This is a genomic window from Methylobacterium ajmalii (assembly GCF_036448855.1).
Classification (GTDB): Bacteria; Pseudomonadota; Alphaproteobacteria; order Rhizobiales; family Beijerinckiaceae; genus Methylobacterium; species Methylobacterium ajmalii.
The window spans coordinates 1-56,556 of record NZ_JAZFXT010000018.1; the positions used below are offsets into that span (position 1 = coordinate 1).

A 56,556-nucleotide genomic window follows, 5' to 3' on the forward strand; every position below is an offset into this window, starting at 1 on the left:
GTTCAACCGCGCCCGCCGCTTGCCCGTCCGCTACGAACGGCGCGCCGACATCTACGAGGCCTTCACATTCCTGCAGGCCAGCCTCATCACCCTCAACCAGATCAAAAGGTTCTGTTAGGCGCTCTTAACCAACCCTCAACCATACCCCGCGACACTTGCCCATGACGATCGCCGCTCCCGGCAGGGGCGGGCGGGGCGTGGGTAGAGTGGGGTCGGGACCTTGGGCAGGCGGTACGTGCGCAAGCGGGAGCTGCGCAGACGGCAGATTCGGCGGACGAAGGGCATGCGCTGGTTCGCCGCCGCCGTGGCGCCCTGGGCCGTGGGTCTGGGCGTCCTCGTCTCGTTCACGGCCTCGGCGGGCTACGAGACCTCGCTCGGCTCCAGCGCCGTCGCCCGCCTCGTCCCGCGCGGGATGCCGCCGCTGCCGGAGCGCGGCCTGATCACCCCCGTCGCCCCGTCGCAGATCAGCCTGTCGGGCCCCCTGCGCCTCGCCCTCGACGCCGAGCCGCTGCGCCCCGATCTCAAGGCAGATGCCCGTACCCAGCCCCTGGCGCAGCGCGCCCGCAAGACCGACCCGCTGATGCCCGCCCGCGTCGGCGGCGCCGGCCGGCCCGCCGCGGTCGCGAGCGGCTGGCTGGGCAGCACCGGCCCGAGCGTCGCCTCGACCTTCACCCCCGGCCCCGCGACCTGGAGCCCGGACCTCGAGCCGCAGGAAGGCTTCGTGCCCCTGCCGGACACGCCGAGCGAGGCGGGCGCCAGCTCGCCCGCCGCGGGCGCCACGGCGCCGACCCGCGGGGCCGCTGCCGGCGGCCAGACGGCCGCCAAGACCCGCGCCGCCACGGCCCGCGACGCCGAGACCCGGGCCGACCAGGGCGGCACCCCGGCGGTCCCCCGCGCCGTCGCCCTGTCCTCGACCACTCCGGCCCCGGCCGAGGCGACCCCGGTCGAGATCGCGGCCGGCGGCCAGATCTCGCCGCGCCTCGACCGTGATGCCCGCGCGGGCGTCACCACCGCCGCCCGCATCGCCCCCGAGGCGCTGCCGAGCGACGACGCGAAGCGCCGCTACGCCGACCTCATCACCCCTGAGAACGCCGAGAAGGAGCAGCGCTGCCTCGCCGAGGCCGTCTACTTCGAGGCCCGCGGCGAGCCCGAGCAGGGCCAGGCGGCGGTGGCCCAGGTGGTGCTCAACCGCGCCAAGAGCGGCCTCTACCCGGCCAACATCTGCGGCGTGGTCTACCAGAACCGCCACCGCTACATGGGCTGCCAGTTCTCCTTCGCCTGCGAGGGCAAGTCGCTGCGCATCACCGACGACGCCTCCTGGCAGACAGCGACCCGCGTCGCCCACGCGGTGGTCGAGGGCCGCACCTACCTGGCCGATGTCGGCGGGGCGACCCACTACCACGCCGACTACGTCAAGCCGCGCTGGTCGCGCCGCCTGCGCAAGATGGACGTGATCGGCCGCCATATCTTCTACCAGCTGCGGCCCGGGCAGACCTGATAGAGAGCTGCAGGCTCCGATAGCAGAGGTGGGACGAGGCGGAATTTCGCGATTCGGCCTTCACGGTCCGAGGCTCGGAGGCTTTGGGCCGACCGGCAGCTCCGGAGCGGCGCGCGGGTTCTGATGGCACGCGGACGTCGCCATCGTTGCGATCTCCGCGCCAGGCCGCCGCGCGCAGGTGGTCGAGCCCGGCTTGGACCCGCTCGACCTGTCCCGCGTGGTCGGGGTCGCGCTTCTCGTCGGCGGTGTCGTACTGATCCGGCGGTGACCGGGCGGGGCTGCAACCGCCGGGCTCCCCGGCGGTCTGGATCGCCGTGGTAGCGATCTCCGTCTTCGCGCGGGGCTCGAACGTCCGCCTTGCCAGGAGCCGGGCCGCCGTCCGACAACCCGACGACGATGTCCCTCGGACCCGGATGTTTCCATGCAGGCCTACCGCGCCCTCGAAGCCACCTTCGCCCGCATCGGCGCCCTCGAGGATGCCTCCGGCATCCTCGGCTGGGACGCGCAGACGCTGATGCCGGACGGGGCGGCGGAGGGGCGGGGCGACCAGATCGCGGTCTTGCGTGGCCTCGCCCACGACCTCCTGACCGATCCCGCCACCGCCGACCGGCTCGCGGCGGCCGAGGAGGAGGGCGGGCTGGACGACTGGAGCCAAGCGAACCTCACCGAGATGCGCCGGGCCCACACCCACGCCGCGGCGGTGCCGCGCGACCTCGTCGAGGCCGGCTCCCGCGCCGTGTCGCGGGCCGAGATGACCTGGCGCGAGGCGCGTCGCGCCTCCGATTTCGCCCTGCTGCGGCCCGACCTCGCCGAGGTGCTGGCGCTCCAGCGCGAGATCGGCCGGGCGAAGGGAGAGGCCCTCGGCCTCTCCCCGTACGACGCCCTCCTCGACAGCTACGATCCGGGCCTGCGGCAGGCCGCGATCGACCCGGTCTTCGCGGTGCTGGAGGCCGAGCTGCCCGGCCTGATCGCAGAGGCGCAGGACCGCCAGGCGGCGGCCGGGCCCGCGCCCGTCCCGCAGGGGCCGTTCCCGGTCGAGGCCCAGCGCCAGGTCGGGCTCGCCCTGATGCGGGCGGCGGGGTTCGACTTCCGGCGCGGCCGGCTCGACGTCAGCCTGCACCCGTTCTGCGGCGGCGCCACCGACGACGTGCGCATCACCACCCGGTACGACGAGGCCGACTTCGCCCGCGCCCTGATGGGGGTGCTGCACGAGACCGGCCACGCGCTCTACGAGCAGGGCCGCCCCGCCGCCTGGCGCCGCCAGCCCGTGGGCGCGGCCCGCGGCATGAGCCTGCACGAGAGCCAGTCGCTCACCCTGGAGATGCAAGCCGGGCGCAGCCGCGAGTTCGTCGCCTACCTGGCGCCGCTGGTGCGCGAGGCCTTCGGCGGCACCGGCCCGGCCTGGGAGGCCGACGCGCTCCACCGCAACTACACCCGGGTCGTACCGGGCTTCATCCGGGTCGATGCCGACGAGTGCACCTACCCGGCCCATATCCTGCTGCGCTATCGCCTGGAGCGGGCGCTGATCTGCGGCGAGATGGAGATCGGCGACCTGCCGGGCGCCTTCGACGAGGGCCTGCACCGGCTCCTCGGGCTGACCGTGCCGGACGACGCCCATGGCTGCCTGCAGGACATCCACTGGCCGGGCGGCGCCTGGGGCTACTTCCCGACCTACACGCTGGGCGCGATGATGGCGGCCCAGCTCTTCGACGCCGCCTGCACGGCCGAGCCGGACCTGCGCCCCGGCCTCGCCCGGGGCGACTTCGCCCCCCTCGTCGGCTGGCTGCGCACCCACGTCCACGCCAAGGGCAGCGCGGCCGGCACGCAGGAGATCCTCGCCGCCGCGACCGGGCGGCCGCTCGATGCGGGGGTGTTTCTCGGCCATCTGCGCCGACGCTACCTCGATGCCTGACCCGGTCCGCCCGGGCGGGGATCGACTTGCCTTCGTCCTCCTTGACCAGTCGAGCGAAGTTATGACATGGGGCTCGGGTAGAGCCAGCGAATTGACGATCCAATGTCATCGGATCGTCATAAAATTAGAAGATCTATATTAGACGGATAAATTTAATACTGTGTAAGGCTCTGGCGACGTATGGGCCCGCCATCCGCTTCTGCGTTGGTGCACCCCATGCGTTTCACCCTGGGCAAGAAGCTCGGCCTTCTCGTCGGGCTGCCGATCCTCGTCGCCGCCGGCATCGCCGCCTTCGCGGTCTCGCTGTCCCACAACGAGCAGCGGCGCGCCGGCGCCGTGGAGGCGGCCTGGGAGGCGGCGCTCCACACCCGCAACCACGCGCAGGCCATCGAGCACGTCGTGGTGACGGTGCAGACCCTGGTGGCGGCCGAGGACGTCGCCGAGGCCCGGCAGAAGTTCGGCGCCCTGCGCACCGCCCTGGAGGCGCTCGAGGCCGAGCGCCCGGCCTTCTTCGCTTCCCTCCAGCCCTATCTCGACGAGGACGAGGCACGAAAACTCTCGCTCACCCTCCAGGAGTTCCTGGCCTACCAGCGCGACACGGCGGAGCTCGGCCAGACGCTGTCGCCGAAGGCCGCGCAGATCCAGGCCGCCGACGAGGCGACGATCAAGAGCCGCGAGCGGATGGTGGCGCGGATCCTGAAGCTCGGCGACGCGGTGCTCGAACGCCTCCAGGAGGAGCGCGAGGCGGTGGCCAAGGCGCGCCGGCGCGAGGCGGTCGCCCTCGTCGCGGTGCCGATCCTGGCCCTCCTCCTCACGGTCGCCGGTGCCGTCTGGGTCAGCCTGACCCAGCTGCAGCGTCCGCTCCACGCCCTGCGCCGCACGATGCAGGCCCTGACCGACGGCGACCTCGCGGTGGCGGTGCCGTTCACCCGGCGGCGCGACGAGATCGGCGAGATGGCTTCCTCGATCGCGGTGTTCCAGGCGGCCCTGCGCGAGCAGGGAGCGACGCAGGCGGCCGAGCGGGCCCGCGCCGAGGTCGAGCGGCAGCGGGCCGAGCGGCTGGAGGAGGCCTGCCGGGCCTTCGAGGCCCGGGCGGGGCAGGCGGCCGAGGCCCTCGACGCCTCGACCCGCGAGATGGAGCTGACCGCCGACGTGCTGTCGCGGGCCGCCCACGAGGTCGAGCAGCAATCGGGCGCGGTCACCGGCGCCTCCGGCGTCGCCGCCCGGGCGGTGGCCGAGGTCGACGGCGCCTTCCGGCACTTCTCGGAATCGGCCGTCGGCGTCGGCGACCGGGTCGGCCGGACGAGCGAGATGGCGAGCGCGACGCTGGCCCGCAGCCGGGCCACCGCCGCGACGGTGGAGCGTCTGGTCGCCGCCTCTGCCGAGATCGGCGAGGCCGCCGACCTGATCCGCACCATCGCCGACCAGACCAACCTGCTGGCGCTCAACGCCACCATCGAGGCGGCCCGGGCCGGGGTGGCGGGGCGCGGCTTCGCGGTCGTCGCCTCCGAGGTCAAGGCGCTCGCCGGCCAGACCGCGGCGGCCACCGACCGGATCGGCGCCCAGATCGCCGCGATCCAGGGCGCGACCCGGCACACGGCGGAGGAGATCGGCGCGATCACCGATGCGGTGGCGGAGACGAGCCGGCTCGCCGAGGAGATCCGCGGGGCGATGCAGGACCAGGCTGTGACGAGCGCCGGCATCGGCCGCAACATCGACCGGGCCGGGACCGAGGCCCGCAGTGTCGCCGACAGCATCGAGCAGGTCCGTGCCGCCTCCCTCGCCAGCGCCGCCCAGTCGGACCAAGTGAGGGCGGTGGCTGGTGTGCTCGCGCAGAACTCGGCCCTGCTCGCCGAATCGGTGACGGCGTTCCTCGGCGAGGTGCGGGCGGCGTGAGCCGTCGGTCTCCGGAAAAGCCGGATCGGGGCGAGGATCGCGCCTGCCCCAACCGACCGAGCGGGGACCGACGAACGCCGCCTGCCCGGTCCCCGAGACCTTCGCGGGCGGTGATCCGGAAAAGGCCGCCGACGTGAGCGCCGGCCTTCAGGCCGCCTTCCTGAACCCCGCCGCGTCCGCGCCGAGCATCTGGATCGGCTGGCCCGGGCGGGCGATCAGCGTGCCGCCCTTCGGCACCTCCGACCAGCCGGTGCGCAGCCCGTCGATCGGCTCGGAGACGACCGCGAGGCCGGTCGCGGTCTGCCGCCAGTACAGGCTCGGCGGGCGGCCGTCGCAGGCCCAGCGATAGGCGGTCAGGCTCTCGCCGTCGGTGAGCACGGCGGTGAAGCGCAGAGGCTCGTCCACGCCGGCCTCGTGCATCAGGCCGCGGGCGGCCGACAGGCTCGCCGCCATCGCGCCGACCGGGTCCCGGTCGAGGCCGTGCGCGAGAGCCAGCAGGAAGAGCGCCTCCGAATCGGTCGAGCCCTGGCGCGCCTCGTAGAGCGCGTCCGGGATCAGCGCCTCGAGCCGCCGGCGGATGCGCGCGTAGCCGCCGATCTGGCCGTTATGCATGAACAGATGGCGGCCATGGGCGAAGGGGTGGCAGTTCGCCCGGGTGGTCGCTGTGCCGGTCGAGGCGCGCACATGGGCGAAGAAGGTGCGGGCGCGGATCTGCCGGGAGAGGCTGCGCAGGTTCTCGTCGGACCAGGCCGGCCGCACGTCGCGGTACAGGCCGGGCTCGGGCCGCTCGCCGTACCAGCCGATGCCGAAGCCGTCGCCGTTGGTCTCGGTCTGGGCCTCCGTCGCGTGCAGCGACTGGTGCACCAGGGAGTGGGTCGGCGCGCAGACGAGTTCGTCGAGATAGACCGGGTCGCCGTGGTAGGCGAGGAAGCGGCACATCGGCTCTTCACCTCCCGCGGCGTGTGCCGGTCCCGCCCGGGACCGTGCCTCGTCCGCCGCCTTCATGGAACGGTAACATTCGGCGTCCGACGGTGAACAGTCCGTTAATGCGGCGCAGCATGCCCAAGGTTCCCGCACCTGCTCGCGCGGCAGGCAATGGCGTTACGTCAGGAGCCGGCATGCGCGGGGCGCATCGGCCGTCGATCCGAACTGGACCTGTCGCCTGGATCAATGTCAGGATTGAGTCGTTGACGTTCGCGCAGGCGTGTTCGCGTCGTCGGCTTGCGTCCGCGTTCCCCCGGCTGGCGCCTCCCCGGCGTACCGTGCCGGGCCCGATCCCCGTCCCGTCGGTCGATCTCCGCCCTCGCCCGGGCGGGCTCGCGCGTCGTCGGGCGCCGATCGATCCGTCCATCTCCCGAGCACTCGCGAGGACCCGGGACCCCGACGCCACTCACATAAAACAAACAGGAGGCCTTATGGGCAGAGCAGCACCCACCGCTCCGATCGCCGTCGTGGTGGAGGACGACGAATCCGTCCGGGATTTCGCCGCCGCGATCCTCGAGGAGACCGATCTCGACGTCATCGCGTGCCGCAGCGCCGCCGACGCGCTCGCGGTGATGCGCGAGCACGGCTCCGAGGTCGCGCTGCTGTTCACGGAGGTGCAGCTCGCCGGCGAGATGGACGGGGCCGCGCTCGCCCGCACGGTGGAGCGGGACTGGCCCGATGTGCGCGTGGTGGTGACCTCGCGGCCCGGCGCGGCCCAGGCGGTGCCCGACCATGCCGTCTACATGCAGAAGCCCTGGCGGCCCCTCGACGTGCTGGTCGAGGCGGAGCGGGCCGCCCATGCGTCGGCCTGATCCTGCGTCGGCCTGATTCGGCTTCGGTCTGATCAATGAAGAAGAGCCCGCACGCCTCGCGGCGTCGGGCTCTCGGGATGGCCCCACCCGGAAAGGCGGGGCTTCTTGATGCGGCCTCCCGGACGGAGGCCGGCCGGCCCTTAGGCCGAGGTGGCCGGAGCGGCGGCCGGGGCGGCAGCCGACGGGGCCATGCCCGGACGACGCGGGCCGCCGACGCGGGGCTTCGGCTTCGGAGCGGCGATCAGACCCTCGCGGATGGCGGTCTTGCGGGCCTGCTTGCGGGCGCGGCGCACGGCCTCGGCCTTCTCGCGAGCCTTGCGCACCGACGGCTTCTCGTAGGCCTTGCGCTGCTTCATCTCGCGGAAGATGCCCTCACGCTGCATCTTCTTCTTGAGGACGCGGAGGGCCTGATCGACGTTGTTGTCCCGAACGAGTACCTGCAAGGGTGTGTGTCCTTTTTGTCTAAATCCGAAAACGTGGCCGACCTTGCGCGGAACGCGCCCGGATGGCTGCCTGCCCGACCAACCGAAATGCGCCCCGCGGCCCGGACCTCGCGGACCGGGAGGGGCTTGGGTCGCATCACGGTCGCACCGGAGCCCGGCGCAAGCTGTCGGCGCACGGTATGCGCCTGATCGCGGCCTTACACCACTCCGCTACCACTTCCAACCGCGGAGTGCTCGCCTGACCGAAATTTGAGCGGGTGCGGGGCCACTCGGGCGCCGCCGCGCAGACTCCCGTACCTAAGCCGGACCTGGGCCGGATCAAGCGTTGGCCTGGATGAAGCTGCGCACGAGCGGATAGGTCTGGGCTTCCCACTTGCGGCCCGAGAACACGCCGTAATGGCCGACGCCGGCCTGGAGGTGGTGGCGCTTGCGGAAGGGTTTCAGGCCGGTGCAGAGATCGTGGGCCGCCACGGTCTGGCCGACGGCGCAGATGTCGTCGCGCTCGCCCTCGACCGTCATCAGGGCGGTCTTGCGGATCGCCCTCGTGTCGATCGGTGCGCCCCGGTAGGTGAGCCGGTTCTGCGCCAGCGTCGCGTCCTGGAACACGGTCCTGACCGTCTCGAGGTAGAACTCCGCCGGCAGGTCGAGCACCGCGAAATACTCGTCGTAGAACGTCTCGATCTGCGCCGCCTTGGCGGCCTCCCCGTCGGCGAGGTGCCAGTAGAGGTCGAGATGGCCGTGCATGTGCCGCGCGGCGTTCATCGACATGAACGCCGTGACCTGCATGAAGCCGGGATAGACCCGCCGCCCGGCGCCGGCATGGCGGCGCGGCACGGTGGCGATCAGGTTCTTCTCGAACCAGTCGATCGGGCGGGACGTGGCGAGCTCGTTGACCTTGGTCGGGTTGACCCGGGTGTCGACCGGGCCGGCCATCAGGGTCATGCTCGCCGGATGCGCCGCGTTGCGGCTCTCGGCCATCACGGCGGCGGCCGCCAGCGCCTGCACGCAGGGCTGGCACACCGCCACCACGTGGGCGCCCGGGCCCATCGCCTCGAGGAACTGCACCAGGTGGGCGACGTAGTCGTCGAACCCGAAGCGGCCGGCGCTCACCGGCACGTCGCGGGCGTTGTGCCAGTCGGTGATGTAGACGTCGTGATCGGCCAGCAGGGTGCGCACGGTGCTGCGCAGCAGCGTGGCGAAGTGGCCCGAGAGGGGGGCCACCACCAGCACCCGGGGCTGCTCGCTGGCGATGTCCTTGCGAAAGCGCAGGAGCGTGCCGAACGGGGTCGACAGCACCCGCTCCTCGGTCACCGGCGTCTCGCGGTTGCCGACCCGCACCGACTCGATCCCGTAGGCCGGCCGCGCATGGGTCAGGCCGGCCCGCATCATCATCCGGGCGGCGGCCGACACCCAGCTCGCCGGGGCGCCGTAGCCGGCCCGCATCCAGGGCTCCGTACCCGCCTGCAGCGCATGGCCCCAGGCGCGGGTGGCGCGCGCCATGTCCGACTGGACCTCGAAGGCATCGTAGAGCATCGGCGCTCGCTCTCCCTCACGGACACGCGCGGGGAGCGGCCCTTTCGCCGAGCGTATGGCAAGGCTTCGTCCCCCGCGACCGGACTTTCGGTGAAGGGCGGCCTGCGCCGCTCCGCCCCCGCGCGATGCGATGCGCGTGCCAACGCGGCGCCTGCCCGGTCCCGATTCCGCGTCGGGCCTTCGACCTTCGGCCGGCGCGGCCGCGAGCGGCACGAGTCTTGGATCGCGTCCGGTGCCGAAAGGCGAGGGTGGGCCGCGCGAAACCGGCCCGGGGGAGGACCGGATGGCCGAGGCGACGCTGACGATTTCGAGCCGCAACTACTCGTCCTGGTCGCTGCGGGGCTGGCTGCTGTGCCGCATGGCGGGGCTCGACGTCGCGGTCGAGGTGCTGTCGGGCGATCCGGCGAGCCGGGCCGAGCTCCTGCACCTCTCGCCCTCGTTCCTGGTGCCGCGCCTCACCCACGGGGACGTGCGGGTCTGGGACGTGCTCGCCATCGCCCAGTACCTCGCCGAGGTGCGCCCGCAGGCCGGGCTCCTGCCCGGATCCCTGCCCGCCCGCGCCTGGTCGCACGCGGTCTCGGGCGAGATGCATGGCGGCTTCATCAACCTGCGCTCGGCCCTGCCGATGAACCTGCGTGCCCGCTACACCGACTTCAAGCTCTGGGGCGGGGCCCAGGCCGACATCGCCCGGGTGGTCGAGATCTGGCAGGAGGCGCTGCGCGCCCACGGGGGGCCGTACCTGTTCGGCGCGCGCCCGGTGGTGGCGGACGCGATGTACGCCCCGGTCTGCACCCGCTTCGTCACCTACGGCGTCGCCCTGCCGCCGGACTGCGCCGCCTATCGCGATACCGTTATGGACTGGGACCTGATGCGGGACTGGATCGCCGCGGCGGAGGACGAGCCCGAGGAGATCGAGGAACTGGACATGGAATTCTGAGGAGCCCTTCGGTCTCTCCCCCGCGGGACGCGGGACGGAGCGCCGGACCATCCCGCGCCGTCAGATCGCCCCCGCCAGCCGCAACCCCACCCCCGCCGCCGCGCAGGCGCCCAGCACCGGGATCATCCCGGCCCGGAAGCGGAAGACCGCCATGATCGCCGCCAGTGCCAGAACCAGTGCCCAGGGATCGAGGCTCGCGGGGACCGGCACGTCGAGCCGCAGCGGCCCGAAGGCCAGGGGTCGCACCTCGCGAAACAGGGTGTGGAGCGAGAACCAGACCGCGAGGTTGAGGATCACCCCCACCACCGCCGCGGTGATGGCCGAGAGCGCGCCGGCGAGCGCCGCGTTGCCGCGCAGCCGCTCGACGAAGGGCGCGCCGACGAAGATCCACAGGAAGCAGGGCGCGAAGGTGACCCAGGTGGTGAGGAGCCCGCCCAGCGTGCCGGCCGCGAGCGGCGAGAGCGCCCCGGGCGCCCGGTAGGCGGCGAGGAAGCCGACGAACTGCGTCACCATGATGAGCGGGCCGGGCGTGGTCTCGGCCATGCCGAGCCCGTCGAGCATCTCGCCGGGTTTCATCCAGCCGTACTGCTCCACCGCCGCCTGCGCCACGTAGGCGAGCGCCGCGTAGGCGCCGCCGAAGGTGACCATGGCCATCTTGGAGAAGAACACCGCGATGCGGGAGAAGACGTCGTCGGGCCCCAGAACGAGGAGGAGGGCGGCGACCGGGGCGAGCCAGACCGCCGCCCAGACCGCCAGGGTGAGAAGCGTGCTCCGCCAGGACGCCCGCTCCCGCGGCCCCGCATCGTCGCCGAACAGGTAGGAGCCGTTCCCCGCCGCCGCGGCGTGGCCGCCCCCGGGGCGGAACGCCGGATGCCCGGCCCGGCCGCCGAGGAAGCCGACGATCCCCGCCGCCACCACCACGACGGGGAACGGCACGTCGAGGAAGAACAAGGCCGCGAAGGCGGCGGCCGCGAGCCCGGTCATCGCCGGGCCGCGCAGCGCCCGCCGGCCGATGCGCTGCACCGCCTCGAGCACGATGGCGAGCACCGCGGCCTTGAGGCCGAAGAACAGCCCGGCCACCGGCCCGGCCTCGCCGTACAGCACGTAGATCCAGCTGAGCGCCATGATGGCGAGGAGTCCCGGCAGCACGAACAGCCCGCCGGCGAGAAGGCCGCCCCGGGTCCCGTGCATCAGCCAGCCGACATAGGTGGCGAGCTGCTGCGCCTCCGGCCCGGGGAGCAGGGTGCAGAAATTGAGGGCGTGCAGGAAGCGGTTCTCGGAGATCCAGCGCTTCTCCTCGACCAGCACCCGGTGCATCACGGCGATCTGCCCGGCCGGCCCGCCGAAGGACAGGGCGGCGATCCGGGCCCAGACCGGCACGGACCCGGCGAGGGTCACGGGCGGTGGGGCGGCCCGGTCGCGCGCGGCGGGCTCGGTCGTCGTCACGGGCGTCGGCACTCCGGGTCGGGGGAGCCGGAAAGTAGCGCGATCGGTCGCGTTGTGCGACAGAACCCAGCGAGTACATCCGGCGAACGGGGCCGCCGGCCTCGCGCCGCCGACACGAGCCACGCGCCAGGTTCCGCTTGAGCAAGCAGCCCAAAGCCCTCCTCACCCCCGAGCGCCGCGAGGACGACACCGACGCCTCGATCCGGCCGCTCAGCCTCGCCGACTTCACCGGCCAGAAGGCGGCCCGCGCCAACCTCCAGGTGTTCATCGACGCGGCGAAGAAGACCGGCCAGGCCCTCGACCACGTCCTGTTCGTCGGCCCGCCCGGCCTCGGCAAGACCACGCTCGCCCAGATCGTCGCCCGCGAGCTCGGGGTCAACTTCCGCTCGACCTCCGGCCCGGTGATCGCCAAGGCCGGGGACCTCGCGGCGCAGCTCACCAATTTGGAAGAGCGCGACGTCCTGTTCATCGACGAGATCCACCGCCTCAACCCGGCGGTAGAGGAGATCCTTTATCCGGCGATGGAGGATTACCAGCTCGACCTCATCATCGGCGAGGGCCCGGCCGCCCGATCGGTAAAGATCGAGCTGCCGAAATTCACGCTCGTCGCCGCCACCACCCGGGCAGGGCTCCTGACCACGCCGCTGCGCGACCGCTTCGGCATCCCGGTCCGGCTCGAATTCTACGACATCGACGAGCTCGAACTCATCGTCAGCCGCGGCGCCCGGGTGCTCGGCATCGGCATGGCGCCGGACGGCGCCAACGAGATCGCCAAGCGGGCGCGGGGCACGCCGCGCATCGCCGGGCGGCTGCTGCGCCGGGTGCGCGACTTCGCCATCGTCGAGGACGCCCCCACCATCACCCGCGCCATCGCCGACCGGGCGCTGCGCCTCCTCGACGTCGATCCCGCCGGGCTCGACACGATGGACCGCAAGTACCTCAACATCATCGCCCACTCGTTCAGCGGCGGGCCGGTCGGGGTCGAGACCATCGCGGCGGCGCTCTCCGAGCCGCGCGACGCGATCGAGGAGATCATCGAGCCCTACCTGATCCAGAAGGGCTTCGTGCAGCGCACGCCGCGCGGCCGGGTGCTCACCGCCCACGCCTTCCGCCATCTCGGCCTGCCCGAGCCGAACCGCGACCCCACCGTGCAGTTCGGCCTGTTCACCGGGGACGAGGATGCGTGAGCAGGGGAGGGGTTACCGCCTCTTCACCCGTCGCCGCGTGCTCCAGGGGGCCGGCCTCGTCGCGCTCTCGGGCGCGACGACCGGTGCCTACGCCACCGGGATCGAGCCGTTCCGCCAGGTCGTGACCCGCTACGCGATCCGCCCCAACCCCGCCGCGCCCTGGCCGGCGGGGCTCTCCTTACGCATCGCGGTGCTGACCGACATCCATGCCTGCGACCCCTGGATGAGCCTGGAGCGCATCGCCGGCATCGTCGAGACCACCAACGCGCTGCAGGCCGACCTCGTGGTGCTGGTCGGCGACTTCGTGGCGGGCCAGCGCTACGTCACCCGCTACGTGCCTGCCGCCGAATGGGCGCCGGTGCTGGGCAAGCTCAGGGCACCGCTCGGCGTCTATGCGGTGCTCGGCAACCACGACTGGTGGGAGGACAAGACCGCGCAGAAGCGCGGCGCCGGACCGACCATCGCCGGCACGGAACTGACCCGGAACGGCATCCGGGTCCTGTCGAACGAGGCGGTGCCGCTCGCGACGAAGGCCGGCCCGGTCTGGCTCGCCGGGCTCGAGGACCAGCTCGCCCTGCTGCCGTCCGCCAGGCGCCACGGCCACAAGCGGGTCGGCCTCGACGACCTGCCCGCCACCCTGGCGGCGGTGCCGGACGGCGCGCCGATGATCCTGCTCGCCCACGAGCCCGACATCTTCGCCCACGTTCCGGCCCGAGTGGCGCTGACCCTGTCGGGCCACACCCATGGCGGGCAGGTGCGGCTGTTCGGCTGGTCGCCGGTGGTGCCGTCGCGCTACCCCCGCCGTTTCGTCTACGGCCATGTCCGCGAGGCGAGCGACCTTGTGATCTCCGGGGGGCTGGGCCTCAGCATCGCGCCGATCCGCCTCGGGGTGCCGCCGGAGATCGTGGTGGTGGAGCTGGGGGCGGATGCCGCCGTCTGATCCTGTGTTCGCCATGATAGTCTTCTCGGCGCAACTGTTCCATCCCATCTACGACCTCATCCTGAGGTGCTAGTCGATCGAAGATCGACTGACCTCGAAGGAGGGCTCCAGATAGCCGTGCGAATTCCGGAACTCTCCTTCGAGGCTCCCTGCGTGTGCGATCTTCGATCGCCGGACACCTCAAGATGAGGTCTCGTGTGGGAGCGAAGCAGTCCTGGTGACACCTCACGATGCAACCATACTTTGAGCTAGAAGGATGATCGCCGCGTGACCGAAACCCTGCCCCCGGACGCCCACGCCCTTCCGGTGCGCGTCTACTACGAGGACACGGATTTCTCCGGCTTCGTCTATCATGCGAGCTACCTGCGCTTCATGGAGCGGGGGCGGACCGAACTCTTGCGCGGGCTCGCCGGCGACCAGTCGGAGCTGCACCGGGAGGCGGACGGCCTCGTCTTCGTGGTGCGGCGCATGACCCTCGACTATCTCAAGCCCGCCCTCATGGACGACGCGCTCACGGTGCTCACCGCCACCCGCGATCTGCGCGGCGCCTCGATGCATCTCGACCAGGAGGTGCGCCGCGGCGACGAGGTGCTGGTGCGGGCCGAGGTGGTGGTGGCCTGCGTGCGCGACGGCCGGGCGGTGCGCCTGCCGGAGGCCCTGCGGCGGCGCCTCGGCCGGCGCTGAGACGACACCTGCGGACTCCGCTCACCATTCCTTAACCCTGCCGGGGGCTTAACTCGCGGCGGGCGAGCGCTCCGTCGCAGGGCGCGGCCCATACTTTCGACAGATTCGGGCGCGATCGAGACACGATACGACAAGCCCCGATCCCGGTTGGAGTGCCAGCGGTCCGTTCCTCGGCCCGCGACGCGAGGAAAGCCGCATGAATCCCGCCGACGCCGCCCAGGCGATGCCCGTGGCCGAGATCACGATGTTCGGCCTGTTCTGGCAGGCCCACTTCGTCGTCAAGGTGGTGATGCTCGGCCTCCTCGGCTCCTCGATCTGGTGCTGGTCGATCATCGTCGACAAGACGCTGCTGTTTCGCCGCACCAAGGCGGAGATGGACGCCTTCGAGGAGGAGTTCTGGTCCGGCCGGCCGCTGGAGGAGCTCTACCGCGCCTACAACGACAAGCCGGCGAGCGGGCTCGCCGCCCTGTTCGTCGCCGCGATGCGCGAGTGGCGCCGGTCCTACGAGGGCTCCGGCCGCTCGATCCGCAGCCTCGGCCAGCGCATCGACAAGGTGCTCGACGTGACGATCCAGCGCGAGGTCGAGCGGCTGGAATCGCGCCTGCTGTTCCTCGCCTCGATCGGCTCGGCGGGCCCGTATATCGGCCTGTTCGGCACGGTGTTCGGCATCATGACCGCCTTCACGTCGATCGCGGCCTCGAAGAACACCTCGCTCGCGGTCGTGGCGCCGGGCATCGCCGAGGCCTTGTTCGCCACCGCGATCGGCCTGTTCGCGGCGATCCCCGCGGTGCTCGCCTACAACAAGCTCCAGGCCTCGGTCGCCAAGGCGCAGGGGCGCCTCGAGGGCTTCGCCGACGAGTTCTCGGCGATCCTGTCGCGGCAGATCGACGAGCGCATGGCGCTGGCGGCCTGAGCCGGCGCGCGTCCCCCCTCTCGGACAGGGATCGAACCCAATGAGCATGGCCACCGGAGCGGCCCAGGGCGGCGGGCGCCGTCGGCGCGGCCGGCGGGGCGGCGGCGCGATCAACGAGATCAACATGACGCCGTTCATCGACGTCGTGCTGGTGCTCCTGATCATCTTCATGGTGGCCGCGCCGATGATGACGGTGGGCGTGCCCCTGGACCTGCCGCAGACCAAGGCCGCGCCGCTCAACCAGGATTCGAAGCCCGTCACCCTGTCGATCCGCCAGACCGGCCAGGTCTTCCTGGGCGAGGACGAACTGACCGACGACACCATCGTCGCCAAGCTCTCGGCCACCGCCAAGGACGGGTTCGAGGAGCGGGTCTTCGTGCGCGGCGACAAGCGGGTCGATTACGGCCGCGTCGCCCAGGTGATGGCGATCGTGACGGGCGGCGGCTTCAAGAAGGTCGCCCTCGTGACCGAGCCCGACCAGCGATAGCAGGACGGGGTCCGCCGTGGTGTTTCCCTTCGACAGGTCCGAGCCCGGCGTCTGGGTGTCGGCCGGCGCGCACGTGGTGCTGATCGGGCTGGCGCTGTTCGCCGCCGCCTCGCACGTGCTGCCGCAGGCCGAGGAGGGCGTGCCGGTCGAGGTCATCACCGAGAACCAGTTCTCGGAGCTGACCAAGGGCCAGCGCGACGGCGACGCCCCGGCCAAGAGCCCCCGCGCCGACCGCGCCGCCGACAAGCAGCGCGAGAACGATCCCGGCGAGGCCAAGGCCGACGTGCCGACCCCGCCGACGCGCCCGCCCGAGATGAAGGTCGCCAACGCCGAGGAGATGCCGGCGCCGCCCCTGCGCCCGGCCCTCGAGCAGCCCGAGCCCGCCCCGATGCCGCCGGCCCGCCCCGACACCGCCAAGGCCGATGCCGAGAAGGCTGCCGCCGCGAAGGCAAAGGCCGACGCCGAGGCGCGCGAGGCCAAGGCGGAAGCCGAGCGCGAGGCCAAGGAAGCCGCCAAGGAGGCAGCAAAGGAAGCCGCGAAAGCCGCCGCCAAGGAGGCTGCCAAGGAAGCTGCAAAGGCTGCGGCCGAGAAGGCCGCCGCGACCGCCGCCAAGGCCGCCGCGGAGAAGGCGGCCGCCGAGAAGGCCGAGGCCGAGGCGATCCGGCGCGAGGAACTGGCCGAGGCCAAGGCGGCCGAGAAGGCCGCCGCCGAGAAGGCTGCGGCGGACAAGGCCGCCGCGAAGGCGAAGGCGGAAGCCAAGGCCCGCGCCGAGGCCGACGCGAAGGCCAAGGCCGAAGCCAAGGCGGAAGCGGAGGCGAAAGCCCAGGCCGAAGCCGAGGCGAAGGCCAAGGCGGTCGCCGACGCCAAGGCCAAGGCGGAAGCGAAGGCCCGTGCCGAGGCGAAGGCCGAGGCGGAAGCGAAGGCCCAAGCCGAAGCCGAGGCGAAGGCGGAGGCCAAGGCGGAAGCCGAAGCGAAGGCCCACGCCGCCGCGGAAGCCAAGGCGAAGGCCGAGGCCGCGGCAAAAGCCAAGGCGGTGGCGGATGCCCGTGCCAAGGCCGCCGCGGAGGCCAAGGCCAAGCGCCAAGCCGAGCTCGCCGCCAAGTTCAATTCGGGCTCGATCCGCGACATGCTGGCATCGCACGGGCCGTCGCAATCGACCGGGGCCACCGGCCGCGAGGTCCAGCGGACGGCGGCGCTCGGCGCCGCCACCGGCACCTCGCAGCGGCTCAATCCGAGTCAGCGCGACGCCCTGGTCGGCCTGCTGCAGCAGCAGATCGAGCGCTGCTACTCGGCCCCGCCCGGCGCCGCGCAGGGCATCGTGCTGCCCCAGCTCGATATCCGCCTGAATCCGGACGGCTCGCTCACCACCGATCCGCGCATCCTGCGCGCCGGCGGCAGCGCGGTCGACCGGTCGATCGCCGAGGCCGCGGTGCGGGCGGTGCGGCGCTGCGCGCCCTTCCGCATCCCGGCCCAGTTCGCGCCGTTCTACAACGACTGGCGGGTCATCAACGCGGAGTTCGAGCTGCCGCGGGCTTGAAGATCCCACCGGCCGCCTGCCTCACCACACGACGGACGTCCCCTGCATGCACTCCCCCTCGCGACTGCGTCCCGCGCTCGCCGCGCTCCTGTGGCTGTGCCTCGCCGCCGGCCTGATGCCCGGCTTCGCCACGCCGGCCCAGGCCCAGCTCAACCTGCGCATCGGCCCCGGCGGCGCCTTCCAGCCGATGCCGATCGCCATCGCGGACTTTTCCGGCGATCCGAGCCTCGGCCCGACGCTCTCGGGCATCGTGACCAACAACCTGAAGCGCTCGGGCTACTTCACGCCGGTCGAGAAGGGCCGCTTCCCCGAGAGCCCGAACTTCGACGCCGCGCCGAACTTCTCCGCCTGGAAGGACATCGGCGTGCAGGGCCTCGTGACGGGCCGCGTCACCCGTGACGGCACGGGCAAGCTCAAGGCCGAGTTCCGGCTCTGGGACGTGCTGTCGGGCCAGCAGATGGTCGGCCAGCAATATGCGGGCGACGGCGCCAACGCCCGCCGGATGGGCCACCTGATCTCGGATGCGGTCTACACCAAGATCACCGGCATCGGCGGCTTCTTCGACACCCGCGTCGCCTTCGTCGACGAGTCGGGCTCGAAGGAGCACCGGCGCAAGCGCCTCGCCATCATGGACCAGGACGGCGCCAACGTGCGCTACCTGACGAGCGGCGAGGCCTCGGTGGTGGCGCCGCGCTACTCGCCCTCGACCCAGGACATCACCTACATGGCCCAGGTCACCGGCCAGCAGCCGCGGGTGCAGGTGATCAACCTCTCGACCGGCGCCCGGCAGGTGATCCCGACCAATGCCGAGATGAGCACCAGCCCGCGCTTCTCGCCGGACGGGCGGCGCCTGGTGATGAGCGACCAGGACGGCGGCAATGCCAGCATCTACGTGATGGACCTCGCCTCCAAGGCGCAGACCCGGATCACCAACGCCAACGCCATCGACACCTCGCCGTCCTTCTCGCCGGACGGGCGCGAGATCGTGTTCGAGTCCGACCGCGGCGGCCAGCAGCAGGTCTACGTCATGGGCGCCGACGGCTCGAACCCGCGCCGCCTGACCTTCGGCGACGGCTCGGCCTCGCAGCCGGCCTGGTCGCCGCGGGGCGACTACATCGCCTTCACCCGCCAGCGGAAGGGCTCGTTCGCGATCTGCGTCATGAAGCCGGACGGCACCGGCGAGCGGGTGCTGACCGAGGGCTTCCACAACGAGGGCCCGACCTGGGCGCCGAACGGCCAGTACCTGATCTTCTTCCGCGATCCCGGCGGCCAGGCCGGCGGCAAGCTTTACATGGTCGACATCACCGGCAAGGTCGAGCAGCCGGTCCCGACCCCGTCCTACGCCTCCGACCCGACCTGGTCGCCGCTGATCGACCCGCAGCGCTAAGCAGATTTCGCCGAAGTGGTGACCGGTTCGGCGCCGAACATCTGCTACAAAACAGGAACCTGAGCGGGCGAAGCGTTGGCCTGCCAACGCAAGTCTGCTTAGGATGGACGAAGGCCGGCCCGCGCGACGGGCCGGCCATTTTATTCCACCGTGCCTCGGCGCCGACGCCCGTTTGGGCTTGCCCTGCGCCCTCGAACGGGTCCGCTCGACGACGCGGCGGTCTCACACCCCGATTGCCGCCTTCACCAGCTCCGGCCGCATCGGCAATTCGCGCAGGCGCACGCCCGCGGCCTGCCGGATCGCGTTGGCGAGGGCCGCGGCGGTCGGGCCCTGGGCAACCTCGCCGGCCCCGAGGAACGGCGCGCCCGGTCGGTCGATCAGGTGGACGTCGAGGCGCTCGGGAATGTCGGGGAAGCGGGCGATCGGGTAGGTGCTCCAGTCGCGGCTCGTCGGGCCTGCGGCGTCGTGCGCCACCGCCTCGAACAGGCTCCAGCTCATCGCCTGGATGATCCCGCCCTCGATCTGGTCGCGAAGCCCGTGCGGGTTGACGATCTCGCCGGCATCGAGCGCCGCCTGCGCCCGCACCAGCCGGACCCGGCCGCTCTCGCGCTCCACCGCCACCTCGACGGCGACGGCGCAGTACCCGGCGAGGTTCTTGTAGCGGGCGAAGGCGAAGCCGGCGCCGCGGCCCTTCGGCAGCGCCGCTCCCCAGCCGAACCGCGCGGCCGCCGCCTCGATGACGGCGCGGGCACGGGGATCGTCGAGATGGGCCAGCCGGAAGGCGACCGGATCGGCGCCCGCCGCCTCCGCGGCCTCGTCCATCAGGCTCTCGATCGAGAACACGTTCATGTATGCCCCGAGGCTGCGCAGGGCCGAGACCCTGAGCGGCATCGCGGCGACGAAATCGTGCGCCACCCGGGCCCGGGCGAAGCGGTAGAGCGGGATGGCGTTGCGGTCGCCGCCGCCCTCGGGCTGCGGCAGCGCCTTCGGAGGCGGGGCCGGGAACGGACTCTCCAGCATCCGGGCCGAGAGCAGCTGGCCGGCACCGGGCGGGCGGGTGAGGTGGGTCGGGCTGCGCACCGCGTAGTCCCAGTCGGCGATGCGCCCGTCCGGCCCCAGCATGGCGGAGGCCTGGGTCATCATCGCGCCGCCATAGGGCTCCCACAGGTGCTCCTGCTCGCGGGTGTACTGCACCCGCACCGGCCGGCCCGGCAGGGCGTGGGCCAGCAACGCCGCGTCGCCCGCCGCATCGTCGGCGCCGTTATGGCCGTAGCAGCCCGAGCCCTCGACGTGGATGCAGCGCACCTGGACTTCGGGCAGCGCCAGCATCTCGGCCAGCGCCTTGCGCAGGGGGAACATCCCTTGCGCATGCGACCAGACGGTGAGGCGCGTGCCGTCGAACTCCGCCACCGCGCAGGACGGGCCGATCGAGCCGTGCATCTGGTAGCGTCGGCGGTAATGCGCGGTGATCGTGCGCCCCGCCGGCACCGGCGTTCCGGCGCCGGCCTCGTGGATGATCGTGCGCTTCGCCTCCCGCCCGGCGAGGTCGGCAAACAGCGCATCGGGCTCCGGCACGGGGGTGCCGCCCTGCCAGACCGCGTGCGCGGCGAGCGCCCGCATCGCCGTGACGGCGGCATATTCCCGCTCGGCCACCACCGCCAGAAAGTCGCCGTCGCGGTGGACCCGGATCACCCCGGGCCGGGCCGTCACGGCCTCGGTCTCGAGGGCGACGAGGCGGGCGCCCGGGCGGGGCGGGCGCACGATCCGGGCATGCACCATCCCCGGCGCGCGGATGTCCTGGACGTAGGCCGGCCCGCCCGCGACCTTGGCGGGGATGTCGACCCGAGGCAGCGGCCGGCCGACGAGGGTGCGGGTGCCGGGTTCACGCAGGGCCGTCGCCTCGGGCACCGGTGCGTCGAGGTCGATTTCGGCGGCGAGTTCCGCAAAGTGCAGCCGGCGCCCGTCCGGCGCCGCGACCGCGCCGTCGGCCACGCTCAGCGTTTCCGCCCGTGCACCGAGCCGGAGCGCGGCCGCCTGGACGAGCAGCGCCCGCGCGGCGGCGGCGGCCAGCCGGATCGCGGTGGCGGAATCCTGCATCGAGTGGCTGCCGGCGGTGTAGCCCTCGTCGGGGGTCAGCTCGGTGTCGGCGGTGATCAGGCGCAGGGCCGCCGGATCGAGGCCGAGCTCCTCCGCAGCGACCTGGATCAGCGCCGTCTTGATCCCCTGGCCGAGCTCGGCCTTGCCGGTAAGCACCGTGACGCTGCCGTCCGGATCGAGGCGGATCCAGGCATCGATCCGCGGCGCCTCGGCGAGGCTGCCGGGCAGCGCCGCCCGGGCCGGGCCGATCCCGACGAGGAGCGCGCCGCCGACGAGCAGCGCCCGGCGGGTGAGCGCGGTCACGACCCGCCTCCTGCGGCCGGGCCGGGCCGCCCGGCGGCCCGCCGCACCGCGGCGAGGATCCGCATGTGCGTTCCGCAGCGGCACAGGTTGAGCCGCAGGGCGGCCCGGATCTCGTCCTCGCCCGGATGCGGGTTTTCGCGCAGCAGGGCGTGGGCCCGCATCACCATGCCGGCGATGCAGTAGCCGCACTGCGCCGCGTTCTCGGCGATGAAGGCGGCCTGGAGCGGGCCCGGCGCCTCGGGCGAGCCCAGGCCCTCGACGGTGGTGACGGGGCGTCCCTCCAGCACGCCGATCGGGGTGAGGCAGGACAGGACCGCCCGGCCATCGACCTCCACCGTGCAGGCGCCGCACTGGCCGAGCCCGCAGCCGAACTTGGCGCCGTTGAGCCCCAGCTCGTCGCGCAGGACGTAGAGAAGCGGGGTGTCGGGCTCGGCCGCGACCGTCCGGGCCCGGCCGTTCACCGTCAGGGTCGGCATCGGCGTCTCCTCCTCACCGTGTCGCCTCCGCCCGGGCGCCGGATCGGGTCGTCCCGCCCATCAGCCGGCGCACCGTCCCGTCGAGGTCGGGCCACGGCCCGTCCGGGCTGAAGCGGGCGCGCAGGTAGGCCGCGAGGTCCGTCGTCTGGGACGGCGTCAGCATCGTCCCGTAGGCCGGCATGATCGGGCCCGGCGCGTGGTCCCGCGGGGCGATCCCGTCGCGCAGCACCAGGATCAGGTTGCGCGGGTCGGGCGCCCGCAGGGTGGTGCGGTGGCCGAGCGAGGGCGTGGTATAGGGCACCCCTCCCGCCGCCCCGCCGCCGCTCTCGTGGCAGGTCGCGCAGGCGCCGGCATAGGTCGCCGCCCCACGGGCCAGCGCCGGATCGTCGCCCGGAACCGCCCGGTCGACCGGGCCGGTGCGGCTGCCGGCGGCGCCCGGGCCGTAGAGCGTCGCCACGTAGGCGGCGAGGGCTCGGATCTCGCCCGCCGGCACGGTGCGGTGCGCGTCGACCACCGGGCGCATCGGGCCGGCGGCGCCGCCGTGCTGCGGATCCCACTCGGCGAGGTAGCGGGCGAGGTCGGCCTCGCTCCAGGCGAGCGGGGAGGGCGACGAGCGGTCCAGCGGCGGAACCCACCAGCCGTCGGCCTCGCCGCCCGCATAGGCCTTCGAGCGGATCTCGGCGCCCAGGAGGTTGCGCGGGCTGTGGCAGGCGCCGCAATGGCTCAGCGCCTCGGCGAGGTAGGCGCCGCGGTTCCAGTCCGGCGAGCGGCGCGGGTCGGCCGGGATCGCCGGAGCCTGCGCGAACAGCAGCTTCCAGCCGGCGATCAGCGGGCGCCACGACAACGGCGCCGGCAGCGCGTTCGGCGTCGCCGCCTGCCTCACCGGCTCCCGGGTCATCGTGAAGGCATAGAGGGCGGCGATGTCGGCGTCGGTCAGGCCGGCATAGTGGGTATAGGGAAAGGCCGGGTAGAGGTGGCGCCCCTCGCGGTCGACCCCCTCGCGCATCGCCCGGGCGAAGGCGGCGAGCGTGTAGTGGCCGAGCCCGGTCTCGGGGTCGGGCGTGATGTTGGTCGAATAGATCGTGCCGAACGGCGTCGCAACCCCGCGGCCGCCCGCGTAGGGCCGGCCTCCCTCCGCCGTATGGCACGAGGCGCAGTAACCCAGCGCGGCGAGGACCGCGCCGCGGCGCACCGGCTCGGCCGCGACCTCGCCCGCGGCGGGACCGCCCGGCGCGATGGCGGAACGCCACGCGGCGATCCCGAAGCCCGCGACCCCGGCGAGGACCGCCGCTCCCAGCCAGACGGCGATCCGGCGACGCCTCACGGCCCCTCCCGCGACAGGATTCCGATGGAGGGCGGGCCCTCCAACACGCGGGACAACCGGGGCCTCCTGTCGAGGTTCCGCGATAGGCCCGCCCGCGCCGCGTCGGCGGTGACGCGGGCGGAATGAGCGCCGGAGTGAGACCGCACGGTCTGCCGCAAGGTCTTGCCGCAATCCTGCGAAACAATGCTATCGTCCGGGCTGTTGCGGCGATCCCCGTGAGGCTCGGTCGCCATGGACCGGCGGCGGAGCCGCGCCGCGGTCCCGTCGTGCGGACGATCCCTCGCCCGCCCGGCCTGCTGGTCCCGATCTTGCCGATCCCGCGGGGCCGACGGGCGATTCTCGCCGGGATCGTTTCCGGATGCGGCAACCCCGCACGAGGCCGACGCCGCACGGCTCGGCAGAACGTCATGGCCCGTCAGACCTTCATGGCCCAGCAGAGTTTCCAGGCCCGTCCCGGGCCACCGCGGATGAGCGAGGACGACGCGGCCTGCCGCGCCTGCTGCGGCCAGATGCGCGCGCATTGGCAGGAGCGGCCCCATGCCCGCCTGATGGTCGTGGCCTCGACGCCGGTGGTCGAAGCCTTCGGCGGCGGCGTCGAGACCCGCTACCTCTGCCTCGATTGCGGGCATACCCTGCTGCATTCGACCGGCCGCTTCGGCCAAGGCTGGCATTGAATCAAAGGCTGGCATCGGGGAATCAAAGGCTGGCATCGGGCGGCCTCCGACCTCGGCTCGCGCCGTGGAGCGGGCCCGCGTACCGGCGACCCCGATGATCGTCGCCACGTCCGAGCGGCCCGACCTCGCCGCCGTCACCGCGCGCTGGCGCCGGGAGGCCTTTGCGCGGGGCCGCAGCCTGTCCGAGGTGGCCGCCGCCGAGGCCGCGACCGCCGCCGGACCGGGCCCGATGCCCCGCACGCTGGTCCTGCTCGCCGGCGGCGAGCCCGTCGGCATGGCGAGCCTGGTCGCCCACGACCTCGACCCGCGGCCCGATCTGACCCCCTGGCTCGCCGGCGTCTACGTTCCGCCCCACGCTCGCGGCCGCGGCCACGCCTCCCGGCTCGTCGCCGCGATCGAGGCCGAGGCGGCGGCGTCGGGTGTCGCGACGCTGTGGCTCTACACCCGCACCGCCGAGCCGCTCTACGCCCGGCTCGGATGGCGGACGGTCGAGCGGTTCGCGTACCGGGACGAGCCCTACGCGCTGATGCGGCGCGACCTCCCGTGAGGGGCATGCGGCTCCGACCGCGTGGCCGGGGCTGACGGCCGCCGGCCCTCGACAGGCGGCCCACCCATCCCGCATGGCCATCCCGCTCCCCATCTGCAGGGCGAAACGCCCCCCACGACCTCATCCGAGACCGCACCTCATGACCGACGCCCCCGGCCGCCCGACGCCGATCCCGCTCACGATCCTCACCGGCTTCCTCGGCGCCGGGAAGACCACCCTGCTCAACCGGCTGCTGCGGGCACCCGAGCTCGCCGACACCGTGGTGATCGTCAACGAGTTCGGCGAGGTCGGGCTCGACCACCTGCTGATCGAGACCGTGGACGAGGGCATGATTCTGCTCGGCGCCGGCTGCCTGTGCTGCACCGTGCGGGGCGACCTGATCGCGACCCTCGAGGACCTGCTGCGCAAGCGCGACAACGGCCGCATCCAGCCGTTCCGCCGGGTGGTGATCGAGACCACCGGCCTCGCCGACCCGGCTCCGATCCTGCACGCGATCCTGTACCATCCCTACGTGGCGATGCGGTACGCGCTGCAAGGCGTGGTCACGGTGGTGGACGCGGTCAACGGCGCGGGCACCCTCGACGCCCATCCGGAGGCCCTGCGCCAGGTCGCGGTGGCGGACCGGCTGGTGCTGACGAAGGCCGAGCTGCCGGGCGCCGAGGCGCAGGCCCTGCGCACGCGCCTGTCGGCGATCAACCCGGGCGCGCGGATCCTGGCGCCGGACGCGCCGCCGGACGAATTCCTCGGCGGCCTGTTCGACCTCGACGGCAAGGTCGCCGACGTGCGGGACTGGCTCGGCGCCGAGGTCCACGACCACCATCATCACGGGCATCACCACCACGACGTCAACCGGCACGACGCGGCGATCCGGGCCTTCCATCTGGTGAGCGACGCGCCGGTGCCTCGCGCCGCGTTCGAGATGTTCCTCGACCTCCTGCGCTCCGCCCACGGGCCGAAGCTCCTGCGGCTCAAGGGGCTGGTGGCGCTGGCCGACGATCCGGGGCGGCCGGTGGTGGTGCACGGGGTGCAGCACGTCGTCCACACCCCCGCGGTGCTGCCGGCCTGGCCGGACGGCGACACCCGCTCGCGGCTGGTCCTGATCGTGCGCGACCTCGACCCGGCCTTCGTGCGCCGGCTGTGGGACGCGTTCCTGGGCCGGCCCGCCGTGGACGCGCCGGACGCCGCCGCGCTGACCGACAATCCGCTGGCGATCCCCGGCGGGTAGGGCCGGCCCCGGCACGGGTCTTGAAACGGGGTGTCCGGCACGGCCGCAGGGGCGGCGCCATCGTCCCGTTTCGGGACGGGTTGATCCGGAACGAGGCCGCGATGAACACTTCCTTCACGCTGATCCAGGGCGGGCTGACCGGTGCGGTGACCCTGCGGGCGGAGCTGCGCCATCCCGCCTCCCTGCGGGAGCCGGAGGTCGAAGCCTGGCGCAGCCTGATGGCGCGGGCGCTCGAGCCCAGCGTCTACGCCGATCCCGATTTCGCCCTGACGATGGCCCAGCACCTCGCCGACGGGCAGACGCTCGCGGTGCTGCTGGTCTGGCAGGACGGGGCGCGGGCCCCGATCCTGCGCGGGGCGCTGCCGCTCCGGCTGCCGGCGCGCCAGGCGCTCGCCGGCCGCGCCCGGCTCTGGCGCCTGCCGCTCGCCGGCACCGCCGAGGCGGCGATCGACGCCGACCATGCCAGCGCGGTGCTGCGGACCGCCCTCGACCACCTGCGCGGGTCGCCGCTGCGCCTCGTCGACCTGCTGTGGCCGGACCTGCGGCCCGATTCGGCCCTGGCTGTCGCCCTCGGCGCGGCGGCGGGCGGCACCGGGCGGCATCTCGCGCTCGCCGAGCAGGCCGCCGCGCCCGAGGTGGCGCCGGCGCCCCTGACCCTGCCGGCCGGACGGACCTCCCTGGAGCGGGTGCGCGACACGGCGCGGCTGCGCGATGCCGTCGAGCATTTCCTGGTCCTTGACGCCCGGCGCGGCGCGGACAGCCTGCTCGCCGACCCGGCGACGGCCACGGCCTTCCGGGTGGTGACCCGGCGCTTCGCCCACCGCGGGCAGGCCTGCGTCGATCTCGTGCGGCGCGACGGCGAGGTGGTGGCGGCTGCGATCCACCTCGCGACCGGACGGCACGACACGATCTGGCGCCAGGCCGGCCTGTGCCTCGCGCAAGTGCCGTCGCAGGCTCCGGCACCGGCCCGCGTCGAGGCGGTGGTGACGGTGGAGCGGGCCGGCGCCGTCCGGGCGCCGCGGGAGCGGACGGATCTTCGCCGGCTGCTGCGCCTGCGCGCCTGACCGGACGAGCCCCCCGCTACTCGTCCTCGCCGAACCGGTTGGCGAGGAGGGCGGTGATCGCCTCCATGCAGGAATCCTGGTCGGGCCCGAGGGCGGTCACCCGGATGCTGGTGCCCTGCGCGGCGCCGAGGGTGAGCAGGCCCATGATCGAGCGCCCGCCCACGGTCTCGCCGCCCCGGCTCACCGTCACGTCGGAGCCGAATTTCTCGACCGTCTGGACGAACTTGGCGGAGGCCCTGGCGTGCAGGCCGCGTCGGTTGATGATGGGAAGGTCGCGGGCGCTGGCGCCCTCGGGAACCGGCGGCAGCTCGCCGTCCTCGTCGTCTGTGTCGGCAAAGGGCGTCATCGATCGGGGCACCTGCTCGGAACCGGTGGGACCGGCTCACAGGCCCGTCGTCCGGCTCTCGCGCGTGTTGAGGAAGTCGGCTCCACCAGGGTAACCGGGCCGACGCAGAAAGCTAGGGCGCACAACCGGCCCGGCGAGGATCCGGGATCTCGACGGTCCTACGTCCGGCGCGGGCGGAGCGGCCCGTAGAAGCCGCTCCATTCCATGCCGAGCGCCCGGGCCCGCCCGGCGATCACGCCGGGCATCGACGGCAGGCTCGCCACCGGGGACGCCAGGATGTCAGGATCGTTCAGGAGGTGTCCGACCTGTCGCCCCCGCCGGCGGAGCAGCCCGTACAGCAGGACGAGCATCGCCAGGAGGCCCCAGGTCGTGAGGGTCTGGCCGAAGACGTAGAGGCCATAGGGCGGCGAGAGCGCCGTGCCGAGCCGGGACAGGCCGACGCCGACGACCGGCAGCAGGATCAGGAAGCCCAGGAGTTCCAGCGGCAGCCGGCGAAACACGCGGAGGGCGGCGTCGAGGTCCTCGACCGGTACGTGGTCGAGCGACAGCCGCGCGTCGTTCACGGCCTGGTTCATGGCGTCTCCCGGAAACGGTGCCGCCTTCGCGCGCGGCGGCCGTACCGTTCTAGGACGTCATGTCTGGGACGTCACGGCCCGTGGGGAAAACCCGCCCCGGCCGCCTGCCGCTACTTGCCGGCCAGGACCCGCGAGGCGACGTTGATGTACTTGCGCCCCGCCTCCTGGGCGTGGAGGACCGCCTCGCCGAGGCTCTCCTCGTCGCGGACGCTGGCGAGCTTGATCAGCATCGGCAGGTTGATGCCGGCGACGACCTCGACCGAGCCGCCGTTCATGCAGGAGAGGGCAAGGTTCGAGGGCGTACCCCCGAACATGTCTGTCAGCACGACCACGCCCTCGCCGGAATTCACCCGGCACACCGCCGACATGATGTCCTTGCGACGGACCTCCATGTCGTCCTCGGGGCCGATGGTGATCGTCTCGAGCTGCTCTTGCGGCCCGACGACGTGCTCCAGCGCGGCTTTGAATTCCGTCGCGAGCAGGCCGTGGGTGACGAGCACCATTCCAATCATCGACACGAGTTCCGACGCCCCGTTGGAGCCGAGCCGCCATTTTGTGCAGCGCGAAGGCGAGCGCAAGAGCAATGCGGCGAAATCCGCATCAATCGGTCATCATCATGACACGGAGGCGGCGCCAATGCCACAACACCGTTTCGGCGCGGCCGGGCCCCCGCGACAGGATCATCCTGGGGAGCCGGACCCCGCGGAGAAGGACCGTCTCCGCGCCCTCCTCGGGCATTCGCGGCGCCTCCTCGGCGAGGTCGACGACGAGGCGCAGGATCGCCGAAGGCGCCGTCGCGTCAACGGCTTGCAGCCCAAGCCCGCGAACCTCGACGAGGCCGGCGAGCGCCGGATGCGGGGCCGCCACGAGTCGCCCGTGACGATACGTCAGGACGACCCGGTCGTCGCCCACCAGGGCGGCGAACGTGCCATATCTGGCGCCGAGGTCGAGAAGGTCACGGGCCAGGGTCGATTTGCCGCTCCCTGCCTCGCCCCGCACCAGGATCCCGTACTCGCCGACGACGACGCAGCTCGCATGCACGGTCGCGGTGGACGGTGCCCGCGCCGTCACCGGCTCTGGGCCGGGATGCGGACGATGAAGCGGGCGCCGAGCACGGCCGGCTCGCCGTCCTCCCCGGCGGGTCCCAGCCGGTTCTCCGCCCGGATCGTGCCCCGGTGGGCCTGGACGATCTGGCGCGAGATCGAGAGGCCCAGCCCCGAATTCTGCCCGAAACCCTGCTCCGGCCGGTCGGTGTAGAAGCGCTCGAAGATCCGCTCCAGGGCGTGGTGCGGGATGCCGGGGCCGTCATCCTCCACGGTCAGCTCGACGGCGTTGCGCCGCCGCCGCAGGGCCACCCGGACGCTGGCGCCCTTGGGCGAGAACGAGCGGGCGTTGTCGAGGAGGTTGTTGACCACCTGGCCGAGCCGGCTGTCGTGGCCGAGGATCGCGAAGGCGTCCTCGACGCCGGCGGGCGCCGGCTCGACCGTGAGGTCGATCGCCGCGTCGCCCCGGCGCCGGCGCTCGTTGGCGACCGACACCACCGTGGTGATGAGCTTTCTCAGGTCGACCCGGCCGGCCTCGGCCCGGGCGAGCTCGGCGTCGAGGCGCGAGGCGTCGGCGATGTCGCTGATCAGCCGGTCGAGGCGCTTCACGTCGTGCTGGATGACCTGCAGCAGCCGGCCGCGCGATTCGTCGGTCTTGGCGAGCGGCAGGGTCTCGACGGCGCTGCGCAGCGAGGTCAGGGGATTCTTCAGCTCGTGCGAGACGTCGGCGGCAAAGTTCTCGATCGCGTCGAGGCGGCGGTAGAGCGCCTGCGTCATGTCGCGCAACGCCCCCGAGAGGTGGCCGATCTCGTCGGTGCGCCGGGTGAAGTCGGGGATCTCCTGGCGCGACTTGATGCCGGTGCGCACCCGCTCGGCGGCCTCCGCCAGGCGCCCGACCGGCCCGACGATCTGGCCGGCGACCAGCATCGACAGCACCACCATCACCAGCGCCGCGATGATGAAGACCTGCAGCAGCGAGAAGCGCTCGGCGGCGATGATCTTGTCGATGTCGCCTTCCTGGGTCGAGAGCAGCAGGGCGCCCCGCACCGTGCGGCCGCGCTGGATCGGCACCGCCACCGACACGATGGTCTCGCCCGGGCCGTTGCGGCGCACCAGCGTGCCGCGCGCGCCCGTCAGCGCCCGCTGCACCTCCGGCAGGGTCCGTCCATCGGCCGGGCCCGGCTCGTCGGCCGCGCTCGAGCGGCCGAGCCACGGCAGCGCACCCCGCACGGCGTTCCAGGCCTGCTCGACGAGGCTCGACCGGTCCTTGCGCAGCGGCGGCGGATCGCGGCTGAGGTCGCCGCGGATATAGAGGCCGCGCGAATCGATCAGCATCGTGCCGTCGCGGTCGTAGACCCGGGCGCGGGTGCCGGTCGGGGTGATCAGGCGGCGCAGGAGCGGCGCCACCCGCTCCGGGTTCAGGGAGAATTCGAGGCCCGAGGGCGCCTCGTCGGCGAAGGATCCGCCCTCGCCGGCCTGGAGCTGGAGCAGGCGGTCGGGGTCGATGGTGATCGCGTCGGTGTCGACGGTGGCCGACGCCGCGATCGCCCCCGCGATGATGTCGCCCTGCGTCAGCAGGCTCTGGACCCGGGCCTCGATCAGGCCCTGGCGGAACTGGTTGAGGTAGAGGAAGCCGATCAGGAGCGCGATCAGCCCGGCGAGGTTCAGGACCACGATGCGCCGGGTCAGGCTCGAGGCGAAGCGCTGGGCCACCCAGCGGCGGACCGAGCGCCAGCCGAACGGCTCGCGCGCGGCCTCGGCGTCCGGGTCGATCTCGCCCGGGGGCTTCGGGGCGTGCGCGGTCCGGGCGGAAGAATCCCGATCCCGCGCGCGGCCCGGGCCGCGCAGGCGGCGCCCGGTGTCTTCGAGGAGGCGGCCGGGGCCGCCCAGCAGGCGGCGCACGGCGCCGGGGGGCGAGCCTTCGCTCACGCGGTCGTCACTCCGGCGGTCAAGTCGCTCACATTTCCTTGAAGCGGTAGCCGACGCCGTACAGCGTCTCGATCATGTCGAAGCTGTTGTCGGTGACCTTGAACTTCTTGCGCAGCCGCTTGATGTGGCTGTCGATGGTGCGGTCGTCGACGTAGACCTGGTCGTCGTAGGCCGCGTCCATGAGCGCGTTGCGGCTCTTCACGACGCCCGGGCGCTGGGCCAGCGCCTGCAGGATCAGGAACTCGGTCACCGTCAGCGTCACCGGCTCGCCCTTCCAGGTGCAGGTGTGGCGCTCCGGGTCCATCATCAGCTGGCCGCGCTCGAGCGAGCGGGCGGCGGCGGCCTCCGCCTCCCGGGCCGAGGCGCCGGGCCCCGCCTCCTTGGCGGCGAAGCGGCGCAGCACCGCCTTGACCCGCTCGACCAGCAGGCGCTGCGAGAACGGCTTCCGGATGAAGTCGTCGGCGCCCATCTTGAGGCCGAAGAGCTCGTCGATCTCCTCGTCCTTCGAGGTCAGGAAGATCACCGGCAGGTCGGATTTCTGGCGCAGGCGACGCAGGAGCTCCATCCCGTCCATGCGCGGCATCTTGATGTCGAAGATCGCGAGGTCGGGCGGCGAGTGCTTCAGGCCGTCGAGGGCCGAGGCGCCGTCGGTGTAGGTCTGGATCCGGTAGCCTTCGGTCTCCAGCGCGATCGACACGGAGGTCAGGATGTTGCGGTCGTCATCGACGAGGGCGATGGTCGGCATGGGCATTCCCTGGGGGCAAGCGTCGCTCGCCAGGACACAACGGTCCTGCTGAACGTCGCCCGACTGAAAACCGTTTCGGGCGCGGCGTGCCTCGACCCGGTCGATCTCGGGTGTCGCCGCCTCCCGTCCAGCCCGGCTCTCGCCGAAAAGACTGGACAGTGGCTGCGGCGCCACGATTCCGACACCCTTAAGGCCATCCCGCCGAAAAAGCGAGCATCCGCGATACGGGCTCAACCGGTGCGATGGATCCCCGGGGACGAGGCCGCCGCGCGGCGGGGGCCTAGCCTCGTGAACGCCGCGGCGTCGCGCGGCCTGGACGGGCCCGCGGGAGGCCGCCAAGGTGCGGCGCGACCACCGAGGGGCGAGGGGGGAATAGACCATGGCGGATGCAGACGGGAAGCAGGCCGCGCCGCTGCCGGCCGCCGAGGCGCCCTTCGACGCGATCGGGCTCGCCCGCTCGCTCCTGCGCCGGACGCGCTCGGGCGCCCTCGCGACGCTGGAGCGGGACGGGGGCGCGCCCTTCGCCTCGCTCGTCACCGTCGCGACCGACCTCGACGGCACGCCGCTGCTGCTCCTGTCGCGGCTCTCGGCCCACACCCTCAATCTCGAGGCCGACCCGCGCTGCTCGCTGCTCCTCTCCCAGGGCGGCAAGGGCGATCCGCTGGCCCATCCGCGCCTGACCGTGGCCGGCGCGGTCGTGCGCAGCGACGAGCCCCGGGTCCGGGCCCGCTTCCTCGCCCGCCACCCGAAGGCGGCGCTCTACGCCGACTTCCCGGACTTCGCCTTCTTCCGCCTCGTCGCCCGGGCCGGCCACCTCAACGGGGGCTTCGCCCGAGCGGCGACGCTGACCGGGCCGGAACTCCTCACCGACCTGTCGGGCCACGACGCCCTCGCCGAGACCGAGCCCGGCGCGGTCGCCCACATGAACGAGGATCATCTCGACGCCGTCGCGCTCTACGCCACGCGGCTCGCCGGCGAGGAGCCGGGGCTGTGGCGCCTGACCGGGTTCGATCCGGACGGGCTCGACCTCGTCGCCGGCGAACGCACCGCCCGGGTCCTGTTCCCGGAGCGGCTGGCGAGCCCCGCCGCCCTGCGCCCGACCCTGGTGGCGATGGCCGCCCAGGCCCGCGGGCTGCCCGGGGCATGACATAAAGTCGAGCTTGTCACCGTTGGATACCGCGAATTCGATTGAACCGCGAAGTTTCGCCGCCTACTACGGCTGCCCACCGAGGCCGTCGGAGAACGGTCGCGGCCCGTCGCGCTTGACCGGCTTGCAAGTCCTTGATCGGCTCGCAAGTCCAAGCAAGGTCTTCGCGCCGGACTTGAGCAGTCATTCGGCCCGATTCGGACCGGCAGCCATCCGGCTTTGCCCGGGTCGGCGCCAGGAGGATCGGGCGTGAACGACATCGGCGTATTCAACGAGGCGTTCGGCGCCGACAAGATCGGCTTCCGCAACCTCAAGCGCGTCAACTGGAACCTCGAGGCTCCGAGCCTCTACGAGCACGCCCTGCAGCGCGGCGAGGCCCAGCTGGCCGCCGGCGGCGCCCTGGTCGCCGAGACCGGCATCCACACCGGCCGCTCGCCCAAGGACAAGTTCGTCGTCCGCGACGCCGACACCGAGAACGAGGTGTGGTGGGAGAACAACGGCGGCATCACCCGCCCGCAGTTCGAGACCCTGCTCGAGGACTTCCTGGCCCATGCCGAGGGCAAGGAGCTGTTCGCCCAGGACCTGTTCGGCGGCGCCGAGGTCGGCCACCGCGTCCGCGCCCGGGTCTTCACCGAGTACGCCTGGCACTCGCTGTTCATCCGCAACCTGCTGATCCGCCCCGAGCGCGAGGCCCTGGCCGGCTTCACGCCCGAGCTGACCATCATCGACCTGCCGAGCTTCCGCGCCGACCCGGCCCGGCACGGCTGCCGCACCGAGACCGTCATCGCGGTCGACTTCTCGCGCAAGATCGTGCTGATCGGCGGCACCTCCTACGCCGGCGAGATGAAGAAGTCGGTCTTCACGTACCTGAACTACGTGCTGCCCAAGTCGAGCGTGATGCCGATGCACTGCTCGGCCAACGTCGGCCACGAGGGTGACTCGGCGCTGTTCTTCGGCCTGTCGGGCACCGGCAAGACCACCCTGTCCTCCGATCCCAACCGCGTGCTGCTCGGCGACGACGAGCACGGCTGGAGCCCGAAGGGCATCTTCAACTTCGAGGGCGGCTGCTACGCCAAGACGATCCGCCTGTCGAAGGAGGCCGAGCCCGAGATCTACTCCACCACCGAGCGCTTCGGCACCGTGATGGAGAACGTCGTCATCGATCCGGTCACCCGCCTGCCGGACTTCGACGACGCCTCGCGCACCGAGAACACCCGCTGCGCCTACCCGCTGCCGTTCATCAGCAACTCGAGCGTCACCGGCCAGGCCGGGCACCCGAAGAACATCGTCATGCTGACCTGCGACGCCTTCGGGGTGCTGCCCCCGATCGCCAAGCTGACCGGCGCCGAGGCGATGTACCACTTCCTCTCGGGCTACACCGCCAAGGTGGCCGGCACCGAGAAGGGGCTGAAGGGGCCCGAGGCGACCTTCTCGACCTGTTTCGGCGCGCCGTTCATGCCGCGTCACCCGTCGGTCTACGGCAACCTGCTGCGCGACCTGATCGCCCGCCACCACGTCGATTGCTGGCTCGTCAACACCGGCTGGACCGGCGGCGGCGTCGGCACCGGCCGCCGCATGCCGATCCGGGTCACCCGCCGCCTGCTGACCGCGGCGCTGGACGGCTCGCTCGCCAAGGCCGATTTCCGTCGCGACCCGTATTTCGGCTTCGCGGTCCCGACCTCGGTGCCGGGCGTCGAACCGCACATTCTGTACCCGGTCAAGACCTGGCAGGACAAGGCGGCCTTCGCCGAGACCGCCAAGAGCCTGGTCGAGATGTTCCGCAACAACTTCAAGCGCTTCGAGGCCCATGTCGACGCCGACGTGCGGGCCGCCGAGCCGACCATGTCGATCGCCGCCTGAGCCTGACGGCTCGACGGAAAAAGAGGGCCCTTCTCCCCGGAGAGGGGCCCTTTTTCGTTGTACAAGCACCCGCGTAGACACGGAGAGGGAGGAGCGGCCGATGATGGTGCTCGTCGTCGGTGCCGGGGTGGTCGGCCTCGCGATCGGTCGGGAGCTGGCCCTGCGCGGCCACGAGGTGATCGTGGCGGAGGCGGAGGGCGGCATCGGCACCGGCGTGTCCTCGCGCAATTCCGAGGTGATCCATGCCGGGATGTACTACCCGACCGGCTCGTCCCGGGCGCACCACTGCGTCGAGGGACGGCGCCGGCTCTACGCCTTCTGCGAGAGCCACGGGGTGCCGCATGCGAAGATCGGCAAGCTGATCGTCGCGGCGACCGAGCTGGAGGGCGGTAAGATCGCGGCGATCCACGCGCAAGGGCTTGCGAACGGGGTCGAGGGCCTGTCGCTCCTCGACGGCGCCGAGGCCCGGCGCCTCGAGCCGAACCTGACCTGCCACGCCGCGCTGCTCTCGACCGAGACCGGCATCGTCGACAGCCACGCCCTGATGCTGGCGCTGCAGGGCGACATCGAGGGGGCGGGCGGCGCGCTCGCCTTCAATACCCCGATCTCCCGCCTGACCCGCTCGCCCGAGGGCTGGGTCGCGCGCTTCGGCGACGCCGACGAGATCACCGTCGATGCCGTGGTGAACGCCGCGAGCTTCGGGGCGCAGGGCCTCGCCCGGGCGACCGAGGGGTATCCCGAGGCGCGCGTGCCGCGGCTCGTTCTCGCCAAGGGCAACTATTTCGGCTGCACCGGGCGGCCGGCCTTCTCGCGGCTGATCTACCCGGCCCCGGTCGAGGGGGGATTGGGCATCCACCTTACCCTGGATCTCGCCGGACGGATGCGCTTCGGCCCCGACGTCGAGTGGATCGACGCGCCCGACTACGAGGTCAATCCCGGCCGCTGCGGCCTGTTCTACGCCGCGATCCGCCGCTACTGGCCCGCGCTCCCCGACGGGGCGCTGGTGCCCGACTACGCCGGCATCCGCCCCAAGCTGTCCGGGCCGGGGGAGGGGGCCGCCGACTTCCTGATCGACGGCCCGGCCGAGCACGGCCTGCCGGGGCTGGTGCACCTGTTCGGCATCGAGAGCCCGGGGCTGACCTCGAGCCTGTCGCTGGCGCAGGACGTGGCGGTCCGGCTGGGGGCGTAAGGTTCGCTGCGCGCTTGACCGCGCACTTGGCGTTCAGAGGAGCCCAGAGCCGCAACGATCATCCAACCCTCACCCTCATCCTGAGGTGTTAGTCGATCGAAGATCGACTGACCTCGAAGGAAGGCTCCAGAGAGCTCGGTGCTCCCTGGAACTCTCCTTCGAGGCTCACGTCGTTCGCACCTCAGGATGAGGTCGCGGGTGGGATGGATGGTCCGCGCCGCCGCGTGACGACCGCCCCCGCCCGACACTCACCCCCATCCGACAACCGCGTGCGTCCGGCCGCCGTCTTGGCGCGGCGGGGTGCCGCTGCTATCTCCCCTCGACCTCTTCCTTCACCGCCGTGCGCCACGCGCATCGCCGCGCCTGCGCGCCGGAGACAGCCTCACGATGACCGCGTCCCCCATCGACAACATCCGCAACTTCTCGATCGTCGCCCATATCGACCACGGCAAGTCAACCCTCGCCGACCGGCTGATCCAGATCACCGGGGCGGTCGCGGCGCGCGACATGAGCGAGCAGATGCTCGACTCGATGGACATCGAGAAGGAGCGCGGCATCACCATCAAGGCGCAGACCGTGCGCCTGGAATACAAGGCCCAGGACGGGCGCGACTACGTCCTCAACCTGATGGACACGCCCGGCCACGTCGATTTCGCCTACGAGGTCTCGCGCTCGCTCGCCGCCTGCGAGGGCTCGCTCCTCGTCGTCGACGCCTCCCAGGGCGTCGAGGCGCAGACGCTCGCCAACGTCTACCAGGCGCTGGACGCCAACCACGAGATCGTCCCGGTCCTCAACAAGATCGACCTGCCGGCGGCCGAGCCCGACCGGGTCAAGGACCAGATCGAGGAGGTGATCGGCATCGACGCCAAGGACGCGGTGCCGATCTCGGCCAAGACCGGCATCAACATCGAGGCGGTGCTGGAGGCGATCGTCACCCGCCTGCCGCCGCCGAAGGGCGACCGGAGCGCGCCGCTCAAGGCGCTGCTGGTCGATTCCTGGTACGACGTCTATCTCGGCGTCGTCGTGCTGGTGCGCATCGTCGACGGCGTGCTCAAGAAGGGCATGACGATCCGCATGATGGGCGCGGACGCGACCTACGGCGTCGAGCGCCTCGGCGTCTTCCGGCCCAAGATGCAGGACATGGCCGAGCTCGGCCCCGGCGAGGTCGGCTTCTTCACCGGCTCGATCAAGGAGGTGGCGGACACCCGCGTCGGCGACACCATCACCGAGGACAAGCGCCGCACCAAGGAGGCGATGCCGGGCTTCAAGCCGGTGCAGCCGGTGGTGTTCTGCGGCCTCTTTCCGGTCGACGCCGCGGACTTCGAGAACTTGCGCGGCGCGATGGGCAAGCTCCGGCTCAACGACGCCTCGTTCTCCTACGAGATGGAGACGTCCGCGGCGCTGGGCTTCGGCTTCCGCTGCGGCTTCCTCGGGCTCCTCCACCTCGAGATCATCCAGGAGCGGCTGGAGCGTGAGTTCAACCTCGACCTGATCTCGACCGCGCCGAGCGTCGTCTACCACCTCAACATGTCCGACGGGGAGAAGAAGGAGCTGCACAACCCGGCCGACATGCCCGACGTGATGAAGATCGAGACGATCGAGGAGCCGTGGATCCGCGCCACGATCCTCACGCCCGACGAGTATCTCGGTGGCGTGCTCAAGCTGTGCCAGGATCGCCGCGGCACCCAGATCGACCTCAACTACGTCGGCAAGCGCGCCATGGTTGTCTACGACCTGCCGCTCAACGAGGTGGTGTTCGATTTCTACGACCGCCTGAAGTCGATCTCGAAGGGCTACGCCTCGTTCGACTACCACATCTCGGATTACCGCGAGGGCGACCTCGTGAAGATGTCGATCCTCGTCAACGCCGAGCCGGTCGATGCGCTCTCGATGCTGGTCCACCGCACCCGCGCCGAGCACCGCGGCCGCGCCATGTGCGAGAAGCTGAAGGACCTGATCCCCCGCCACCTGTTCCAGATCCCGGTCCAGGCGGCGATCGGCGGCAAGATCATCGCCCGCGAGACCATCCGGGCCCTGTCGAAGGACGTCACCGCCAAGTGCTACGGCGGCGACATCTCCCGCAAGCGCAAGCTCCTCGACAAGCAGAAGGAGGGCAAGAAGCGCATGCGCCAGTTCGGCAAGGTCGAGATCCCCCAGGAGGCGTTCATCGCCGCCCTGAAGATGGACAGCTGAAGGCCGGCCCTCCGCGGGAGAATCGCGTCGGCTTTTCGTGGTGTCGGCGGGTGCGCGTCGGATCAGGAGCGGTCCGGCGGGCTCCGGCCAGCCGGTCGTCCCGCCGGCCTCAGCCGGCCCGGGCCAGGATCAGGTCGGTGGCCGCCGAGACGACCCGGTTGCGGCCGGTGGTCTTGGCCTCGTAGAGGGCAATGTCGGCGCGCTTGAGGAGGCCGCCCACGGTCTCGCCCTCGGACCAGGTGCTGACCCCGAAGCTCGCGGTGACCTGCACCGGGCCGCGCTGGCCCTTGAAGCGCAGCTGCGTGCAGCGCATCCGCAGGCGGCCGGCGGCGGCCTCGGCCTCCTCCAGGCTGCGGCCGGGGAGCGCGAGGGCGAATTCCTCGCCGCCGAGGCGCCCGGCGACGCCGCCGGCCTCGGTCAGGAGCTCCTGGGCGACGCCGCGGATCACCGTGTCGCCGACGTCGTGGCCGTGCTGGTCGTTGACCGCCTTGAAGTGGTCGATGTCGATCAGGATCATCGAGATCCGCCCGTGGGCGCCGGCCCGGTCCGCCGCCTCGCCGGCCCGCTGGAGGAAGGCGCGGCGGTTGAGGAGCCCGGTCAGGGCGTCGGTCTCGGCGAGCCGGATCAGCTCGCGCTGCATCCCCGTCATCCGCTCGGCGGCGCGCAGGCGGGCGTGGAGCTCCTCGGGGCTCGGCGGCTTGTCGATGAAGTCGTCCGAGCCGCTGTCGAGCGCCTCCGCCAGGTTGCGGGCGTTGCGGGCCGACGACATGGTGATGATGTAGAGCGGGCGGTGCGCGTCCGCGAGGAGCCGGGCCGACCAGCACAATTCGAGGCCGCCGATCGGCCGCACCTCGAGGCTGGTGATCAAGGCGGTCACCGAGGCGTTGTCGGTGACGAAGTCCAAAGCCTCGCGCGAATCCGTGAAGGTGTCCACGGTGTGGCCGCGGGGGGTGAGGAGCCCGCTGATGACCTTGAGCACGACCCGGCTCGGATCGACGACGACGATGTGCATGACGCCCCCAGGCAGGAGGACAGGCCCCCGCATCCCGCGAAAAGGTTGCGCCCGAAGGTTTAACGCCGCCTCAAGGCGGCCCGCACAATCGTCGAGCTTACGGTGACGCAGCGCCAGGTTTCTCCGGCCCCGCGCGCGGCGCCGCCGGTCACGCCGGACGGCCGCTACATCGTGGTGCGCGGGCGGCTGTGGCGACGCAGCGATCCCGGCCTCGCGCCGGCGGAGCGCGAGGCCCTGGTGGCCGCCCTGATGCGGGCCCGCCGCGCGGTCCGCGACACCAAGGCGGAGGGCGGCGCGGCTCTGGCGGAGGCCCGCGCCGCGGTCGACGCGGCCAAGCACGGCCTCGGCGAGCGCGGCTCGCCGTGGTGGACCGACGGGGCGCCGGACTACAACCGGCACCTCGCCCGCACCACGCCCTACGCGGCGTGGTTCGCCGGGCTCGGGGATGAGGGAGGCGGGGAGGGGTAGCGCGAGCTCAATCGACGATGCCGAGCGCCCGCATGCGCCCGATCGTCTCCATCAGCCGCGGGCCGGTATCCTCCCGCAGCACCGCCTCGGTGAGCAGGAAGGCCGGGCCGCTGATGTTGAGGGCGAAATGACCCCGCCCGCCGGGGGCCTGGATCGGCGCCGCGACAGCGTTGATGTCCTGGTGCCAGATGCCGATCCCGACGCAGAACCCGCGCTCGGCGATCTCGCCGGCGCAGCGGCGGTAGGTGTCGTCGAGGCGCGCCGCGTCGGCGCCGTCGCGGCGCAGGCGGGTCATCAGGGCGGTCCGCTCGGCCTCCTCGAGGCTCGACAGCGTCGCCATGCCCATGGCGCTGCGGGCGAGCGGCAGCCGGTACCCGACCTCGCTCGACAGCACGATGCGCTGGCCCTCGCCGCGCCAGAGCTGGACGTAGACGCTCGACAGCCCGTCGAGCAGGCCGAGCGCCACGTGGGCCTGCACGGCGGTCGCGAGGTCCTGCAGGAACGGCTTCACCATCTGCGGGAACGAATTCTGGCGCAGGAAGGCCGAGCTGAGCGCCAGCACCGCCGGCCCGAGGCCGTAGCGCTCGCCCTCCGGGTCGTGGACGAGGTAGCCGAGGGAGAGCAGCGTGTGGGTCAGGCGCGACACGGTGGGCTTGGGCAGGCCGGTGCGGGCCGCGATCTCGCGGTTGCCCAGCATCTCGGCGGCATCCCGGAAGACGCGCAGCACCTGCAGGCCGCGGGCGAGCGCGGTCACGAACTGCCGGTCGCCGTCCTCCGGCTCCGCCGCCTCGTCCCGGGCGGACGGCTTCGCCGCGACGGCCTTCGGGGCCAGAACCTCGTGTGCCAGAACCTCTTGCGCCAGAACCTCTTGCGCCAGGGCTTCCCGTCTCGGGGCCTCCTTCGCGTCGTCCTTCGTCGCACCCCGGGTGATCGTGCCGGCGCGCGCCGCCATCGCCTGTGCCATGCCGCCGCCTCCCTCGCGTCCCGGGGCCTCTCGGCACCGCCCGGGTTGTGCCCCAAGGTGACCCGAGGACGGCGGATCGGCAACTTGTTTCGCGATGCGGATCGACATTTCGCGACTTGACCGGTTCCGGGCGGGGAGGCAGTGTCGGGGACGAAAGGGGCGCGGACCCCTGGGCGACGCCGAACGGCGCGCCGACAACGAGCCCGGACACTCGAAATCCCGGGCGATAAAGAATCCCGAGCGAAAAGCCCCGGGAACGCCATTCCAGGAGGGACGCCTTGGTCAAGACCCTTGCGCGCATCACGGCCGCCGGCCTCATGGCCCTGGCGGCTTCGACTGCGCTCGCCGCGCCGATGAGCCTGAAGATCGCCTTCGTCGATCCGCTCTCCGGCGGCGGCGCCAGCACCGGCGAGGCCGGGCTGAAGACGTTCCAGTTCATGGCCGACCAGCTCAACGCCAAGAACGCGGACCTGAAGCTCGAGGTGACGGGCTACGACAACAAGCTGAACCCGCAGGAGAGCCTGGTCCAGCTCCAAAAGGCGATCGATTCCGGCGCCCGCGTCGTGGTGCAGGGCAACGGCTCCTCGGTCGGCGCCGCGCTGATCGATTTCGTCGGCAAGTACAACGATCGCAATCCCGGCAAGGAGATCCTGTATCTCAACTATGCCGCGGTCGATCCGGCGCTGACCAATGCCAAGTGCAATTACTGGCATTTCCGGTTCGATGCCAATTCCGACATCAAGATGCAGGCCCTGACCAATTACATCAAGGGCAAGCCGGAGATCAAGAAGGTCTACCTGATCAACCAGGACTACTCGCACGGCCAGGCGGTGCGCGCCGCCGCTCGCGCGATGCTGAAGGAGAAGCGTCCCGACATCCAGATCGTCGGCGACGAGGTGGCGCCGCTTCAGAAGGTCAACGACTTTTCGCCCTACATCGCCAAGATCAAGGCGTCGGGCGCCGACACGGTGATCACCGGCAACTGGGCGCAGGACATGGCGCTGCTGCTCAAGGCCGCGGGCGATGCCGGGCTGCAGGCCAATTTCTACACCTATTACGGCGGCGGTAGCGGCGGCCCGACCGCGATCAAGCAGGCGAACCTCCCCGACCGGGTCTTCCAGATCTCCGAGGGCTACGCCAACATCGACTACAAGCCGGCCCACGACTTCGAGGCCGCCTTCCGCGCCAAGACCGGCCAGGAGGTCACCTACGCGCGCGTCGTCAACCTGATGAACGTGCTGTCCAAGGCGACGCTCGCCGCCAAGTCGACCGATCCGAAGGCCATCGCCAAGGCAATGGATTCGATCCACCAGGACACGCTCTACGGCAAGGACAGCTTCATCCGGCCGGACGACCACCAGATCTTCCAGCCGATCTACATCTCGCGCTTCGGCCCGGTCGACACCGCGAAGGTGCTGGACAGTGAGAATACCGGCTGGGGCTGGACCGGCACCGGCGAGATCGCCGCCCAGGACACCCTGCTGCCGACCACCTGCAAGATGGACCGCCCGAGCTGAGGCGGGGAGGGCGCCCTGGATTCCGCCGGGGCGCCGCACCGATCCTCGCGCCGAACGGCCCTGTCCGGGCCGAGCGGTGCCTCGGCGGACAGGAGATCCGGGATCCGGCGCAGGAGGCCGCGAAGCGTCCGTACCTCCGCGACGTCGCGAAGACCGCGCCGTGTCGCGACATCTCTCTCCCGGATCCCGGATCTCCCTCCGCTTCACGCATCCGGGCAAGGGGAGCGAGCCAGATCTCGCCGGCGGGCGCGCTCGCCAGGCCCTATCGCCCCGCACCGGCAGGAGACCCCGCGTGCTCGAACTCGTCATCATCTCGACGCTGAACGGCGTGCTCTACGGGATGCTGCTCTTCCTGATGGCGAGCGGCCTGACCCTGATCTTCAGCATGATGGGCGTGCTCAACTTCGCGCATGCCAGCTTCTACATGCTTGGCGCGTTCTTCGGCTATCAGATCAGCAAGTTCACCGGGTTCTGGGTCGGCCTCGTCGTCGCGCCCGTCGTGGTCGGCGGCATCGGCGCACTCATCGAGCGCTACGGCCTGCGCAACGTCCACCGCCACGGCCACGTGCCGGAACTGCTCTTCACCTTCGGCCTCGCCTACGTGATCGAGGAGGTGGTGCAGATGGTCTGGGGCAAGCTGCCGGTCGATTACCGGGTGCCGGCGGTGCTCGACTTTCCGGCCTTCACGGTGTTCGGTACCAACTATCCGGCCTACAAGCTGTTCATGCTGGTGATCTCGGTGGTGATCTTCATCGCCCTGTTGGCGGTACTCACCCGCACCCGGGTCGGGCTGATCATCCAGGCGGCGCTGACCCACCCCAACATGGTGGCGATGCTCGGCCACGACGTGCCGAAGGTATTCATGCTGGTCTTCGGCGTCGGCACGGGCCTCGCCGCGGTGGCCGGCGTCATTGCCGGGCCGGCGCTGGTGACGCAGGCCAACATGGCGGGTTTGCTCGGGCCGATCCTGTTCGTGGTCGTGGTGGTCGGGGGCCTCGGCTCGCTCACCGGCGCCTTCGCGGCCTCGCTCCTGATCGGGCTGGTGCAGACCTTCGCCATCTCCCTCGACGTCTCGGTCGCCAGCGTCCTCCAGGCCGTGGGCATCGACGCTGCGCCGTCCGGCGGCGTGCTGGGTGATCTGTGGAACGTGACGATCGCCCAGATCGGGCCGATCATCCCCTATCTCCTGCTGGTCCTCGTGCTGATCGCGCGGCCGACCGGCCTGCTTGGGAACCGCGAAGCATGAGCGACCTCGCCGACATCGCGCCGTCCGGCGCCCTCGCGCAGGCCGGCTCCCGCCCGACGATCCGGCCGAAGGGCGCCGGAGCCGTCGCGCAGGTCCTGCCCTGGCTCGCCGCTGCGGCGATCCTCGTCGCGGCGCCGCTGATCTTCACCAGCGGCACGGCGCTGACCATGATGAGCCTGATGGGCATCATGGTGGTGTTCTCCCTGTCCTACAACATGCTGCTCGGCCAGACCGGGCTCCTGTCATTCGGCCACGCGGTCTATTACGGGCTCGGCGCGTTCTTCACCGTCCACGCGATGAACCTCGTGACGTCCCTGCGCCTGCCGGTGCCCCTGCCGCTGCTGCCGGTGGTGGGCGGGCTCGCCGGCCTCGCCTTCGGCATCCTGTTCGGGGCGATCTCGACCCGGCGCGCCGGCACCGTCTTCGCGATGATCTCGCTGGGCATCGCCGAACTGGTCTCGTCGGGCTCGCACATCCTGCACAGCTTCTTCGGCGGGGAAGAGGGCATCACCGCCAACCGCACCAAGATGCTGCGGGTCTTCGACCTCAGCTTCGGGCCGCAGATCCAGGTCTACTACCTGATCGCCGCCTGGTGCCTGATCTGCGCCATAGCGATGTACGCCATCACCCGCACGCCTCTCGGGCGCCTGTGCAACGCCGTGCGGGAGAACCCGGAGCGGGTCGAGTTCCTCGGCTACGAGCCGCAGGCGATCCGCATCACCGCCTTCTGCCTCTCGGCGATGTTCGCGGGCGTCGCCGGCGCGCTGGCGGCGATCAACTTCGAGATCGCCAACTCGGCCTATCTCGGGGTGCACCAGTCGGGCGTGGTGCTGCTCGCGACCTTCATCGGCGGCATCGGCACCTTCGTCGGCCCGGTCGTCGGCGCGGTGGTGGTGACGCTGCTCCAGGTCTCGCTCAGCGATCTGACGGAGGTCTGGCAGCTCTATTTCGGGCTCCTGTTCATCGCGATCGTGATGTTCGCCCCCGGCGGCATCGCCGGCCTCGCCCTCATGCACGGCCCGCTCCTGCGCGCGGGCACCGCCCACCGGCTGCTGCCGGCCTACCTGCTGGCGCTCGGGCCCTTCCTGCTCCTGCTCGCGGGGTCGATCGCGCTGATCGAGATGGCCTTCAGGATGCTGGTCAAGGCGAGCGATGGCACCGAGATGAGCCTCGCCGGCATCCCCTTCGACGCCGCCCACATCCTGCCCTGGATCGTCGCCGGTGCGATGGCGACCGGGGGCGGGCTCGCCTTACGGGCCGTGCTGCCGCGGGTCGCGGCCGCCTGGCACGAGGCCTCCGCCGCCGCCAAGGAGAAGCTGGCATGAGCCCCGCTGGCATGAGTCCCACTGGCACGAACCCCGCGAGCACCGGCCCGGCGATCGAGCTGTCCGGCGTCAACAAGAGCTTCGGCCCGGCCAAGATCATCAACGGCGTCGACCTGACCGTCCCGGCCGGGGAGCGCCACGCCATCATCGGGCCGAACGGCGCCGGCAAGTCGACGCTCTTTCACCTGATCAGCGGCCGCTTCGCGCCGACGAGCGGCACGATCAGGCTGGAGGGCCGCGACATCACCGGGTGGCGCCCGGCGGCGATCAACCGGGCCGGGCTCGCCCGCAGCTTCCAGGTCACCAACATCTTCCCCAAGCTCAGCGTGTGGGAGAACGTGCGCTGCGCGGTCTTGCGGGCGATGGGCCACGGCCCGTCGTTCTGGCGCGGGGTCGAGGGGCTGCCGGGTGTCGCCGAGCGCACGGAAGAGATTCTCTCGCGCATCCGGCTGGGCCACCGCGCCTCGGTGGCGGCGGGGCTCCTGGCCTACGCCGACCAGCGGGCGCTCGAGATCGGCATCGCGATTGCCAGCGACGCCAAGGTCATTTTGCTCGACGAGCCGATGGCCGGGATGAGCCACAGCGAGAGCGAGCACGCCACGCAGCTGATCCGCGAGGTCACCACGGGCCGCACGCTGCTGATGGTCGAGCACGACATGGCGGTGGTGTTCGGGCTCGCCGACCGCATCTCGGTGCTGGTCTACGGCCGCATCATCGCCACCGACACCCCAGCCCGCATCCGGGAGAACCGCGCCGTGCAGGAAGCCTATCTCGGGGTCGCGACCGGTGAGGAGGCCGCGTGAGCGCCGCCCTGGCGATGCCGGCGCACCATCCGGCCCCCGCGCTCCTCGAGGTCGAGGACCTGCACGCCTATTACGGCAAGAGCCACATCCTGCAGGGAGTGAGCTTCCGGGTCGGAGCCGGCGAGATCGTGTCGATCCTCGGCCGCAACGGCGTCGGCCGCTCCACCACCCTCAAGGCGATCATGGGCGACGTGCCGCCCCGCGGCCAGATTCGCTTCAAGGGCCAGGCGATCGCCGGCCTCAAGCCCTACGCGGTCGCGCGCCGGGGCTTGGGCTATGTGCCGGAGGAGCGGGCGATCTTCCCCAAGCTCACGGTGCGGCAGAACCTGGCGCTCGGCGAGAAGGGGGGCAAGCGCGGCGGGCGCTGGTCCTACGCCGACATCTTCCGGCTGTTTCCGCGGCTCGAGGAGCGGATCGACACGCCCGGCGGCGTGCTCTCGGGCGGCGAGCAGCAGATGCTCACGATCTGCCGTACCCTGATGGGCGATCCCGACCTCATCATGATCGACGAGCCCACGGAAGGGCTGTCCCCCCAGATGGTCGCCCGCGTCGCCGAGATGATCGGCGAGATCGCCGCCCGCGGCGTCGCGGTGCTGCTCGTCGAGCAGAAGCTGACCATCGCGTTGAAGCTGTCGCAGCGCCTCTACGTCATGGGCCACGGCCACGTCGTGTTCGAGGGCACGCCGGCCGCGCTGTCCGCCAACGAGGCGGTGAGAAGGGAATGGCTGGAGGTGTAGTCGTTCGGCGTATCGTCGCCGGATCCGACATCCTGCGTCGTCGTCCCGGGGACCGCGACAGCGGAACCCGGGACGACGCAATGAAGCGGAAGGCCGGGCTGACGCCGGCGATCGCTCAGCGAACGCCGAGCAGTTCCACGTCGAACATCAGCGTGGCGTTCGGCGGGATCACGCCGCCGGCGCCGCGGGCGCCGTAGCCGAGCTCGGGCGGGATGATCAGGGTGCGCTTGCCGCCGACCTTCATGGTCGACAGGCCCTCGTCCCAGCCCTTGATGACCTGGCCGGTGCCGACCGCGAAGTTCAGCGGCTGCTTGCGGTCGAGCGAGCTGTCGAACTTCGCGCCCTTCTTGCCGTCCTGGTAGAGCCAGCCGGTGTAGTGGACGCTGACGGTCTGGCCGGCATTCGGCTGCGGACCGGTGCCGACCACGTCGTCCTTGACCTGGAGGCCGGACGGGGTGGTGGAGAACGAGGCGGCGGAGGCTGAAGCGGTCATGGCGATCGTGAGGGCTCCGGCGAGGAAGAGGGAACGGCGCATCGACGGGATCGGTCCTGTGCGTGACGTCGGGGAGGAGTTAGGGCATCGCGGCGCCCGCGGATAGGCCGCGCCGCCCGCTCCTCACGCCGGGGGCAGGGATTCCGGGTCGATCGTCCCGCCGTCGGCCCAGCCCATGAGCAGCGCCCGCACCGCCGCCGGATCGGCGAGGCGGTGGCGCGCGACCGTGTCGCCGGGCCCGACCCGGATGGTGATCCCGCCATCCTCGTTCACCGGCACGAAGGCCTTCTCGTCGGTGAGGTCGTCGCCGATGAAGATCGCGCGCCGGCCGGCATAGGGCGCCTCGCCCAGGAAGGCCCGGATGGCATGGCCCTTCGTGGCGCTCGCCGGCAGGATCTCGGCCACCGCCTTGCCCTGCTGCAACCGGTAGGCTTCGCCGAGGATGCCGGCGACCGAGGCCGCGGCCGATTGCGCCCGCACGGCATCGGCCTCGCTCGCGAGCCGCCAATGCACCGCGACCGAGCAGCCCTTGTCCTCGATCAGCACGCCGTCGAGATCGGCGACCGCCCGCTGCAGGGTCTCGACGCCCGCCCGAAGGGCGGGATGCGCCGCCGGATCGCCGCCGGCCACCCGGCCGTCTCGGCGCTGCTCGACCCCGTGCAGGCCGGCGACGTCGAAGCGCTCCGGCGCCAGGAACCCGTCGATCGTGGCGATCGGCCGCCCGGTCACGAGCGCCATCGCCCCGCCGAGGCGCCCGCGCAGCCGCGCGAGGCCGGCGGGCAGGTCGGGCGGGACCACCACCCCGTCGGGCCGGGGCGCGATCTCCACCAGGGTGCCGTCGAAGTCGAGGAAGAGGGCGAAGGCGGTGTCGGTCAAGGGATCGAATCTCCCGTCGCTGGAAGGGACCGCCGCGGGGGTGCGACCGGTCCGCATCCGCTCCTTAGCGGCGCATGGCCCTGGCACCGCCGGCCGCGTGGGGCGGCGACGCCACGTGGATCTGGCGGGGCGATGCCGGATCGCAACCGGATCCGCGACCCAAAGCGGCGCCGGAGAGGCGACATCGTGTCGCGTAGCCGAGGGCGGCCCTGCCGCGCCGCCGGATCTTTCGTCCGGACGGACAGTATTCCTAGGAGGGTGATCTCGGCTCCACGACGCGCCCGGCAGGCGTTCGCAAGCTCTCCCGTCGTCCCACCGCTGGGGAAAGCGTCGTCCAGGTGCCCGGCCGCGCCCGGAGCGCCGCTCTCGGCCGCGGCGACGGGCGCGCTGAACGATCTTACCCGGATCTTACTGCGATGCCGTGGTCTCGTAATGCAGCGTAACCCTTGATTCAACTACGCGTGATTACTGGTGGGCGACGCGGTGGCGATTGGCACGGCCGAGCGGGGTGGATGCGCAGTGCGGCGGATTCTGACGATCATCGACCTCTTCCGCGTCGACACCTCGAACCCGGACCTGATGCGGGCGCAGATGCGTGCCCTGCACAACCAGGTGCCGCTGCTCTACGTGATCCTGGCCGTCAACTCGACCGCGGTGGCCGTCACGCATCTGGGTGTCGCACCGACCGGGATCACGCTCTACCCGCTCGCGGGGCTCCTGTCGGTCTGCGTCGTTCGTCTCTGCCTGTGGCTGCGCCGGCGCCGGCAGCCGATCGGGATGGAGGGGACCGCGCTCAAGCTGCGCGCCACGCTGGCGCTCGCCGGCATCCTGGCGGTGTGCTTCATGAGCTGGAGCGTCGCCCTGCTGCAGTACGGGGACGCCTATGCGCAGGCCCACGTCCTGTTCTATGTCGGCAACACGATGATCGCCTGCGCGTTCTGCCTCGCGCATCTGCGGGCGGCGGCGCTCCTGGTCATCGCGGTCGTCGCGGTCCCGTTCTGTCTGCACCTCAGCTCCTTCGACAACCACGTCATGCGGGCCATCGCCCTCAATTTGCTGGTGGTCAGCGGCGCGCTCGCCTTCGTGCTCCTCGCCTATCATCGCGACTTCACGCGGCTCATCGGGCAACAGGTCGAGCTCGAGCGGCTGAGCCGGGAGAACCTGCGGCTCGCCAATCTCGACACCCTGACCGAGCTGCCCAACCGCCGCAGCTTCTTCGCCTCCCTCGATACGGCGGCGCAGGCGGCCCAGGCGAGCCGCGGCGGCTTCGTCGTCGGCCTCGTCGACCTCGACGGCTTCAAGCCGGTGAACGACGCCCACGGCCACGGTGCCGGCGACGCGGTGCTGCAGGAGGCCGCGCGCCGCCTGCGCGCGGTGATGGGAAACGCCGCCGTGGTGGCCCGTCTCGGCGGCGACGAGTTCGGCCTGATCCTGCCCGGCAGGGCCGGGGCGACCGCGCTCGCCGGGACCGGGGATGCGATCTGCGGTGCCCTGGCGGCGCCGTTCCGGCTGCCGAACGGCGGCAGCGCCCAGATCGCCGCCTCGGTCGGCTTCGCGGCGTGTCCGGAGGCCGGGTACCGGGCGGAGGTCCTGGTCGAGCGGGCGGATTACGCCCTGTACTACGCCAAGGCGAACCGCCGCGGCACCGCGGTGCTGTTCACCGAGGAGCACGAGCGTCTGCTGCGCACCCAGAGCGTGATCGAGCAGGCCCTGCGCCACGCCGACCTCCCGCAGGAGCTGAGCCTCGTCTACCAGCCGATCGTCGACGTGCAGAGCGGCCGCACGATCGCCTTCGAGGCGCTGGCGCGCTGGAGGAGCCCGGAGCTGGGCCAGGTCTCCCCGGCGGTGTTCGTGCCGATCGCCGAGCGCTCCGGCCTGATCACCCGCATCACCGCGGTGCTGTTCGGCCAGGCGCTCGCCGCGGCCCGGGCCTGGCCCGAGTCGGTCGCCCTGTCGTTCAACCTGTCGATGGCCGACATCGCCTCGCCCCAGGCCGCCGCCGGTATCGTCGCGGCGGTCAAGGCAAGCGGCCTCGCCCCCGGCCGGGTTATCCTGGAGGCGACCGAGACCGCGCTGATCCAGGACGTGGCGCAGGCCCAGAACGTGCTGGGGACCCTCAAGGCGAACGGCATCGCCATCGCACTGGACGATTTCGGCACCGGCTACTCGTCCCTGAGCTACGTCCACCGCCTGCCGCTCGACAAGCTCAAGATCGACCGTAGCTTCATCAGCGAGATCACCACCGACCCGGCGAGCCGCGACATCGTCACGTCGATCCTCGGCCTCGCCCGGAACCTGAAGCTCTGCTGCGTCGTCGAGGGCATCGAGACCGCCGAGCAGGCCCGCCTGCTGGAGAGCCTCGGCTGCGTCCAGATGCAGGGCTATCACTTCCATCGGCCGATGGGGTTCTCCGACACGCTGAACTACCTGGATTCCGAGGCGGCGCGGATGATCCGGTCGGTCCAGGCGGTCGCCCGTCAGCAAGCGGTCGCCTGAGCAGGGGAATGCCGTCCACCTGAAAGGGGAGGGGATCGGCCATGCTCACCGATGACATCGGCGACATCCCAGGCCGCGCCGGTCGGCTCGCCCGGATCGAGGCGCCCTGCACCGCCCGGTCTTCCTCGGCGACGCCATCGATCGCGCGCCCGGCAGTGCCGGGGTCGTGGCCATCGCGCGCGACCTCCAGGCCCGCGAGCCGGATTCCGCGACCTGCCTGACCGGCAAACACGAGGCGATGCTGCTCGACGCGGTCGCCGGGACCGGCTTCGACCTGTGGCGGCTCGACAGCGCCGGCCCGATGCGCAGTTCCTACGGCGTCACGCAAGCCCAGCGACCTGCCCGACATCGTCGCCTGGATCGCCGCCCTGCGGCCTTGCACGGACACACCCCGACGCGGAACCGCTCGCCCACCGCACCAACCTCGATACCGGCGCGGTGTTCGATGGTCCGCCCACTGCCGGGGTGTTCACCGCTGGGCAGGGGCCGCCGGTGGATATTCTGTCGTTGCGGTAGGAGGCCGGCAGCGGCATCGCTGCTCTCGACCCTTTGCCGATGTCCGGAAGGTCCGCTTTTAGGCGGCTCAGGCGGAGGCCGTAGCATTTTGCGACGAAGCGGATGCCGGTCGTCGCAGACAACGCAGAAAAATGAACGACCTGGAGGTCTTCGCGATCGTGAAGCTCTTCCGCAGCCGGGCTGGGTAACGTGCGGACGAGCAGCTTTTCGACATGCTCGCCGGATCTCGGCCGTCGAAGCGACCGAAGCATCGCGGACATCGCCAGCACGTCGCCTCGTTTGAAATACTATACCGGACGATCGGAACGGTTCGTGCTGTCAGCGAGATTTCGCGTGATGCTCCGGGCGAACAGTTCCGGTGCCTCCAGCATCATCAGGTGTCCGGTGCCGGGAATGTCCGTGTTGGTCATGGCGCCTCGCGCCAGCCACTCGGGCACGTTCCAACCGCTCCGAGCGCTAGCACCTGCGAGCAGGTGAACCGGCAGTCCGGACACGACGAGGTTCTTCAGGCCATCGAGATAGGCATCGTCGCCTGTCGCCGAGACAACAGCGCGAGCCTGGCTGCGCGATGTGGAGACGGGTTGATTTTCGAGCCACTGGGTCGCGATTTCCAAGGCAACGGGAGTAGGCTTGACCCCGGCGCGGCCGATCCATGCAGCCACATCGGCGCGAAAACCTTGACCTCCTCCGCGATCTCGGAAAGTTCCTGTGTTCCAATCCTTCGCGACCAGAAGGCGTCGTCCAGCGTGAGGTTGCCCTCGATGCTCGTCAGGGATTTCGTCAATTTCGGGTGACGTCCCGCAAACAGGACGGCAATGGCGCCGCCGACCGAGTGAGCGACGACATCAACGGGCTCGTCGACGCGTTCGCGCAAGCAACTCGCAACACGGTCGGCTCGCTCAGCCAGCTCCCAGGCCGTCGGGGCCCCGTTTCGGTAAGAGCCGTATCCGATCAAATCGGGTGCAAGAACCGTCGCGTCGCCGAAAGCCGAGAGGATGCCGGGAGCGCTCAGCGACCCGAACAGGCCGTGGATCAGTCGAATCGGTGCCATCGCGTCCTCCACCGTATCGCTCCCCGATGGGTACGAACCTCGTGGACGCTTTCGGGGAAGGCGCTTCGTGCAGCGTATGGCGTCGATGGGTCGGTTGCGGAACGTCCGCTTCCGGCAGAACGGCGCAAGGCGGCCCGCGGCCTTCGACAGCCCGATCAAGCCGAGCGGGTTTCGGGCCCGGAGCCTCGATCGAAGGAGGAGCCAATCCCGCTCCATCCGGCATCGGCACCGGTCATGGATCCCGGGTTCCGCTTCGCGGCCCCGGGAGACGATGGAGGCCGTGCAGCCCGCCGGAGACATCCGGCGGGCTGCACAGGATTCTCAGCCCTTCGCCTTCGCCACCTGGGCGCGGGCGGCCTCAAGCACCTTCTCCGGCGTGAAGCCGAACTTCGACTGCAGGTCCTTGATCGGCGCCGAGGAGCCGAAGGTGTGCATGCCCAGGATCGTGCCGGCGCTGCCAGTGTAGCGATCCCAGCCGATCACCGAGCCCTGCTCGACCGCGACGCGGGCGATCACCTCGGGCGGCAGCACGCTGTTGCGGTAGGCCTCGTCCTGCTGCTCGAACAGCTCCCAGGACGGCATCGACACCACCCGGGCCTTCACGCCCTCGGCGATCAAGGTCTCGTAGGCGCCGAGGCAGAGCTGCACCTCGGAGCCGGTGCCGATCAGGATCACGTCCGGCTTCGCATCGTCGGCGCCGGCCAGCACGTAGGCGCCCTTGGCGGTGCCCGAGGCCGGGGCGTACTTCTCCCGGTCGACGGTCGGCAGCGGCTGGCGGCTCAGCGCCAGCACCGCCGGCTGGTGCTTGAGCTGCATGATGACGCGATAGGCCTCCGCCACCTCGTTGGCGTCCGCCGGCCGGAAGGTGACGAGGCCGGGAATCGCGCGCAGCGCCAGCAGGTGCTCCACCGGCTGGTGGGTCGGCCCATCCTCGCCCACCCCGATCGAATCGTGGGTGAAGACGTGGAAGACCGGCAGCTCCATCAGGGCGGCGAGCCGGATCGGCGGGCGCATGTAGTCGGAGAAGACCAGGAAGGTCGCCCCGTAGGCGCGCAGGCCCACGAGGCCCAGGCCGTTGACGATCGAGCCCATCGCGTGCTCGCGCACGCCGAAATGGATGTTGCGCCCGCCGGGCGTGAACGGCCCGAGGGTGCCGGCCTCCGGGCTCTCGAGCTTGGTCTTGTTCGAGGGCGCGAGGTCGGCCGAGCCGCCGAGCAGCCACGGCACCCGGTTGGCGATGGCGTTGAGCACCTTGCCGGACGATTCGCGGGTGGCCAGCCCCTTGGCGTCCGCCGGGAAGACCGGGATCTCGGCGTCCCAGCCCTCCGGAAGCTCGCCGGCGAGATAGGCGTCGAGGTCCTTGGCGAGGCCGGCGTCCCCGGCCTTCACCTCCTCGACGAGGGCCAGCCACTCCTCGCGCAGGGCCTTGCCGCGGGCGCCGATCCCGTTGCGGAAGGCGTCGTAGACGCCGTCCGGTACCAGGAACTGCGAATCCTCCGGCCAGCCATAGGCGCGCTTGGCGCCCTTGACCTCGTCGGGGCCGAGCGCGTCCGAGTGGGCCTTCGGCGTGCCCTGCTTCGTCGGCGCGCCGTAGCCGATCACCGAGTTGACGATGATCAGGGTCGGGCGGTCGCCCGATTGCAGGAAGGTCTCGAGGGCGTGGGCGACGGCCGCGGTGTCGTTGGCGTCGGCGACCCGCAGCACTTGCCAGCCATAGGCCAGGAAGCGGGCGGCGACCTCCTCGCTGAAGGCGAGGTCTGTGTGGCCCTCGATGGTGATGGTGTTGTTGTCGTAGATCCAGCACAGGTTCGACAGGCGCAGGTGCCCGGCGATCGAGGCGGCCTCGGCCGAGACGCCCTCCATCAGGTCGCCGTCGCTGCACATGGCGTAGACGTTGTAGTCGAAGACCGGCCGGTCGCCGTGGGCCAGGCGCTCGCCGAGGAAGCGGCCGCCCATCGCCATGCCGACCGAATTCGCCACGCCCTGGCCGAGCGGCCCGGTGGTTACCTCGACGCCGGTGGTAAAGTGGTATTCCGGGTGTCCCGGGGTGCGGCTGTCGAGCTGGCGGAACTTCTTGATGTCCTCCAGGCTGACCGCCGGGGCGTTGCCCCCGTCGTTCTCCGCCACCTCGGCGAGGTGGAGCAGGCTGTAGAGCAGCATCGAGGCATGCCCGACCGACAGCACGAAGCGGTCGCGGTTCGGCCAGTGCGGGTTCGCCGGGTCGTAGCGGAGGTAGCGGTTCCACAGGGTGAAGGCGACCGGGGCCAGGCCCATCGGCGCGCCGGCATGGCCGGAATTGGCCTTCTGCACCGCATCGATCGTCAGCGTGCGGATCGTGTCGATGCAGCGCTGGTCGATCTCGCTGGTGCCGGCCTTCGCCTTGGTGTCGGCTGCGCTCATGTCTGGGCCTCGTCGGAATGGGGTATCGGGATGCGCCGCCTCACGACGTCGCGCCCTGGGCCGCGTGCGGCAGCATGACCGGGCGTTCGCCCGCCTGCCCCGCCGCGTCAGGGTCTCCGCCGCGCTCCTTAGCGGGTCCGACGGCGCGACTGAAGTTCAGAAGCGTGTTGACCAACGCGACATGGCTGAACGCCTGCGGAAAATTTCCGACCTGGCGCTTGCGCACCGGGTCGTATTCCTCGGCGAGCAGCCCGACGTCGTTGCAGAGCGCCAGCAGCCGCTCGATCAGGGCGCGGGCCTCGTCGCAGCGCCCGAGCCCGATCAGGTTGTCGGCGTACCAGAAGCTGCACGGCAAGAAGGCGCCCTCGCCGGCGGGCAGGCCGTCGGTGGTCTGGCCGCTGGTGTCGTAGCGCAGCACGAAGCCGTCATGCATCAGCTCGCGGCCGATCGCCTCGACGGTGCCGACGACCCGCGGATCGTCCTGCGGCAGGAAGCCCATATGGGCGATCAGCAGCAGGCTCGCGTCGAGGTCCTTCGCGCCGTAGAACTGCACGAAGCTGTTGCGCTCCCGATCGAAGCCCTTGTCGCAGACCTCGCGGTGGATCTCGTCGCGGGCGGCGCGCCAGCGCGCCACCGCGGTCTCGTCCCCGGCGGTCGGCTCCTCGTCGGCGACGTGCTCCTCGTAGAACTTGATCGCCCGGTCGAAGGCGACCCAGGCCATCACCTTCGAATGGACGAAGTGCTTGCGCCCGCCGCGCACCTCCCAGATGCCCTCGTCCGGCTCGCGCCAGACCCGCTCGAGGTGGTCGAGGAGGGCACGCCCGACCCGCACGCCCGATTCGTCGGCCCGCATCCCGCGCTGGTGGGCCTGGTAGAGGGCGTCGAACAGCTCGCCGTAGACGTCGAGCTGGAACTGTTGCGCGGCGGCGTTGCCGACCCGCACCGGGCGCGAGCCCTCGTAGCCCGGCAGCCAGTCGAGCTCGATCTCGGGCAGCAGGCGCTCGCCGGCGATGCCGTAGAGGATGTGGGCCTGGGCGGGGCTGCCCGCCACCGCCCGGGTGAGCCAGTCGCGCCAGGCCCGGGCCTCGTCGATGTAGCCCGCATCCATCAGTGCCAGCAGCGTGAAGGTCGAGTCGCGCAGCCAGCAGAACCGGTAGTCCCAGTTGCGTACCCCGCCGATCTGTTCGGGCAGCGAGGTGGTGGGTGCTGCCACGATCCCGCCGGTCGGCCGGTAGATCAGCGCCTTGAGGGTCAGGAGCGAGCGCGTCAGCACCGCGTCCCAGGGCGTGCCGCCGCGGCAGCGCCGGCACCAGGAGCGCCAGTAATCGACGGTGCCGGAGAGCACCTTGCGCGGCTCGATCGGCGGCGGGTCCTCCTCGTGCGAGAGGCCCCAGCTCAGCACGAAGGCGGTGCTGCGCCCTTCCTCGATCGTGAAGTCCGAGACCGTCGACTGGCCGACCCCCTTGAGCGGCGCACGGGTGCGAAGCACCAGCTTGTTCGGCCCGGCGATGGCGCGCAGGTCGTCGTTCTCGCTGCGCGACACCCAGGGGACGGCGGAGCCGTAATCGAAGCGCACCACCAGATCCATGCGCATCGCCACCCGGCCGCGCACGCCCTCGACCAGGCGCACCAAGTGGGTGCCGTCCTCGACCGGCATGTAGTCGAGCACCCGCACGACCCCCTCGGGGGTCTCGTGGATGGTCTCGAGGACCAGCGTGTCGTCCAGGTAGCGGCGGGTGGTGGTGGCCGCGCCCGCCGGCGCGATCTTCCAGTGGCCGTGATCCTCGCGGGTGCCGAGCAGGGCCGCGAAGCAGGCGGAGGCGTCGAAGCGCGGCCAGCACAGCCAGTCGACGCTGCCGTCGCGCCCGATCAGCGCCGCGCTGCGCCCGTCCCCGACGAGCGCGTAATCCTCGATGAGCAACGCCATGATGCGTCCCGAACGGAAGTCGTGACGCCCGTAGCTAGAGCGGCCTTCCCTTCGGTCCAACCCGATTCCGGCCGCGTCCGGTCAGCGCCGGCGGTCGATCAGGTCGATCATCGCGGCGCCGGCATTCACCATCCCGTCGCCCATCGCCGCCACGGTCTGGGTCACCACCCGGCCGGTCGGCATGAAGGGGAGCCAGGGCGAGGAGGACCGCCCGGTCTCCGGGCCGGTGCTCGCCGTGCGGGTCGCGGGGCTGCGTCCGGTCTCCGGCGCGGACTCCGTCTGGGCCTTCGCCTTCGGCATCTCGGGCCGGGCCGGCGGGCGCAGGCCCGCGAGCGCCGGCACCGCGCGGGAGCGGTGGGGGGCGGCAGCGCGGCGGGCTGCCTTGCCCTCCGGCTTCTCCTCGGCGGCCTTCTCGCCGATTCTGGCCTCGGCGATCACCGGCAGGACCAGCGGGGTGGCCTCCGCCGGCATGGCGGCCTCGGGCGGCAGGGTCGCCACCAGGGGGAATTGCCGCTCGAACTCGAGTGGGTAGGGGGCGCGCACCCGCCCCTCGCCCTCGGGAGCGCCGCGGAACAGGTCCGCCCCGGGCGGCAGCGGCTGCATCGCCACGATCTGGCCCTCTGGCGCCCGCGGCTCCGGTTCGCGCCAGTACAGCGAGCCCGCGGCCAGGCAGATCGCCACGCAGGCGGTGGGGAGCAGCGGCAGGTAGCCCCGCGAGGCGCCGGGCAGGCTTCCGATGGCGCCGATCGTCGCCGTCTCGCGCATCCGCCCCTTGTCCCGCATCCCAGCCTCCTCGCCGCCGATGCCGCAGTGAAGCCCCGGTTTCGGGCCGAAGCGGGGCCGTTTCTTTGCGCTTTCGTGTCCGCGGGCGGTCCGTGCGGCGGCCGCTTCGGACGGAGGGCGGGGATGCCACGCGCCCCCCCTTGGGTTAGGGAGCGGACGTGACCACCCCGTTCCCGGGTCGTCGCGCGGGATTCCGCCCGCACGGCCCGACTTTTGCGTGATCCGACGCCGACATGCCCGACCGCGCGACCCCCGCCCCGTCCCCGGGCGACAGCCTGACCATCGCCGTCGTCGACCCGAGCCGTGCCCGGGCGGCGATCCTGGAGGAGGGCCTGCGTGCCGTCGAGGGCGCCCGGGTGGTGGTGATCCCCGACACCGCCGACCTCCTCGACCGGCTGTCGGCCGTCTCGCCCGACGTGGTGGTGATCCACCTCGAGAGCCCGAGCCGCGACCTCCTTGAGCAGATGTTCGGCGTCTCGCGCCTCGTCGAGCGGCCGGTGGCGATGTTCGTCGACCGCTCCGACACGCCGATGATGCAGGCGGCGGTGGATGCCGGCATCTCGGCCTACATCGTCGACGGCCTGCGCGCCGAGCGGATCAAGCCGATCA

Annotated in this window: 51 protein-coding genes and 1 pseudogene (1 of these 52 only partly in view); 29 read left to right on the plus strand and 23 right to left on the minus strand. The window is 71.7% G+C overall.

All coding sequences use genetic code 11. The features are described from left to right. From V3T34_RS06835 to V3T34_RS06850, 4 genes and pseudogenes are all read left to right on the plus strand, one after another. Nucleotides 1-118: pseudogene (locus V3T34_RS06835) on the plus strand (IS5/IS1182 family transposase); the annotation flags it as partial. Nucleotides 119-283: 165 nt separating this feature from the next. After that, nucleotides 284-1,498, plus strand: coding sequence for a cell wall hydrolase (locus V3T34_RS06840; RefSeq protein ID WP_305078195.1), 1,215 nt, complete (start codon nucleotides 284-286; stop codon nucleotides 1,496-1,498). A gap of 421 nt (nucleotides 1,499-1,919) precedes the next feature. Further along, nucleotides 1,920-3,410, plus strand: coding sequence for a carboxypeptidase M32 (locus tag V3T34_RS06845; RefSeq protein WP_305078196.1), 1,491 nt, complete (start codon nucleotides 1,920-1,922; stop codon nucleotides 3,408-3,410). A 216-nt stretch (nucleotides 3,411-3,626) separates the two neighbouring features. Next, nucleotides 3,627-5,306, plus strand: a complete 1,680-nt coding sequence (locus V3T34_RS06850) for a methyl-accepting chemotaxis protein (protein ID WP_305078197.1) — start codon at nucleotides 3,627-3,629, stop codon at nucleotides 5,304-5,306. A 147-nt stretch (nucleotides 5,307-5,453) separates the two neighbouring features. On the opposite strand, the gene V3T34_RS06855 is transcribed toward V3T34_RS06850, so the two are convergent. Next, entirely contained in the window at nucleotides 5,454-6,245 is a 792-nt protein-coding gene (locus tag V3T34_RS06855) for a class II glutamine amidotransferase (RefSeq protein WP_060845623.1), read from the minus strand. 476 nt (nucleotides 6,246-6,721) lie between these two features. Here V3T34_RS06855 and V3T34_RS06860 point away from each other — a divergent pair, with 476 nt between their 5' ends. Next, nucleotides 6,722-7,102: a response regulator gene (locus tag V3T34_RS06860; protein ID WP_091886174.1), complete on the plus strand. Its 381-nt coding sequence runs from the start codon at nucleotides 6,722-6,724 to the stop codon at nucleotides 7,100-7,102. 140 nt (nucleotides 7,103-7,242) lie between these two features. Here the strand turns inward: V3T34_RS06860 and rpsU are convergent, their stop codons facing one another. After that, on the minus strand, nucleotides 7,243-7,545 hold the full coding sequence (gene rpsU / locus V3T34_RS06865; RefSeq protein ID WP_060845625.1) for a 30S ribosomal protein S21: 303 nt from the start codon (nucleotides 7,543-7,545) through the stop codon (nucleotides 7,243-7,245). Between the two features lie 318 nt (nucleotides 7,546-7,863). Next, nucleotides 7,864-9,078 (minus strand): polyhydroxyalkanoate depolymerase, encoded by a 1,215-nt coding sequence (locus V3T34_RS06870; RefSeq protein WP_305078198.1) that lies wholly within the window; start codon nucleotides 9,076-9,078, stop codon nucleotides 7,864-7,866. 283 nt (nucleotides 9,079-9,361) lie between these two features. Between V3T34_RS06870 and V3T34_RS06875 the strand changes: the two genes are divergently transcribed. Further along, the gene (locus V3T34_RS06875; RefSeq protein ID WP_305078199.1) at nucleotides 9,362-10,015 is read left to right on the plus strand and encodes a glutathione S-transferase family protein; all 654 of its coding nucleotides are present in this window, start codon (nucleotides 9,362-9,364) and stop codon (nucleotides 10,013-10,015) included. 60 nt (nucleotides 10,016-10,075) lie between these two features. On the opposite strand, the gene chrA is transcribed toward V3T34_RS06875, so the two are convergent. Then, a complete protein-coding gene (gene chrA, locus V3T34_RS06880; protein WP_305078200.1) occupies nucleotides 10,076-11,461 on the minus strand; it encodes a chromate efflux transporter in 1,386 nt (461 codons plus the stop codon). 137 nt (nucleotides 11,462-11,598) lie between these two features. On the opposite strand from chrA, the gene ruvB reads away from it, so the two are divergent. The 7 genes from ruvB to tolB all read left to right on the plus strand — a co-directional run bounded on the left by ruvB (nucleotide 11,599) and on the right by tolB (nucleotide 18,596). Further along, a complete protein-coding gene (gene ruvB / locus V3T34_RS06885; RefSeq protein WP_089504291.1) occupies nucleotides 11,599-12,648 on the plus strand; it encodes a Holliday junction branch migration DNA helicase RuvB in 1,050 nt (349 codons plus the stop codon). Then, nucleotides 12,641-13,588, plus strand: coding sequence for a metallophosphoesterase (locus V3T34_RS06890; RefSeq protein ID WP_305078201.1), 948 nt, complete (start codon nucleotides 12,641-12,643; stop codon nucleotides 13,586-13,588). The genes ruvB and V3T34_RS06890 overlap by 8 nt, the downstream gene beginning before the upstream one ends. 267 nt (nucleotides 13,589-13,855) lie before the next feature. Continuing rightward, nucleotides 13,856-14,272, plus strand: a complete 417-nt coding sequence (gene ybgC, locus V3T34_RS06895; protein WP_305078202.1) for a tol-pal system-associated acyl-CoA thioesterase — start codon at nucleotides 13,856-13,858, stop codon at nucleotides 14,270-14,272. 196 nt (nucleotides 14,273-14,468) lie between these two features. After that, nucleotides 14,469-15,185, plus strand: coding sequence for a protein TolQ (tolQ, locus tag V3T34_RS06900; protein ID WP_048426904.1), 717 nt, complete (start codon nucleotides 14,469-14,471; stop codon nucleotides 15,183-15,185). 40 nt (nucleotides 15,186-15,225) lie between these two features. After that, a complete protein-coding gene (locus V3T34_RS06905) occupies nucleotides 15,226-15,672 on the plus strand; it encodes an ExbD/TolR family protein (protein WP_060845632.1) in 447 nt (148 codons plus the stop codon). Nucleotides 15,673-15,691: 19 nt separating this feature from the next. Further along, nucleotides 15,692-17,209: a cell envelope integrity protein TolA gene (tolA, locus tag V3T34_RS06910; protein WP_305078236.1), complete on the plus strand. Its 1,518-nt coding sequence runs from the start codon at nucleotides 15,692-15,694 to the stop codon at nucleotides 17,207-17,209. Nucleotides 17,210-17,255: 46 nt separating this feature from the next. After that, on the plus strand, nucleotides 17,256-18,596 hold the full coding sequence (gene tolB / locus V3T34_RS06915) for a Tol-Pal system beta propeller repeat protein TolB (protein ID WP_091886188.1): 1,341 nt from the start codon (nucleotides 17,256-17,258) through the stop codon (nucleotides 18,594-18,596). 222 nt (nucleotides 18,597-18,818) lie between these two features. Here tolB and V3T34_RS06920 read toward each other — a convergent pair whose 3' ends face one another. Genes V3T34_RS06920 through V3T34_RS06930 form a run of 3 tightly spaced genes read right to left on the minus strand, consistent with a single transcriptional unit; the run spans nucleotide 18,819 to nucleotide 22,796 of the window. Further along, complete coding sequence (locus V3T34_RS06920; protein WP_305078203.1) at nucleotides 18,819-20,996, minus strand: xanthine dehydrogenase family protein molybdopterin-binding subunit; 2,178 nt, start codon at nucleotides 20,994-20,996, stop codon at nucleotides 18,819-18,821. Continuing rightward, entirely contained in the window at nucleotides 20,993-21,472 is a 480-nt protein-coding gene (locus V3T34_RS06925) for a (2Fe-2S)-binding protein (protein WP_060845635.1), read from the minus strand. Before V3T34_RS06925 ends, V3T34_RS06920 begins: the two co-directional genes overlap by 4 nt. A 13-nt stretch (nucleotides 21,473-21,485) precedes the next feature. Then, nucleotides 21,486-22,796: a cytochrome c gene (locus V3T34_RS06930; RefSeq protein ID WP_305078204.1), complete on the minus strand. Its 1,311-nt coding sequence runs from the start codon at nucleotides 22,794-22,796 to the stop codon at nucleotides 21,486-21,488. 407 nt (nucleotides 22,797-23,203) lie between these two features. Between V3T34_RS06930 and V3T34_RS06935 the strand changes: the two genes are divergently transcribed. The 4 genes from V3T34_RS06935 (at nucleotide 23,204) to V3T34_RS06950 (ending at nucleotide 26,306) form a co-directional block, all read left to right on the plus strand. Further along, a complete protein-coding gene (locus tag V3T34_RS06935) occupies nucleotides 23,204-23,470 on the plus strand; it encodes a hypothetical protein (protein ID WP_236012975.1) in 267 nt (88 codons plus the stop codon). 94 nt (nucleotides 23,471-23,564) lie between these two features. After that, entirely contained in the window at nucleotides 23,565-24,017 is a 453-nt protein-coding gene (locus tag V3T34_RS06940) for a GNAT family N-acetyltransferase (protein WP_060845637.1), read from the plus strand. 139 nt (nucleotides 24,018-24,156) lie between these two features. Then, on the plus strand, nucleotides 24,157-25,242 hold the full coding sequence (locus V3T34_RS06945; protein ID WP_060845638.1) for a CobW family GTP-binding protein: 1,086 nt from the start codon (nucleotides 24,157-24,159) through the stop codon (nucleotides 25,240-25,242). A gap of 101 nt (nucleotides 25,243-25,343) precedes the next feature. Next, nucleotides 25,344-26,306 (plus strand): GNAT family N-acetyltransferase, encoded by a 963-nt coding sequence (locus V3T34_RS06950; protein ID WP_063919993.1) that lies wholly within the window; start codon nucleotides 25,344-25,346, stop codon nucleotides 26,304-26,306. A 16-nt stretch (nucleotides 26,307-26,322) separates the two neighbouring features. Here the strand turns inward: V3T34_RS06950 and V3T34_RS06955 are convergent, their stop codons facing one another. The 6 genes from V3T34_RS06955 to V3T34_RS06980 all read right to left on the minus strand — a co-directional run bounded on the left by V3T34_RS06955 (nucleotide 26,323) and on the right by V3T34_RS06980 (nucleotide 30,944). Next, nucleotides 26,323-26,652, minus strand: coding sequence for an HPr family phosphocarrier protein (locus tag V3T34_RS06955; RefSeq protein WP_060845639.1), 330 nt, complete (start codon nucleotides 26,650-26,652; stop codon nucleotides 26,323-26,325). Nucleotides 26,653-26,810: 158 nt separating this feature from the next. Then, a complete protein-coding gene (locus tag V3T34_RS06960; RefSeq protein WP_305078205.1) occupies nucleotides 26,811-27,227 on the minus strand; it encodes an ABC transporter ATP-binding protein in 417 nt (138 codons plus the stop codon). Between the two features lie 110 nt (nucleotides 27,228-27,337). Next, nucleotides 27,338-27,739, minus strand: coding sequence for a PTS sugar transporter subunit IIA (locus tag V3T34_RS06965; RefSeq protein WP_048430373.1), 402 nt, complete (start codon nucleotides 27,737-27,739; stop codon nucleotides 27,338-27,340). Between the two features lie 88 nt (nucleotides 27,740-27,827). After that, a complete protein-coding gene (locus V3T34_RS06970; RefSeq protein ID WP_305078206.1) occupies nucleotides 27,828-28,298 on the minus strand; it encodes an HPr kinase/phosphorylase in 471 nt (156 codons plus the stop codon). After that, nucleotides 28,295-30,043: a sensor histidine kinase gene (locus tag V3T34_RS06975; RefSeq protein ID WP_060849178.1), complete on the minus strand. Its 1,749-nt coding sequence runs from the start codon at nucleotides 30,041-30,043 to the stop codon at nucleotides 28,295-28,297. Before V3T34_RS06975 ends, V3T34_RS06970 begins: the two co-directional genes overlap by 4 nt. 184 nt (nucleotides 30,044-30,227) lie before the next feature. After that, nucleotides 30,228-30,944, minus strand: coding sequence for a response regulator transcription factor (locus V3T34_RS06980; RefSeq protein WP_048430384.1), 717 nt, complete (start codon nucleotides 30,942-30,944; stop codon nucleotides 30,228-30,230). A gap of 379 nt (nucleotides 30,945-31,323) precedes the next feature. Between V3T34_RS06980 and V3T34_RS06985 the strand changes: the two genes are divergently transcribed. The 4 genes from V3T34_RS06985 (at nucleotide 31,324) to lepA (ending at nucleotide 37,333) form a co-directional block, all read left to right on the plus strand. Next, nucleotides 31,324-32,091 (plus strand): HugZ family pyridoxamine 5'-phosphate oxidase, encoded by a 768-nt coding sequence (locus V3T34_RS06985; RefSeq protein ID WP_305078207.1) that lies wholly within the window; start codon nucleotides 31,324-31,326, stop codon nucleotides 32,089-32,091. 249 nt (nucleotides 32,092-32,340) lie between these two features. Next, nucleotides 32,341-33,951: a phosphoenolpyruvate carboxykinase gene (locus V3T34_RS06990; RefSeq protein WP_060845642.1), complete on the plus strand. Its 1,611-nt coding sequence runs from the start codon at nucleotides 32,341-32,343 to the stop codon at nucleotides 33,949-33,951. Between the two features lie 100 nt (nucleotides 33,952-34,051). Further along, the gene (locus V3T34_RS06995) at nucleotides 34,052-35,140 is read left to right on the plus strand and encodes an NAD(P)/FAD-dependent oxidoreductase (RefSeq protein WP_305078208.1); all 1,089 of its coding nucleotides are present in this window, start codon (nucleotides 34,052-34,054) and stop codon (nucleotides 35,138-35,140) included. 387 nt (nucleotides 35,141-35,527) lie between these two features. Next, nucleotides 35,528-37,333, plus strand: coding sequence for a translation elongation factor 4 (lepA, locus tag V3T34_RS07000; RefSeq protein WP_060845644.1), 1,806 nt, complete (start codon nucleotides 35,528-35,530; stop codon nucleotides 37,331-37,333). Nucleotides 37,334-37,442: 109 nt separating this feature from the next. On the opposite strand, the gene V3T34_RS07005 is transcribed toward lepA, so the two are convergent. Then, on the minus strand, nucleotides 37,443-38,345 hold the full coding sequence (locus tag V3T34_RS07005; protein WP_060845645.1) for a GGDEF domain-containing response regulator: 903 nt from the start codon (nucleotides 38,343-38,345) through the stop codon (nucleotides 37,443-37,445). Nucleotides 38,346-38,447: 102 nt separating this feature from the next. Here V3T34_RS07005 and V3T34_RS07010 point away from each other — a divergent pair, with 102 nt between their 5' ends. Beyond that, nucleotides 38,448-38,813, plus strand: coding sequence for a hypothetical protein (locus tag V3T34_RS07010; protein ID WP_305078209.1), 366 nt, complete (start codon nucleotides 38,448-38,450; stop codon nucleotides 38,811-38,813). Nucleotides 38,814-38,820: 7 nt separating this feature from the next. Here the strand turns inward: V3T34_RS07010 and V3T34_RS07015 are convergent, their stop codons facing one another. Beyond that, nucleotides 38,821-39,777: an IclR family transcriptional regulator gene (locus V3T34_RS07015; RefSeq protein ID WP_305078210.1), complete on the minus strand. Its 957-nt coding sequence runs from the start codon at nucleotides 39,775-39,777 to the stop codon at nucleotides 38,821-38,823. Nucleotides 39,778-40,094: 317 nt separating this feature from the next. Between V3T34_RS07015 and V3T34_RS07020 the strand changes: the two genes are divergently transcribed. The 5 genes from V3T34_RS07020 (at nucleotide 40,095) to V3T34_RS07040 (ending at nucleotide 45,405) form a co-directional block, all read left to right on the plus strand. After that, nucleotides 40,095-41,294: a branched-chain amino acid ABC transporter substrate-binding protein gene (locus V3T34_RS07020; RefSeq protein WP_060849180.1), complete on the plus strand. Its 1,200-nt coding sequence runs from the start codon at nucleotides 40,095-40,097 to the stop codon at nucleotides 41,292-41,294. 292 nt (nucleotides 41,295-41,586) lie between these two features. Beyond that, nucleotides 41,587-42,540, plus strand: coding sequence for a branched-chain amino acid ABC transporter permease (locus tag V3T34_RS07025; protein WP_060845647.1), 954 nt, complete (start codon nucleotides 41,587-41,589; stop codon nucleotides 42,538-42,540). Continuing rightward, nucleotides 42,537-43,865, plus strand: coding sequence for a branched-chain amino acid ABC transporter permease (locus tag V3T34_RS07030; RefSeq protein ID WP_305078211.1), 1,329 nt, complete (start codon nucleotides 42,537-42,539; stop codon nucleotides 43,863-43,865). Before V3T34_RS07025 ends, V3T34_RS07030 begins: the two co-directional genes overlap by 4 nt. An 11-nt stretch (nucleotides 43,866-43,876) precedes the next feature. Further along, nucleotides 43,877-44,668 carry an ABC transporter ATP-binding protein gene (locus V3T34_RS07035; RefSeq protein WP_060845648.1) on the plus strand — a complete coding sequence of 264 codons (792 nt, stop codon included), beginning with the start codon at nucleotides 43,877-43,879 and terminating at the stop codon, nucleotides 44,666-44,668. A gap of 14 nt (nucleotides 44,669-44,682) precedes the next feature. Next, nucleotides 44,683-45,405, plus strand: a complete 723-nt coding sequence (locus tag V3T34_RS07040; RefSeq protein WP_091886336.1) for an ABC transporter ATP-binding protein — start codon at nucleotides 44,683-44,685, stop codon at nucleotides 45,403-45,405. 115 nt (nucleotides 45,406-45,520) lie between these two features. On the opposite strand, the gene V3T34_RS07045 is transcribed toward V3T34_RS07040, so the two are convergent. Together V3T34_RS07045 and otsB are read right to left on the minus strand one after the other, a co-directional pair. Further along, on the minus strand, nucleotides 45,521-45,940 hold the full coding sequence (locus V3T34_RS07045; RefSeq protein WP_060845649.1) for an FKBP-type peptidyl-prolyl cis-trans isomerase: 420 nt from the start codon (nucleotides 45,938-45,940) through the stop codon (nucleotides 45,521-45,523). Between the two features lie 81 nt (nucleotides 45,941-46,021). After that, nucleotides 46,022-46,774 (minus strand): trehalose-phosphatase, encoded by a 753-nt coding sequence (gene otsB, locus V3T34_RS07050; protein WP_091886230.1) that lies wholly within the window; start codon nucleotides 46,772-46,774, stop codon nucleotides 46,022-46,024. Between the two features lie 519 nt (nucleotides 46,775-47,293). On the opposite strand from otsB, the gene V3T34_RS07055 reads away from it, so the two are divergent. Then, nucleotides 47,294-49,270: a putative bifunctional diguanylate cyclase/phosphodiesterase gene (locus V3T34_RS07055; protein ID WP_305078213.1), complete on the plus strand. Its 1,977-nt coding sequence runs from the start codon at nucleotides 47,294-47,296 to the stop codon at nucleotides 49,268-49,270. Nucleotides 49,271-49,590: 320 nt separating this feature from the next. Here V3T34_RS07055 and V3T34_RS07060 read toward each other — a convergent pair whose 3' ends face one another. The 6 genes from V3T34_RS07060 to V3T34_RS07085 all read right to left on the minus strand — a co-directional run bounded on the left by V3T34_RS07060 (nucleotide 49,591) and on the right by V3T34_RS07085 (nucleotide 55,947). Then, nucleotides 49,591-50,055, minus strand: a complete 465-nt coding sequence (locus tag V3T34_RS07060; RefSeq protein WP_305078214.1) for a hypothetical protein — start codon at nucleotides 50,053-50,055, stop codon at nucleotides 49,591-49,593. An 18-nt stretch (nucleotides 50,056-50,073) separates the two neighbouring features. Continuing rightward, a complete protein-coding gene (locus tag V3T34_RS07065) occupies nucleotides 50,074-50,196 on the minus strand; it encodes a hypothetical protein (RefSeq protein WP_305078215.1) in 123 nt (40 codons plus the stop codon). 95 nt (nucleotides 50,197-50,291) lie between these two features. Beyond that, nucleotides 50,292-50,849, minus strand: a complete 558-nt coding sequence (locus tag V3T34_RS07070) for an alpha/beta fold hydrolase (protein WP_305078216.1) — start codon at nucleotides 50,847-50,849, stop codon at nucleotides 50,292-50,294. Between the two features lie 309 nt (nucleotides 50,850-51,158). Then, a complete protein-coding gene (gene tkt / locus V3T34_RS07075; RefSeq protein WP_305078217.1) occupies nucleotides 51,159-53,237 on the minus strand; it encodes a transketolase in 2,079 nt (692 codons plus the stop codon). Nucleotides 53,238-53,277: 40 nt separating this feature from the next. Beyond that, entirely contained in the window at nucleotides 53,278-55,164 is a 1,887-nt protein-coding gene (locus V3T34_RS07080; RefSeq protein ID WP_091886246.1) for a glycoside hydrolase family 15 protein, read from the minus strand. An 81-nt stretch (nucleotides 55,165-55,245) separates the two neighbouring features. Continuing rightward, entirely contained in the window at nucleotides 55,246-55,947 is a 702-nt protein-coding gene (locus tag V3T34_RS07085) for a hypothetical protein (protein WP_060845655.1), read from the minus strand. A 233-nt stretch (nucleotides 55,948-56,180) separates the two neighbouring features. On the opposite strand from V3T34_RS07085, the gene V3T34_RS07090 reads away from it, so the two are divergent. Continuing rightward, a protein-coding gene (locus V3T34_RS07090; protein WP_091744911.1) for an ANTAR domain-containing response regulator crosses the window boundary here: on the plus strand, nucleotides 56,181-56,556 show its 5' portion. 239 nt of this gene lie beyond the right edge of the window; only the first 376 of its 615 coding nucleotides appear in the window; its start codon is at nucleotides 56,181-56,183; its stop codon lies off the right edge, out of view.

Excerpts from the sequence above, each read along its gene's own strand:
- V3T34_RS07080 (WP_091886246.1), bottom strand. The coding sequence starts at position 55,164 with ATGGCGTTGCTCATCGAGGATTACGCGCTCGTCGGGGACGGGCGCAGC.
- V3T34_RS06940 (WP_060845637.1), top strand. The coding sequence starts at position 23,565 with ATGATCGTCGCCACGTCCGAGCGGCCCGACCTCGCCGCCGTCACCGCG.
- V3T34_RS06860 (WP_091886174.1), top strand. The coding sequence starts at position 6,722 with ATGGGCAGAGCAGCACCCACCGCTCCGATCGCCGTCGTGGTGGAGGAC.
- V3T34_RS06855 (WP_060845623.1), bottom strand. The coding sequence starts at position 6,245 with ATGTGCCGCTTCCTCGCCTACCACGGCGACCCGGTCTATCTCGACGAA.
- V3T34_RS07045 (WP_060845649.1), bottom strand. The coding sequence starts at position 45,940 with ATGCGCCGTTCCCTCTTCCTCGCCGGAGCCCTCACGATCGCCATGACC.
- V3T34_RS06870 (WP_305078198.1), bottom strand. The coding sequence starts at position 9,078 with ATGCTCTACGATGCCTTCGAGGTCCAGTCGGACATGGCGCGCGCCACC.
- V3T34_RS06945 (WP_060845638.1), top strand. The coding sequence starts at position 24,157 with ATGACCGACGCCCCCGGCCGCCCGACGCCGATCCCGCTCACGATCCTC.
- V3T34_RS06850 (WP_305078197.1), top strand. The coding sequence starts at position 3,627 with ATGCGTTTCACCCTGGGCAAGAAGCTCGGCCTTCTCGTCGGGCTGCCG.
- V3T34_RS07085 (WP_060845655.1), bottom strand. The coding sequence starts at position 55,947 with ATGCGGGACAAGGGGCGGATGCGCGAGACGGCGACGATCGGCGCCATC.
- V3T34_RS06955 (WP_060845639.1), bottom strand. The coding sequence starts at position 26,652 with ATGACGCCCTTTGCCGACACAGACGACGAGGACGGCGAGCTGCCGCCG.
- V3T34_RS07040 (WP_091886336.1), top strand. The coding sequence starts at position 44,683 with ATGCCGGCGCACCATCCGGCCCCCGCGCTCCTCGAGGTCGAGGACCTG.
- V3T34_RS06845 (WP_305078196.1), top strand. The coding sequence starts at position 1,920 with ATGCAGGCCTACCGCGCCCTCGAAGCCACCTTCGCCCGCATCGGCGCC.
- tkt (WP_305078217.1), bottom strand. The coding sequence starts at position 53,237 with ATGAGCGCAGCCGACACCAAGGCGAAGGCCGGCACCAGCGAGATCGAC.
- V3T34_RS06995 (WP_305078208.1), top strand. The coding sequence starts at position 34,052 with ATGATGGTGCTCGTCGTCGGTGCCGGGGTGGTCGGCCTCGCGATCGGT.
- V3T34_RS07030 (WP_305078211.1), top strand. The coding sequence starts at position 42,537 with ATGAGCGACCTCGCCGACATCGCGCCGTCCGGCGCCCTCGCGCAGGCC.
- V3T34_RS06925 (WP_060845635.1), bottom strand. The coding sequence starts at position 21,472 with ATGCCGACCCTGACGGTGAACGGCCGGGCCCGGACGGTCGCGGCCGAG.
- V3T34_RS07005 (WP_060845645.1), bottom strand. The coding sequence starts at position 38,345 with ATGCACATCGTCGTCGTCGATCCGAGCCGGGTCGTGCTCAAGGTCATC.
- V3T34_RS06965 (WP_048430373.1), bottom strand. The coding sequence starts at position 27,739 with ATGATTGGAATGGTGCTCGTCACCCACGGCCTGCTCGCGACGGAATTC.
- V3T34_RS06960 (WP_305078205.1), bottom strand. The coding sequence starts at position 27,227 with ATGAACCAGGCCGTGAACGACGCGCGGCTGTCGCTCGACCACGTACCG.
- V3T34_RS06980 (WP_048430384.1), bottom strand. The coding sequence starts at position 30,944 with ATGCCGACCATCGCCCTCGTCGATGACGACCGCAACATCCTGACCTCC.
- V3T34_RS07015 (WP_305078210.1), bottom strand. The coding sequence starts at position 39,777 with ATGGCACAGGCGATGGCGGCGCGCGCCGGCACGATCACCCGGGGTGCG.
- V3T34_RS06935 (WP_236012975.1), top strand. The coding sequence starts at position 23,204 with ATGGCCCGTCAGACCTTCATGGCCCAGCAGAGTTTCCAGGCCCGTCCC.
- V3T34_RS06985 (WP_305078207.1), top strand. The coding sequence starts at position 31,324 with ATGGCGGATGCAGACGGGAAGCAGGCCGCGCCGCTGCCGGCCGCCGAG.
- V3T34_RS07065 (WP_305078215.1), bottom strand. The coding sequence starts at position 50,196 with ATGACCAACACGGACATTCCCGGCACCGGACACCTGATGATGCTGGAG.
- V3T34_RS06890 (WP_305078201.1), top strand. The coding sequence starts at position 12,641 with ATGCGTGAGCAGGGGAGGGGTTACCGCCTCTTCACCCGTCGCCGCGTG.
- tolB (WP_091886188.1), top strand. The coding sequence starts at position 17,256 with ATGCACTCCCCCTCGCGACTGCGTCCCGCGCTCGCCGCGCTCCTGTGG.
- V3T34_RS07020 (WP_060849180.1), top strand. The coding sequence starts at position 40,095 with ATGGCCCTGGCGGCTTCGACTGCGCTCGCCGCGCCGATGAGCCTGAAG.
- V3T34_RS06905 (WP_060845632.1), top strand. The coding sequence starts at position 15,226 with ATGAGCATGGCCACCGGAGCGGCCCAGGGCGGCGGGCGCCGTCGGCGC.
- V3T34_RS06840 (WP_305078195.1), top strand. The coding sequence starts at position 284 with ATGCGCTGGTTCGCCGCCGCCGTGGCGCCCTGGGCCGTGGGTCTGGGC.
- V3T34_RS07035 (WP_060845648.1), top strand. The coding sequence starts at position 43,877 with ATGAGTCCCACTGGCACGAACCCCGCGAGCACCGGCCCGGCGATCGAG.
- tolQ (WP_048426904.1), top strand. The coding sequence starts at position 14,469 with ATGAATCCCGCCGACGCCGCCCAGGCGATGCCCGTGGCCGAGATCACG.
- V3T34_RS06950 (WP_063919993.1), top strand. The coding sequence starts at position 25,344 with ATGAACACTTCCTTCACGCTGATCCAGGGCGGGCTGACCGGTGCGGTG.
- lepA (WP_060845644.1), top strand. The coding sequence starts at position 35,528 with ATGACCGCGTCCCCCATCGACAACATCCGCAACTTCTCGATCGTCGCC.
- V3T34_RS06875 (WP_305078199.1), top strand. The coding sequence starts at position 9,362 with ATGGCCGAGGCGACGCTGACGATTTCGAGCCGCAACTACTCGTCCTGG.